We start from the raw sequence: 56,635 nt of genomic DNA, 5'->3' as shown, positions 1-56,635 counted from the left end.
TACCGCCGACACCCTCACCACCCTCCACGACGATCTCACCGCCGGACCGGAATCTCAGGGCCGGCCGGTGAGCGATCCACGCCGCGGCCCAGGCCCCCACCTTCGCCGGGCCCATCCGCACGCACCTCCAGGCCCGGGACATCCTGGGCAACCCGGCTCCCCGCCCTCCTCGTCCGGGTTCAAAGACGTGTTGCCACGCGGATCAGGTCGGCAACTGTGCGAAGGCGGCTGTGCGGCGGCCAGGCGATCGCCGTTGTCACGGGCGGGGCATCCAGGACCGGTACGGTGGCGAGGTCCCGGCGCAGGTCGGCGCCGGCCGACTCGGGAATGACCGCGGTGGTACGGCCGAGCGCGATCAGATGGAAGAGCTGTGTCAGGTTCCGTACCTCTGCGCCCGGTCCCTCTGGGTAGCTGCCGCTGGGACCGGGCCAGCGCGCCATCGGGAGCTCTGGCAGCGTGGTGACGTCGGCCATCCGGATCTGAGAGCGGCCGGCGAGCAAGTGTGAGGCCGGCAGGATCGCGACCTGTCCCTCGCTGTACAGGGTTTCGGTGTCGAGCCCGGCTGCTGAGTCGAAGGGCAGGTGCAGCAGAGCCACGTCGGCTCGCCCGTCCCGCAGCATTTGGTGCTGTGTGCCTCGCAGAGCAGTAGCTCGACGGTGGCTGCGCCGGGTTCCGCGGCCTAGGCGTCGAGCAGCTTCGCCAGCAGTTCGCCGGCGGTTCCGGACTTCACGGCGAGGACAAGGCTGGGGTGCGCTGTCGCGGCCCGACGGGTACGCCGCTCGGCCGCGGTCACCGCGCTGAGGATCGCGCGTCCTTCGTCCAGCAGCACGCCTAAGCCGCGGTGAGCGTGACCTTGCGGCTGGTGCGTTCCAGCAGTGCGGTTCCGAGCCGCCGTTCGAGCTGGGTGATCGCGCGGGACAGGGGCGGCTGGGCCATCCCGAGGCGCTGGGCAGCCTTGCCGAAGTGCAGCTCCTCGGCGACGGCGACGAAGTACCGCAGCTCGCGTAGTTCCATGGGTCCAGGCTAATGACGACCGAGGGCAGATCGATACCGACCGGGTATCGCAGCACTACCGAGATGGTGTTGGTGCCAGGCCGCGGTATGAGCATGCTCGCTGTCATGAGCGAGAAGACGATCGCGCTGGTCACCGGCGCGAACAAGGGTATCGGGTACGCGATCGCGGCCGGCCTGGGCGCATTGGGCTGGAGCGTCGGTGTCGGCGCCCGGGACGAGCAACGCCGGGAGGACGCCGTGGCGAAGTTGCGCGCGGCTGGCGCCGACGCGTTCGGCGTACCCCTGGACGTGACCGACGGCGGGAGTGTGACCGCCGCGGTCCAGCTGATCGAGGAGCGGGCAGGACGGCTCGACGTACTGGTCAACAATGCCGGCGTTGCCGGCGGCTGGCCGGAGGAACCCACGACCATCGACCTGGAGACCGTGCGGCGGCTGGTGGAGACCAACGTCATCGGCGTCATCAGGGTCACCAACGCGCTGCTGCCGCTGCTTCGCCGCTCGGAGCACCCGCGGATCGTCAACCAGTCCAGCCACGTCGGTTCCCTGGCACTGCAGACCACGCCCGGCGTCGACCTCGGGGGAATCAGCGGGGGCTACGCGCCGACGAAGACCTACCTCAACGCCGTCACCATCCAGTATGCCAAGGAGCTGAGCGGCACCAACATCCTGATCAACAACGCCTGCCCCGGTTATGTGGCCACCGACCTCAACGGATTCAGCGGGACCCAGACCCCCGAGCAGGGCGCGGCGATCGCCATCAGGCTGGCGACCCTGCCGGACGACGGCCCGACCGGCCAGCTTTTCGACGACAACGGGGTCGTGCCCTGGTGACCTGACCCTCGGATGCGTTCCCCGTCGATCAGGCGGTAACCGCGCGTCGGACCCAGGTGCACCCCGCGAAGATCGCTGTCGCTGGTCTTTGTCACGCGGCCTTGGCCGGGTACTCGGTCCACTGCCGGATGGGTGACTCGGGTGCGAAGCGGTTCTTCGGCTCGGTGCGGGCGTTGTACCAGCGGATGTGGGCGGCGATGGCGGCGTTCTGCTCGTCGTGCGTGCGGTGGTCTATGCCATTGAGAGCGAAGCAGCGCAGCGCGGCGAACTGGGACTCGATCCAGTTCAGCCAGGAGCCGTAGGTAGGAAGACCAGCTCGACGTGCGGCCCAGGGACGGACCTCGGCGTGCTTGTTGCGGGAAGAAGCTGTCCAACACGATGTACAGCGTGTCCCCGGGCCGGCGTTCCTGCAGTGTCTTGAGCAGGCCGAGGAACTCGCGTCAGCGTTTGAGGATCCGGTAGCAGATCTGGCCGGTGGCCAGGTCGAGGGCTGCGAGCGTGTGAATCACCCCGCCGCTAGCGGTTGTAGGTGGCCCGCAGGCGCCAAGGTTTGGCCTTGCGCGGCATCAGGTTCAGCGGGCGGAACTCATCGACGCATAGCCCCCGTCGGCCAGCGGTCTGTCGTATAACGCCAGGCCAGTCTCAACGGCGTCGAGACTGGAGCATCAACCCTTAGTGAGCGGAGCCCATCGGGCGTGGCTGGTACGGGGAGCACACGGGGCGCGCCGGATGAGTCGGATCGGTGGGAGGGGACACATGTTGGACGCGGTCGAACGCGGGCTGCTACAGGCGCTCCAGATCGATGGGCGGGTCGCGTTCTCGCTGGTCGGTGCGGTGCTGGGGGTTTCGGACCAGACAGTGGCGCGCCGGTACGCGCGGCTGCGGAACGAGGCGGGCGTTCGGGTGATCGGTGCGGTGTGGCCGGAGGCGGTGGGGCGGCAGTTGTGGCTGGTGCGGGTGCGGTGCGTACCGGAGGCGGTGGCGGGGCTCGCGCGAGCGCTGGCGAAGCAGGCGGAGACCTCGTGGGTGCAGATCGCCTCGGGCGGCGCGGAGGTCCTGTGCATGGTTCAGGCGGTGATGGACACGCCGGCCGCGGAGTCGACCGTGCTGTCTCGTCTGCCCCGCACGCCCCGGGTCACCGGGGTGAGTGCGCACCGCGTGCTGCACCCGTTCTTCGGTGGAAGTGAGAGTCCGCTGACGAAGAACGGGCCGCTCACGGCGGAGGAGTGCGCGCATCTGTCGCCGCCGGCGGCGAAACGCGTGACCGAGTCGGTGGAACTGTCGGCGGAGGACAACGCGTTGCTGGAGGCGCTCGCGCTGGACGGGCGGGCCGGGTTCCGGTCGCTGGCCACGGCGACGGGCTGGTCGCAGACGACGGTGCGGCGGCGGCTGGCGGAGCTGCGCTCGGGCGGGGTGGTGTACTTCGACGTCGATGTCGACCCGGCGTTGCTGGGGTCGTGGACGTCGGCGGGGTTGTGGCTGACGGTCGCGCCGGGTGAGCTGGCGGCTGCGGGTGAGGCGCTGGCGGACCATCCGCAGGTGAGCTTCGCGGCTGCCACCACCGGTGTGTCCAACTTGTACGCGAGCGTGCAGTGTCCCACTGGCACGGCGCTGTACGAATACCTGACGGGCCCGGTGGCGGCATTGCCCGGGCTGCTGTCGGTGGAGACCGCGCCGAGTATGCGGGTGGTCAAGGGGGCGTCTCCGATCGTCGGATAGCGCCGCGTACGAGGCCCTTCGTGTCGGATAGCGCCCGCTGGGACGGTGTTCCTGCCGCGGGGCTCAGCGCGAGGGGATTGTGGCGGGGCACGAAAATACATCGCTCCGAGAAAGAACTCCCGATGCCCAACGCATTCGACCCGATCACCATCGGACCGCTTACCCTGCCCAACCGCGTCGCCATGGCCCCGCTGACCCGCCGCCGCGCCTACGGCGACGGCCTGTCGGCGACCCCGCTCATGGCCGAGTACTACCGGCAGCGCGCGACCGCCGGGCTGATCGTCGCTGAAGCTGCCCAACCCAGTCGTGTCGGCCAGGGCTACACCGACACCCCCGGCCTGCACGACACGGCGCAGGTCGCGTCCTGGCGCCCGGTCACCGACGCCGTGCACGACGCGGGCGGCCGGATCTACACACAGCTCATGCACGCCGGCCGTAACAGCCACCCCGAACTCCTCGGCGGCGGGCTGCACCCGCTCGCGCCGTCCGCGTGTGCCGCCGAAGGCGTCGTGCGCGTCCACGGCGGCGAACCGGCCGTGCGCAAGCCGTACCCGATACCGCAAGTTCTGACCATGCGGGGCATCGCGGATACCATCGCCGACTTCGCCGATGCGGCCGCGAACGCGATCGACGCCGGATTCGACGGTGTCGAACTGCATGGAGCCTACGGTTACCTCATTCAGCAGTTCCTCTCCGGCAACGCCAACCGCCGCACCGACCGCTACGGTGGCAGCGTCGCCGGGCGCGTCCGGTTCCCGCTCGACCTCGTCGATGCCGTCGCCGCGCGCATCGGGTCCGAGCGGCTCGCACTGCGGATCTCCCCTGGCTGCACAGCGTTCGGCCTCGACGAGCCGGACCTGCACGAGCTCTACCTGACCCTGGTCGACGGTCTGCCACGCGACCTGGCGTACCTGCACGTATTCGAGTTTCCGGGCCACCGCGACCTCACGGTGAAACTACGGGAGCACTGGGCAGGAGTGTTCATGCTCAATCCGCACGAGACCCACCATGACTGGCCCGCCGGCCCCCGGCAACTGAGCCTGGTCGACGACCGGCTGGCGGACATCCTCTCGTTCGGGACGCTGTTCATCTCCAACCCCGACCTCGTCCACCGCCTCCGCGTCGGCGCGCCGCTCGCCGAGGCCGACGAGAGCACGTTCTACCGCGGCGACCACCGCGGCTACACCGACTATCCCTGCCTGGGGGGAGTCCTCTCGTGACCGCTGTCCTGGGCAGCGCGATCGTCGTGGTCACCGGTGCCGGCAGTCGCATCAGCCTCGCAAACGCCGCAGGCTCACTCTGGTCGGCCGCGCGCGGGGTCGAGCCTCGCTGTCCCGGCTCTCTACTCTCTGAGTAACCGCAGCGTGAGGGCGGTCGCCGATCCGGTCAGATCGGGGCCTGTGGGTGCCGGAATCTGTGTCACCCTATGCGATCTGCGCGTATTCGTGGATGAGGCCGCTGGGTCGATCGCGTCGACTTCAAGGGAGTGTGGTCCCTGGCGATGGGCGACTCTGGGTCGGTGAGTCGGTCTGGTGCCCGTTGTCCGAGTGATCGGTGCTGCCAGTGTCTGTTGTAGTGGTCGCGGTTTGCCATCGTGCACGAGGCGTCTGCGATGCGGAGCAGGCCCGTGGTGGTAGCGGCCGACGACCTCGGTGATCCGGGGCCGGGTCCGCTCTTCGACAGGTTCGGCTCGATGCGCTGTGGAGATGTCGATGAGGGCGAGCCCGGTCTCGGCCGCATTCTTGGCGCCGACGGTGCGCTTGACCCGGGTCTGGAGGCGAAGACGAGGCGTGCGTCAACGATCAGCTTCACTCGTCGTCGGCTTCACCGCACATGGAGACCTTGAGGTCATGTGTGTAGGTGCAATTATCGGCGTATAGCGTGTTTTGCCACGGAAGGCCCGGACGGGGTGTGGTGCGGCGAGTTTGGCCAGATGTTCGGTGACCAGCTCGTCCACGGTGATGCTCTGGCGCAGTCAGTTGACGCAGGCGGGCCTCAAGGTCTTCGGGCACCTGAATCGACATGCGTTCAGAACGTCGTGGGAGACGCCCCGGGAGGTGTTTTGCAGGAGCCGAAAAACCTGCGCCTGGTTGCCGAAGAGGCGCAGCAGCTTGGTACGGCTGCTGCGTACAACGCTGAGATCCTTGCCCTCCGTCATGAGGCCGTTGTGCTTCGCCGACAGGTCGAGCGGCCGCGGTTCTCATGGGCTGATCGTGCCGTGCTCTCTGCTCTCGCCCGGTACCTGCCACCCGTCTTACGTCGCCATCGGCTGGTCACCCCCGGCACCCTGCTGACCTGGCACCGCCGTCTGGTGCGCCGGAAATGGCGACAGGCACCAGCCAGGCCCTGGCGTACTTTCCTCCGTTCCCAGGCCCACACGCTGCTCGCCTGTGACTTCATGCACGTGGAGACCGTCTTCCTCAAGCGTCTCTATGTCTTCTTCGTCGTGGAGATTGCCACTCGGCGCGTCCATGTCCTGGGCGTCACCGCCCATCCCACCGGCGCATGGGTCACCCAACTCGCCCGCAATCTGCTCATGGACCTCGGAGACAGGGCCGGGTGCTTCCGGTTCCTCATCCGCGACCGGGACAGCAAGTTCACCGCCGCGTTCGACGCCGTCTTCGCCGGCAACGGCACAGCCGTCATCCCAACTCCGTCGCAAGCCCACGATCCAACGCGTTCGCCGAACGATGGATACGTACAGCCCGCGCCGAATGCACCGACCGACTCCTCATCACCGGCGAACGACACCTGCGCACGGTCCTCACCCAGTACGCCGAGCACTACAACGCGGGACGGGCCCACCGCAGCCTCGACCTACGAGCCCCCAGACGACCACCCGAGCGTCATCCCCCTGCCCGCTGCCGCAGTCCGACGGCGACAGCTACTCGGCGGTCTGCTCAACGAGTACCACACCACGCCACCCCAACGACTTCTCCATCCACAAGAAACACTCAGATCAGCGGCCTGATTGGGGGATTGACACCCTTCAGGCCTGCCGAAGGCCACCCGGCAGCACCACCCGGCCCGAGACGATCGCCGACCTCATTCTGCGAGCTCCACCCCCGCGTGGCTCAATGTGTCTGGTTCGCCGGTGTAGCCCTCGTGAACGTGGGAGACTCCTCGTGGGGGATCGATCTCGGTGGCGCGCATGAAATCCAAAAAGCGAGCCGCGACGGGCGAGAGGTCCTGAGAGCAGTGGTACATCACGCCGATGACCCTGGTTGCTCCCGGAGCATCCACGGGTACCGCCACGAGATCATCCAGGCCGAAACCCTGCAACTCCAAGGCCGGCAAAGCTGCCACGCCCACGCCGGCCCGTAGCAGCCCACGGATCGTCGCCGCGCTACAGGCATTGAAGTGGTGGCTCACCGAGATCGAGTACTTGCTGAACGCAGCGTCAGTGATCGCTCGGATGCTGGTTCCGGGCCGCGTTGCGACCACGGTCTCACCGTTGAAGTCCGACCACGAGATGGAATTCTGCGCCGACCAAGGATGGCTGTGGTGCGCGACGCCGTAGAACTGTTCCTGGAGCAGTGGTGAGAAGCGGAAGCCGTCCGGCAGGTCACCACGGGCGGTCAAGCCGAGTTCGACAGTCCCACTTTCGAGGCGTTCGACAACTTCATCCGCAGCCCCGTCGATGATCTCGAACTCCACCTCGGGGTGATCCAGTATGAAGCCGCGCACCATGTCCGGCAGCACAGCCGCCGCGAGCGACGGAAGCGCGGCTACGGCGATGGTTCCGGACTGAGCCGCTACGTATGACATGAAGCGACTCAGTCGCATGTCCATGTCGTCGAGGACGGCGCCCGTCATGAGGAGAAAGGCGTGCCCCGCGGCCGTGAGGTCGAGCTGCCGGGTGGTGCGGTCGAACAACCGCACCCGCAGGAGACGCTCGACTTCCTTGATCCTCCTGCTGAGGACTGACTGAGAGATGTGCTCTGCTGCGGCTGCTTTCGTGAAACTGCCGGATGCGGCGAGTGTCCGGACCGCGCGAAGCTGCTGCAGCGTCAGGTCAGGGATCGGCATGGCTCCACCTATTGCCGCACACTCGGGTGGACGTGGCACTCACGACTGAGCCTGCGGTCCGGCGGCGCAGTAGCCGTTGTCGGTGTGCCCTGCCTTCAACTGCTCTACGCGCGCGAGGTCCGCGTTGACCCGAGCGACCTCCGCTCGCAGGCGTTCGGCCAGCACCTCTGCCGACCGGGCGTCTGCGGTTGTGCTCGGTTCGAGCAGGACGGTGAGGTATTTGCGGGCATCGCCGACGATGATCGCTTCGTTGATCAGTGAGCTCTCCTTCAACCGGGTTTCGATGGGCTGAGGATTGATCGTTTTGCCGCCTCGGGTGATGATCACGTCCTTCTTCCGGCCGATGAGCCGGATGTCACCGTGGGTTGTGCGCTCCATCAGGTCACCGGTGCGGAACCAGCCATCCTGGAAAACAGCCTCGGTCTCCGCCGGGTTGCGCCAGTATCCGTCGAAGAGCAGGGGCGCGCGGAGCAGCATTTCGCCATCGTCCGCGACTTTCACCTGGAACCGTGGGTCCGGGAATTCCCTGCCGATGAAGCCCGGACGAGGGAACGGCTGGTCGAAATGAGCGATGGGACACCCGGCCGTCTCGGTGAGACCGTAGTTTTCGCGGAGATCGAGCCCCCGGATCTGCCAAATGGCGATGACGCTTTCGGGCATCGCGGCAGATGCGGTGTAGGCAACACGGGTCGTCCAGGAAGGCGCGGCGGATGAGTTCGACGCCTTCTCGCCACTGGGACTTGTTCTCGGACGGGTCGACTTCGAACGCGCGCAGGGCGAGGGTGGTGTTGCCGCGTCCGGTGCCGAGTTCGACGCGGCCGTTGGAGAGGATGTCCTCGGTCGCGACGCGCTCGGCCACGCGCAGTGCGTGGTTCATCCGTGTCGGCAGCAGTGTCACGAGGTGGATGAAGCGGATCCGGCTGGTGAGAGCCATCAGGTACGGGTAGAGCACCTCCGGAGCCGAGACCGAGGCCGTCCCGAGGGCGACGTGCTGCTCGGAACTGCCGAAGGCGTCGAAGCCGACGCGCTCGGCGAGCAGTACCTCCTCGACCAGTTCCCGGGTCCCCCTCGGTCATGAGGATGAAGTCCATACCGACCCTTCCGTCAAATGTTATGCGCCGATAACGTAGGACCTAGCCCAGTCCAGGTCAAGGCCCCAGAAAGGGCAACAGGCGTTAGTTTCGATTAACGTGCGCGGGTCTGAGCGGCGGGCCTCTCCCCTGAAGGGTGTCTTTATTGCCGTACGGTGGTTGACTTGGCGCTTTGGGATCGCCCGACTATGGGCATGATCAGTGATCGTGGGTCTGCGACTGCTGTACCTGGTCTTCTGTCGGCTGCTGGGCTGCTTCCTTTTGCTGGGTCGGTCGACCGCCGCGAACAACGCCGAGATCCTCGTGCTTCGGCATGAGGTCGCTGTGCTTCGCCGGCAGGTAGAGCGGCCGCGGCTCTCATGGGCTGATCGTGGCGTGCTCTCCGCTCTCGCCCGGCACCTGCCACCCCTCTTACGCCGCCACCGGCTGGTCACTCCGGGCACCCTGCTGAACTGGCACCGTCGTCTGGTGCGCTGGAAGTGGCGCCAGACGGCGGTCAGATCGGGTAGTCCACCATCGCCGGAAGGGACAGTTGCGCTCATCCAGCGCCTGGCGAGAGAGAACCCGACCTGGGGATACGTCAGAATCCAAGGCGAACTGCGACGGCTCGGTCATCGGGTCGCCGCCGCCGCGATCCGGCGCGTCCTGCGCCGCTCCGGTCTTGTCCCTGCCGAATACTTCATCCGTGCAGGTCATGCTGCATGTTGGTATTCGTGGAGGATGTCGCCGAGGTGGTCGTGGCGGCGTATGTCCAGGCGGCTCAACTTGTCCGGATCGTTGATCGGTGTGGGCAGTGGGTGCAGCGGTCGGGCGTTGGCGATGCCCTGGTGGGGTCGGTGGGCGTTGTAGAACTGCCCGTACTTGTGCAGGGCGTGCAGGAGGTGGCGCTGGTTCCAGATCAAGGTCCGGTCCAGGAGCTCACGTCTGCAGGTCTGTACCCACCGTTCGATGAGCGAGTTCATTCTCGGCATCTGGATGCCGCTGAGAACGACTGTGATCCCCGCGTCCGCGAGGACGCCATCGAGCAGGGCGGGGAACTTCCCGTCCCTGTCTCGGATCATGAATCGTGCCCGGCAGTCGACGTCTTCGAGGTCCATGGCCAGGTTCTTCGCAGCTTGTGTTACCCAGGAGGTGGTCGGGTGTGCGGTGGCGCCCAGGATCCGGATGCGGCGACTACTGTGTTCGATCACCACGAGTATGTACATTCGCGCGCCGGACAAGGTGACCGTCTCAAAGAAGTCGCAGGCCAGGAGGGCGTCGGCTTGCGAGCGCAGGAAGTCGGCCCACGTGCTGGAGCTCCGGTCGGGCGCCGGATCGATGCCGGCATCCTTCAAGATCTTCCAGACGGTCGACGCGGCCACCTTCACACCCAGCACGAGCAGCTCACCGTGCAGACGCCTGTACCCCCACTGCGGATTCTCCCTCGCCAGACGCAGCACCAGAATCCGGATAGAGCGCACCGTACGAGGTCGACCAGGTCGCTTGGGCCGCGATAACGCGGCACGGTGGCGTGTGACGAGGTCGCGATGCCAGCGCAGCACCGTGTCAGGACGCACGAGCAGTCGCACACGCCGCAGGGTGGGTAGCGGAAGCCGGTGCAGCAGCGCCGCCAGGAACGCCCGGTCGCTTGAGCTGAACCGGAACTTTCTCTTACCGAGTTGGCGTTCCAGGACCGCGATCTGATGGCGCAGGGCGAGAATCTCTACATCCTTGTCCCGGCCACTCATCGGCAGCAGACGCAGCACCGCGAACGCAGTCGTCACACCAAGGTAGGCCAGTCGTAGCACCACGATCGATCATCATGACGCATGGACAACGGCTACGCGAGAGCGCCGGCTCGAGCGACCGCGGCCGACGACTGTGAGGTCCGGTGCAGGCCTCCGACCAGGGCGGATGACATTCTCGGCAAGCGCAAGTGCCGCCAGAAATGCCCGATCGGTCGGGGCGAACCGCACCCGCTCCTCACCGAGTTGGCGCTTCAGCACCATGATCTGGTGGCGCAAGGTGAGTATCTCGACAGTCTTGTCTCGATCACCCATCGGCAGCAGGCGCAGCATGGCGAACGCATTCGTCACGCCCAAGTAGGCCAGTCGCAGCAACACGGTCGTTCATCTTGCCGCCGCGAGTGCCAGCCTCGCGAGGGCGCCCGCTCGGGCGACTGCGCCGGTCGACCTCCCGTGCACCGCGCACCGCCTCCCACCAGGCCGGATGGGTTTTTCGGCAGGCGCAGCGTCATTCCTCTCGCATCGGCGCCCAACCGCCCACCGGTGCAGTTCTGCGCCGCGGCGGTGCACGGTCCGCTCAGCTCTAGGCGCCGGTGTTCGCCCTCTTGCGCAGGTAGGCCCGCCAGGTCATGGCCCAGCGCGCGGGGTCCTCCATCGCGTCGTGATCGAGGCGGTGTACCGCCTGGTTGTGAGGCGCGGTCTTGACGATCTCGGGATCGGAGTATGCCTCGTCGGAGATCTGGGCAAGGACCGCGATCCAGGTGTCGAGTGCTTCCTTGCCGTACATCTCGCCGGCTTCGGGTGTGAACGGTTCTGGGATGAGCCATGGTTCGTGGCTGCTCCACATGGCGTCCACCCCGAAGTCCGTCATGCGGTTCTGCACGTCGTGGACGCCGACGCCGGTTTCCTCCTTCATCTGAGTCAGGCTGTAGCGCGTCATTTCCAGGCGCGGGCTGGTCGCGTCGGGGTGTGAACGGGTGACGCCGCGGATGGCGAGCAGGCCCCGCTCCATGTAGTTGTTGGCGAGGACGGAGATGTCGGAGGCCTCGGCAACACCCTCCGCCCCCATGGCGCGGATCCAGGCATAGGCCTTCAGTACCACGGGCACGTTGCCCCAGAACTCGCGGATCTTGCCGCAGCTCTCCGGCCGGTCGTGATCGAGGTAGTACCGGTCGCCGTCGTGGGCGACAACCGGAGTCGGCACGAAGGGTGCCAGTTCCGCCGAGCAGCCGTAGGCGCCGACAGCCGGTCCCCCCACCCCGCTCTTGGGAGCGCCGAAGGTCTTGTGGAGCATGAACATGCAGGCGTCGAAGCCGATCTCGCGGGCACGGATCTTGCTCATCATGCCGTTGAAGTTGGCGCTGTCGTAGAAGCACAGGCCACCCGCTTCGTGCACCACCCGAACCCACTCGCGCATCTCCGGGTTGTACACACCCATGTCGTCCGGGTTGTTGACCATGAGAGCGGCCGTACGGTCGGACACCGCGGCCTTCAGAGCGTCCAGCGAGGGGTAACCGTTCTCGTCGAGCATCAGGGTGATGACCTTGAAGCCCGCGGCGGCGGCGGTCGCGGCGTTCGAAGGGTGGGTCTGGATCGTGGTGATGATCTCGTCGCGCTGCTCCAGTTCGCCGCGGGACGCGTGGTAGGCACGTGTCACGGCGCAACTGGTGTACGCGGCGTCGGCGCCGCCACCGGCCTGGAAGATGAACTGGTCCATGCCGGACAGCTCGCGCAGAATGGCGTCGAACCTGTGCACGATCTCGAGAGTTCCCTGCAGGGTGTCGTCGTCCTGGTAGGGATGTGCCTCAGTGACCTCGGGGCGCCATGCGATCGCCTCGTTCACCTGCGGGTTGTACTTCATCGTACAAGTGCCGAAGAGGCTGACGCCCATCATGCCCAGAGTCTGCTGCGACAGCCGCAGGTAGTGGTAGAGCACCTCCGGCTCCGACACCTCGGGCAGTGACGGCCTGTCATGTCGTCGCAGCGCGAAGGGGATCAGGTCGGCGGCGTCGCCCACCTCGGCTTGCACCGCCTCCTCGGCTTCAGGTACGGCGAGGCCGCGGCGGCCGGGATAGCCCATCTCCAGGATGACCGGCTCGTTCCACACCGGGGCGTGGTATTCGCGAAGCGTGGCGCTCATCGTGCTACTACCTCCGAGAGTGCGTCGACAAGACGCAGTAGGTCGGCTTGGGTGTGTACTTCGGTGACGCAGAAGAGGGCACTCTGCCCGAGCTCGGGGAAGTCGCGCGACAGGTCCGCGCCCCCGAATATGCCGTGCGCGCGCAGTGCCTTGTTGATGTCCGCGACGCTGCGTCCCGTGCCGCTGAAGTCCACGACGAACTCCTTGAAGAAGCCCGACGGGAAGGCAACCCGTACGCCTTCGATGGAGGCGATGCGCCGCGCGGCGTAGTGGGCGCGCTGCAGGATCAACTCGCCCACGTCCTTGAAGCCCTCGGGGCCCATCAGCGCCATGTAGACGGCGTTGGCGATGGCCCACATGTAGACCGAGTGACCGGTCCAGTCCTTGCCCTTCTCGCGCAGACCGTAGGAGCTCTGCTCGAAGAGGCTGAGGCCGAAGCCGTATTCGCCTTCCTTCGTTGTGTCCGTGATGCTGATGAACAAGGTCGGATACTGGCGGGCGTAGCGTTCCTCGTCGCGCGAGGCGATGAAGCCGCCCACTCCACCGCCCGTGTTCATGTGCACGCCGAGCGGCTGGGTGGTGCCGATGACGATGTCGGCCCCGTAGTCGATGGGCGCAGCCAGCACGCCGAGGGAGATTGGATCGACGCCGACGATCGTCTCGGCCCCGGCGGCGTGGGCGATGGCGGCGATCTCAGCCCCCTGGTGCTCGATCACGCCGAGGTAGGAGGGGGTCTCGAAGTAGACCGCGGCCGTCCTCTCGCCGACGACCTGACGCAGGTCGTCGAGGTCCATCAGACCCGTCTCGGGGTCGAATTCGACGAGGCGGACCGTGATGTGGCTCGGCATCTCGATCGGTTCGCAGTAATTGCGGATGACGGAGAGCCGTTCCGGGTCGATTGCCCGGACCACCGCAACCTCGTCCCGCCCGGTGATGCGTGAGGCCATCCGAATCGCGTGCCCCGCCGCGACTCCCCAGCTACGGACCGGCATGCCGACCAGGTCCATCTTGAGGAGTTCACCGAGCTGACTGCAGAACTCGAACCAGGCCTGGTTGCGTCCATGATCGGAACTCGGCTCGCCGAACACCGAGGTGAGCCACTCATTGCGGCGCACCACCTCGTCGACGGCCGCCGGCACATGGTGCTGCCAGCAGCCGGCGCCGAGGAAATTCAGATTCTGCTCGGTGGTCTGGTTCTTCGACAGCGTCTCGATGAGGTGACGTCGAAGCTCACTCTCGGACAGCGCGGGAGGAAGATCGAGCGGACGCGAGAGACGGTGCTCGGTCGGCACCTGGCTGAACAGTTCCTCCACGGAACCGACGCCGATCGCGTCCAGCATCTCCTGCTTGATCGCCGGCACGGAGTTGGCCATGTACCTGTGTGCTACATGTTCTTTCATTGGATTCTCCTTGTATGGATAACCGTTGGGCTTCCGGCTCTGCCCTGCGCCGGATCGGCCGGTTGGGGTCAGGCGCTCACCTTGTAGAAAACGCTGCGGTCCGGGCCGGTGTGGAGCCGCATGTAGACGGCCAGTAGCGCGTCGACCTCGGCGTCGCCGGTATCGACGCGCAGACTTGCCGCCTCAAGAGCGACGAGCTTGTCCAGCGGGGTGACCACGATGATGCCCTCGCGGCCGACCTTCCGGATGACCTTGGCGCTGATCTGCTGGTTGCCGCGCCCGAACAGGTAGCCCTGGCCGCCCAACACGCCCACTACGATGCGGGTCTCACGCCCCTCCATGAGGTCGAGCAGCGCCCGCTCGTCGAGGTCGGATCCTATGAGCGCACCGTTCAGTACGGCGTCGACGCCGAGCAGCGTGGAGGGCAGGCCGAGCGACTTCATGACGCGTCGCATGGTGGTGCCGGGCCCCACGATGTAGAGGACCCCCTCCCGCATCCGTGCCGCGACGCGCCGGCAAGCCGCTTCCAGCACCGCGTTGTCGTCCGCTCGGGATCCCGCTTTGGCGTTCTGCGCGAGATGGCGCTCGTAGGGACTGCGGGCGTAGCCGTATAGGCGTGCCGAGAGCCGGTCCTCGCGGAAGGCGGTCTCGTCGAGGTCCATGACCTCAGCGTCGCGTAGTCGGGCCGTAGGACTGCCGTCGAGGAACAGAGCCGCGAGGCCGCCTGCGCTTTCGGGGTTCGCGCCGAACACCGCCGAGTGCATCTTCACCCCCGCCGGGATGCCGAGCACAGGCACGCGGTCGCCAACCGCGCTCAGAATGTCACGCGCCGTGCCGTCGCCGCCTGCGAACAGGAGAAGGTCGACCGCCGAGAGTGCCATCGCCGCAGCGGCCGCCTTGGTGTCGGCAGGCCCGCTGGCACCCGGCTCTGTCCGGTGCACGACGACAGGGTCCAGTCCGGCGGCCAGAGCGCTGTGTTCGCCCAGGTCACCGGACGCCGTCACGAGGCGGAACGGCGTCTTCGAGGCGGTGAGACGAGCGAGCGCGCGGACAGTTCGTTCGCCCGACAGAGGACGCGCGCCCCGCCGCTTCGCCTCTTCCAGGATGTCCGGTCCGTCGGTCCCCTTGAGGCCCACGCTGCCGCCCATGCCCGCGAGCGGATTGACGATCAGGCCCAGCTTCCTGCCCGTCCGCCGCCCCGCGACCTCGCCGGCGAGGGGGCGATCCGGTTCCGCCGTCGCTGCCCCGGCAGCACCGAGCGTCGCATCATCTCGGTCCGGGTTATCCGACATAGGGCTGAACTCCTACTTGTAGATCAAAAGAGTTTTCTCAAAGCGGCGGAGTATCACCGCAAGGGCTCAGGCCTGCCGCACGTCAACGACGGGCCGGCTGCGCTGGGACGCTGATCCATTGGGTTTAGCCAAGCACCCCTCAGCGACAAAGAGAAACAAAACTTCGGCCGCATCTACGCCGTGTAGTTGTTAATAGGCTTCTCATGCAGCCTGTGAATCGTTCCATTACTGGCTCGCATGATAGGAAGACGCGGTCGAGCGCGAGGCCGGTGAGTCGGAGGTGGCCGCGCCGGTGAGACCGTGCACGGCAGGTGAACATTCCTCCGAGGGCCGAGGGCCGAGGGCCGAGGGCCGGACGGACTGCCTGCCACTGGCCGGCCGGAGCCGGCTCGGGCAGTGTTCGAACCGACGGTTGACGGATGCCGCTTCGGGGGGACATGCGTACCGCACGACAGCCACTGACGCCTCGGACCCCGAGGTTCCTGATAACGGGATACGCCAGGAGCCGTGCGCGACGGGTCGACTGAGCGGGTGCTCAGAACTCCTCGGGCCTACCAGTTGCCGTCTCGATGCGCGACACCAGGTCACTTTCCCGATCCCGTACCTCGACCGCTGTGGCGCGGAACGCGTCGATCAGGGGTGTCGCAGGCCCGCGCCATGCCAGAACCAATTCGGATCCGGCGACATCGGTGATGGGTCGGTACACGATCGATGGACGAGGGGCGAATCGGGACATGCTGATCGCGGTGACCGTGATCGCTTCTCCGGACGTGACTTTCTCCAGCTCTCCCTCCATCGAGCCGACCATGGGCCCGACCCGAGGAAGCAACTGTTCGTCCAGTCCGGTGTCGCGCAGCGTCCAAAATCTCGACCATGCCCTGTCGTCGGTACGTGGCGCGAGAATTCGCTCACCGACAAGATCGTTCAGGGTCACGGCTCGAGCGGCTGCCAGAGGATGACTCTGGTCGACGCCAATAGCGCGGGGTTCGACGAACATTGGCTCGACGTGGAGGTCCGGGCATTCGATCGGCGTCCGTACAAATGCGATGTCGGTGGTGTTCGAGCACAGGCCACAAGACGGGTCGCCCCATTGGAACGTCTCCAGCTCGATCGCGACAGAAGGATGGCTCGCACGAAAGGCGCGGAGGATCGGCGAATCGAGTTCGAGCAGTGAGGACACGCTGAAACCGATGCGGAGCGGTGCCTCGATTCTGTCGCGGGTGGCACGGGCGGCCAGTGCGCCCTCTTCCAGGGCGTTGAGTGCCGTGCGAACGCTGCTGAGGAACAGTTCCCCGGCTTCGGTCAGGGCGACCGAGCGGGTGGTGCGCATCAGGAGCGGGACCCCGACCTGCTCTTCCAGCTCGGCGACGCTGCGGCTGAGTCCCTGCTGCGAAATGTGAAGGATCGCGGCCGCGCGCGTGAAGTGCAGCTCTTCGGCGAGGGTCGCGAAATGACACAGTCGGCGCGTGTTGACGTCCACATCACCAAAGGTAGGGCGTGTACAAGTGTTCGGTAATCAGGCGCCGGCCAGCGCGACGTTCAAACGTGAGACGCTCCGGGGCCGCAAGCAGTGGTCCAGCGGGCGCGAGGTCCGCCTCGACGCGTTCCGCTGGCTGCACTGCCACAATGCCCGACGCTGTCACTCCCGCCTGAGGCAAGGCAGGAAGTGCTGGGGGAGCAGCTCGTCAGTACTGGTAGAACCCCTGCCCGGACTTGCGGCCCAGTTGGCCCGCCTCGACCATGCGCTGAAGTACCGGAGGCGGGAAGTAGAGGGGTTCCTTGAACTCGTCGTACATGGCCTCCGCGGCGGCCTGCACTGTGTCCAGGCCCACCAAGTCAGCCAGCCGCAGGGGACCCATGGGGTGTGCGCATCCCATCTGCATGCCGGTGTCGATGTCCTTGGCGCTGGCGAAGCCTGACTCCATCATGCGGATCGCGGACAGCAGGTAGGGGATCAGCAGTGCGTTGACCACGAAGCCGGCGCGGTCCCCGGCGGTGATGGCCTGCTTCCCGAGCGCCTCGACCGCGAACCGCTCGGCCCGCTCCCGGGTCCGTGCCGCGGTGAGCAGCGAGGGCACCAGCTCTACCAGGCGCAGCACCGGTACCGGGTTGAAGAAGTGGATGCCGATCACCTGCTGGGGGCGGTTCGTCGCCATGGCGAGCTTCATGATGGGGATCGAGGAGGTGTTCGATGCGAGCAGTGCGTCGGGCTGCTCGACGACCTTGTCCAGTCTGGCGAAGATCTCGGTCTTCAGTTCCTCGTGCTCGGCTACGGCCTCGACCACCAGCTCACGGTCGGCGAACTCGTCCAGGTCGGTGGTGAAACGGAGTCGTGCGAGGGCGAGGCCGGCCGACTCCGCGTCGACTTTGCCGGTCGTCACAGCACGGCTCAGCGACTCGCGGACCCGGACTCTGCCGCGTTCGACGCCCGCCCGGTCCGCGTCGGCCACCACCATGTCGAGGCCCGCGCGGGCACACACCTCGGCGATGCCCGCCCCCATCAGGCCACAGCCGACGACTCCGATCCGCTGTGGGTCGGTCATGATTCCGCCTCTCTTCGTACGTGGCTCTCGGTGTCCTCCTCGGGGCGCTTCCCTGTCAGCCACGGATCCGGCGCTCCTGATCGGACCACTCCTTGGCCCGCAGCTCGAACTTCTGAATCTTGCCGGTGGCGGTCTTGGGCAGTTCGGTGACGAACTCCACGATGGCTGGGGCCTTGTAGCCGGCGATCAGCGTGCGGACGTGTGCGATCAGGCTGTCGCCGTCAAGGGCAGCGCCGTCCTTGAGGATGACAAATGCCTTGGGGCGTTCACCCCATCGCTCGTCCGGGACGCCGACGACCGCCGCTTCCTGGACCTCGCGGTGGGAGAGCAGCGCCTGCTCGACCTCTATGGTCGAGATGTTCTCCCCGCCCGAGACGATGACGTCCTTGGCACGGTCGGTCAGTTCGATGTAGCCGTCGTCGTGCCAGACGCCCAGATCGCCGGAGTGGAACCAGCCGCCCGTGAACGCCTCCGCGGTGGCTTCGGGATCGTCCAGGTAGCCCTTCATCACCGTGTTGCCGCGCATCACGATCTCGCCGACCGTTCGCCCGTCTCTCGGTACGTCCTTCATGTCAGTGCCGACGACCCGCACCGGATCGGCCTGGAACATGGCCACACCCTGGCGGGCCAGCAGTCGGGCGCGCTCGTCCGGGGTGACGTCTCGCCAGGCGTCCTTCCGCTCGCAGACCGTGTAGGGGCCGTAAGTCTCGGTGAGTCCGTAGACGTGGACGATGGAGGCGCCCAGCTCCTCCATATGTCCGATGATGGCGGGGCTCGGTGCCGCTCCCGCCGTCGTCACGACCAGCGGCTTGGAGAGAGGCTTGGCCGCGGGGGAGTTCGCCAGCATGGCCAGAACCGTCGGCGCCCCGTTGAGATGGGTGACGCCCTCGCTCTCGAGCAGATGCCAGATGTTCTCCGGATCCACGGTGCGCAGACAGACATGCGTGCCGCCGACCGCGGTGACGGCCCAGGCCGTGCACCATCCGTTGCAGTGGAACATCGGCAGGGTCCACAGGTAGACGCTGTCAGGGGTGTGCCGTGAGTGGATCACCTCGCCGAGGGCATTGAGGTACGCGCCCCGGTGGCTGTACATCACCCCTTTGGGTCGTCCGGTGGTGCCGGAGGTGTAGTTGACCGAGATGGTGTCGAGTTCGTCGTCCACGGTCCATTCCGCGTACGAGGCATCGTCACCGCGGCTCAGCAACTGCTCGTAGTTGGGCCCGGACAACAGCGGACGGGCACCGGCGCCCAGGCCCGTGCCGGTGAGATCCACGAGGGAGACGATTTCGCGAACGGAGGCCAGCCGGTCTGCGATCGGCAGGACCATCTCCTGCAGTCCCGTGTCCACCACGAGGAGTTTCGCGCCGGAATGGTCGCAGATGTAACGCACCTCCTCCGGCGACAGGCGAGTGTTGACGGCGACCAGGGAGGCTCCGGCCAGCGGCACCGCGAAATGCGCGATCAGCAGCTCGGGCGTGTTTGGACACAGGTAGGCCACCCGGTCGCCCGCTTCCACGCCGGACGCGCGCAGTGCGCCGGCGAGCCGAATGGTGTGGTCGGCGAACTCGGCATAACTCAGGCTGCGGTCCCCGTAGCGGATCGCGGTCTTGTCCGGATGGACGGTGGCAGCGCGCTCGAGATAGGCCAGCGGGGTGAGCGGGGTGATGTATGGCGGCTGGGTCATCACTGCCTCCGGAAGGCGAGTGGGCTGCGGCGTAGGGCGCGGGACGGACAGGCCGCCCACCCGGTTCGGATGGAAAAGAACAGCGCGCCATGAGATGCCAGCAGCGGAGATCGACGTGGGATGGTGGGTACCGATGGCTGAACGGGGTGACACCAGGATGCGGGACCGGTGCCAGTCCTCGTTAGTGGCAGGATCACAAATGCGGTTGTGGCTGACTCACAAACCGTGGGTCCGGCCTCGCCGACCGCCCAGCAGTCGTACCGCGACCAGGATCTCCAGCACGTCCGCGAAGCGCCTCAGGTCGCAGCCGGTGCGCTCGGCGATCCGCTCCAGCCGGTAGTAGGCCGTGTTCGGATGCACGTGCAGGCGCTGCGCCGTGGTGCGGGCGTTCAGGTCGCTCGCGACGTACTCGAGGAAGGTGGCGACCAGATTGCTCCCGTTCGCGAGGTCCTCTGTCACGAACCTGGAGATATCCGGACGGATGAGGCGTCGTGCCGTGTCGCCGTGGCGGAGGAACAGGTAGTCCAGGCTGGACAGCAGCGGCAGTGCGATCACTCCGGCCTCGTTACCGAGTCCCTCTCGTGCGGCGCACGCCTCGGCGTATGCCTCAGGGATCTTGCCGAGGCCGGCGTGGTCCGTACTGATGCCCACCGAGAGGCCCTGACGCCGCAGTTCCGGGAGCAGATGCCCGAGGGTTTGAGTGAACGCCGCCGCGCCGCCCGTCTGGGCCGGTGCGACGCCCACGACTTCGTCCTGGCGGGCGACCGCGAAGCCCTGCGGCGCGAGTCTGCGTAGCGTGGCGACGACATCTTGGAGCGTCTGCTGGGCCGATCCGCCGGCCGGAGTCAGGACCGGAGTGGCCGAGAGCACGACCAGGCGAGTATCAGCTTCGAGTCCCACCACCCGCAGCAGTGCCTGTTTCGGTCCGGCGGAGATGTCCCGCGCGGCCAGCAGGTCCTCCAGCAAGTCGCGGCGGATCCGGTCGCTTTCCGCGAGATCGTGCTGTTGGGCGGTCAGGTAGGCCTCGGCGGCCAGCGAGCTTCCCACCTCGATGACGCGCATGACCTGCCCGACGAGGGCGAGCGCCGCGTCGCGCGAGTCCGGGTCTTCCCCGCCCACCTCGAGCAAGCTCTCCCAGAGGGTCAGCTGCGCGACCCGGAAGGCGTGGAGGAAGTCGGCGAGGGAGATGCCCTGCCGGACTCTGCGCCCGGCCTGCGTCTCGGTGGGCGGAAAGTCTTCCCGCCGCGCAGGTCTGCCGAGCCGCACACTGGTGAGCAGTGCCCGGAAGATGGCTTCGACGTGTACCGTCACGTCGCTGCGAAGTTCCGGCGCTGTACAGGCCGCGTACGCCGGAACCTGGTCCCAGATAGCCTCGACGGCGCTGGTGACCACACGGTCGAGGGACGCCTCGACCGTGTCGACGACACCTTCTACCGCGTCATTGTCCGCCGTGGTCATGTCTGTTCCTGTCGGCCGATCGGGTCGCGCAGACAGGCGCTGCGCGCTCCTGCCAGGTTAATGTGGGCTTGTGAGATGCTCACACATGACCTCACTCCGGGAAGGTGGGAGGAGTAGGGGCGCAGCGACCCCGGTGATGTCGTCACCTTTCTGGTTCACAGTGGTCCGAAGCATGACCAGCCGCAGGCGGACGGGCTTGCCCTGTCCAACTCTGCCATCATGCCTTCGGGCTTGCGTTCGCGGGCGCGCACGGGGTGACCAGCCGGTGGCGGCGTAGAGGCGGGTGGCAGGTGCCGTGCGAGAGCGGAAAGCACGGCGCGATCAGCCCATGAGAGCTGCGGGCGCTCGATCTGCCGGCGCAGGACGGCGACCTCATGGCGAAGCGCGAGGATCTCGGCGTTGTTCGCGGCGGTCGATCGGCCCAGCAAGAGGAGGCGGCCCAGTAGTCGGCAGAAGATCAGGTAGAGCAGTCGCAGACCCACGATCACTGATCGTGCCCATACTTGGGCGAACGAAAGCTCCAGGTCAACCACCGCGCGGCGATAAAGACACCCTTCAGGGCAGGTGCAGGCGTCCGTCGTGGACTTCGGCGATCTGGTCGACGGCGGTGAGGTGGGCGCGGTCGTGGGTGACCAGGACCGTGGCAGTGGCCTGTTGGTGGGTGAGGCGGGTAATGAGGTCGATGACGGCGGCGCCGCGTTCGTGGTCGAGGGCGCTGGTGGGTTCGTCGACCAGGAGGACGGTGGGGTCGTTCATCAGGGCGCGCGCGATGTTGATGCGCTGGCGCTGGCCGCCGGAGAGCTGGTGGGGGCGGCGGCGAGCCTGGTCGGCCAAGTCGACGGCGTCGAGGAGTTCCATGGCCCGGTCGCGTGCGGTGCGGGGCTTGCGGCCGTCGATCTGGGCCATGACCTGGAGCTGTTCGGCGGCGGTGAGGGAGGGCAGCAGGTTGGGCTGCTGGAAGACGATGCCGATCTTGTGGCGGCGCAGGTCGGTGAGTTCACCGCGGGCCATGCCCGTGGTGGCCTGGCCGTCGATGATGACGGTGCCGGTGTCGGGGGTGATGAGGGTGGCGGCGACCGCGAGGAGGCTGGACTTGCCGGAGCCGGAGGGGCCGACGACGGCGGTCAGGGTGCCCTTGGGCACGTCCAGGGTGACCTGGTCGAGGGCGGTGAGGCGCGAGTCGCCGTCGGGGTAGGTGAGGGTGATGTCGGTCAGGTTGAGACTCATCGGGCGCTCCCCAGGGCGGTCAGCGGGTCGACGGAGGTGATGCGGCGGATGGACAGGGCGGCGCCGAGCGCGCCGAGCGCGATCGTCACGGCGGCCGGGACCAGGACCGTGGCGGGGGTGAGGAGGAAGGGCACGGCGCTGCCGGAGACGAGGGTGCCCAGGGCGGCGGCGATGCCGGTGCCGATCAAGGTCCCGCCGGCCAGCAGGATGACGGCCTGGCCGAGGGCGTCCTTGAGCAGGTTGGCGGTGGAGGTGCCCAGCGCCTTGAGGACGGCGACGTCGCCGCTGCGCTGAATGGTCCACACGGTGAAGAAGGCGCCGATGACCAGGGCGGAGATGGCGAACAGGAAGCCGCGCATGAGCTGCAGGGAGCCGTTTTCGGAGGTGTAGGAGCCGATCGCGGACAGCGAGTCGTCCTTGGAGACCGTCTTGGTGTCCGCTGCCTCATCGGTGGCCTTCACATCGGCGCCGGAAGTGGTGTTCAGGGCGATGACGGTGGCGGTGGGCCCACTGGTCTTGCCGGTGGGGGGTGCGGTCTTCTGCCAGGTGTCGAGGCTGGTCCAGACGACCGGGGTGTGGCTGAAGGAGGCATCTCCGCTCACTGCGGCGACGGTGATCTTCTGTCCGGCCAGGGTGAAGGTGTCGCCGGCGCTCACGCCGAGGTCGTCGGCGGCGGTGGTGGAAAGCACAGCGCCATGGCCGTCGATCTTGTTGCTGTCGGGGGCGAGTGCGGAGCCGGGCTGCACGCCGAAGGAGGAGACGCCGGTGCTCTTGTTTCCGGCGCTGGCCTTGGTGGTGGTGATGCCCAGCGGTTCGGCGCTGCGCACGCCGGGCGTCTTGGCCCACTGCCGCCACTGCTTTTCGGTGACGGTGGAGTTGGCGTACGACAGGTCCTCGCCGCTGCCGGGCGCATCGAAGGCGATTTGGTTTGCGGGCAGGGACGTGATCGCGGAGATGTTCTGCTGGCCCAGGCCGGCGGTCAGCCCGGACAGCAGCCCGACCAGCAGGGTGATCAGCACGATGACGGTGCCCATCAGGGCGAAGCGACCCTTGGCGAATTTCAGGTCTCTCCAGGCGACGAACACGGCGTGGACCTGCCCTTTCAGGTGGGAGAAGCGGTATGTCTCCACCCTTGCCGCCAGATACCCGGCCGGGCATCTGGCCCAGGAGAGCACTTGCCGCACCGAAAGGCGGCACGCCGGTTGTAACTTTCGATGGAGGCCCGGCGGGGGGCTTCTTCATAGGCTGGAGGGACTGTGAACACCACCGCCCCCACCCTGACCCCCACCAGCCGCGCTCTGGCCTGGTGCCTGCACCTGCTGGTCGTCGGTCTCCTGGCCCTGGCCGCAGGCCGGGCCGTGGCCGATCACCTTCCGCACGCCGGCTGGGTCCTCGCCGCGGCCGTAGCATGCGGCCTGGTCTATGCGGTCGGCCCGGTACTGCCTCGGGTAAGCCGCTCACGGCGGGCCGCCGCACTGTGGCTGGCCGCCGTGAGCATCCTCTGGCTGGTGCTGCTGGCCCTGTCCGCCAACGGAGTGTGGGTGGCTTTCCCGCTGTACTTCCTCCAGCTCCACCTGCTGCCCCGCCGCGCTGGACTGGCCGCGGTGGCGGTCACCGCGGCGGCGGCCATCGCCGGTTTCGCCGTACACCAGCGTTCCTTCAACGCGGCGATGGCGATCGGGCCGGCCCTCGGCGCTGCCGTGGCGGTCGCGGTGGTGTGGGGGTATCAGGCCCTGTACCGAGAGAGCGAACAGCGCAGGCGCCTGATCGAGGAACTCACCGCCACTCGCGCAGACCTGGCCACTGCTCAGCACACCGCCGGGGTACTGGCCGAACGCGAACGCCTGGCCCGGGAGATCCACGACACCCTCGCCCAGGGCCTCTCCAGCATCCAACTGCTGCTGCGCGCCGCCGAACGCGCCCTCCCCCAGACCCCGGAGAGTGCTGCCCGCTACGTCGACCAGGCCCGCCAGACCGCCGTCGACAACCTCGTCGAAGCCCGCCGCTTTGTCGCCGCCCTCGCCCCACCCGCCCTGGAAGGCACCACCCTCGCCGCCGCCTTGGAGCGGCTGTGCGCCACCACGAGCACCCGTCACCGGATCACCGCACGCTTCCACCTCACGGGCGAGCCCGTACCACTGCCGACCGCGCACGAGGTCGCGCTGCTGCGCATCGCCCAGTCCGCCCTGGCCAACACCCTCCGCCACGCCGAGGCCACCACCGCCGAGGTCACCCTCAGCTACCTGGGCGATCACGTTGCCGTGGGTATCGTCGACGACGGACGCGGCTTCGACCCCGCCCACCTGCCCGTCCCCGACCCCGACGCCGGCGGGTTCGGACTGGCCGCCATGCGAGCCCGCACGCAGGCCCTCGGCGGCACCCTCGCCGTCGAATCCGCCCCCGGCCACGGCACCGCCCTGGCCGCCCAACTGCCCCTCGACCCCACCCCCGGCCCCGACACCCCATCCCATCCCGCACCCGAGGCGTGACCGTGACCGACACCCCCATCCGCCTGCTCCTGGCCGACGACCATCCCGTCGTACGGGCCGGACTGCGCGCCGTACTGGAGACCGAGCCCGGCATGACCGTGGTGGCCGAGGCCACCACCGCCGAGGACGCCATCGCCCGCGCCGCCCAAGGCGACATCGACGTCGTCCTCATGGACCTCCAGTTCGGCAAGGGCATGAACGGCGCGCAGGCCACCGCCGCGATCACCGCCCGCGCCGGGGCGCCCCGCGTGCTGATCGTCACCACCTACGACACCGACGCCGACACCCTGCCCGCCATCGAAGCCGGCGCCACCGGCTACCTCCTCAAGGACGTCCCACCCGAGGACCTGGCCGTCGCGGTACGCACCGCCGCCACGGGCCGCACCACCCTGGCACCGGCCGTCGCGGACCGGCTGATGAACCGCCTGCGCACCCCGGGCACCGCCGTGACCCGCCGTGAGAGCGAAGTCCTGGCCCTGGTCGCCGAGGGCCTGTCCAACCAGGCCATCGGCGCCCGGCTCCACCTCACCGAAGGGACCGTCAAATCCCATCTGGCCCGCATCTACGCCAAGCTCGGTGTCGACTCGCGCACCGCCGCCGTCGCCACCGCCACCGAACTCGGCCTCATTCGCCGCCAGTAAGTCCCGCCCCGCACCCGCACAGCCCGGCCCTTCCCTCGCCGCGTGCCCTGGCTCGAGTACTCGACGACATCCCACTGATCACCCGGTGGAAGGCAGCGCGCTCACCGGGGCCGGACCACCGAATCGGTGACATCCAGCATGTCCACCATGCGGTTCAGCCTGCCGCTTGCACGTGCCACGTGGGCCCGGGGCAGCCGGATCTCAGCGGTGGCCCTGGAGGCGTCCGCCACCCCGTAGGACAGGGCCAGCGCTGGCATGCTGCTCAGTGTGGCGGCGATCCGGCCCAGCGCTCCGCGGCTGTCGCGGAGCGACACGTTGAGCGTGCATGCCGCATCATCCGGCTCCAGCTCTCCTGTAAGTGGTGTGGGGCCGGCGTGCCCGCCTGCTCCGCGCCGCGTGCGCAGGAGCCCGTAGGTGAGGGCCTCCTGAAGTGCCTCGCAGGATGCGGCGGGCACGTTGTCCGCGACGCCGACCGTGGACCACTCGCCGTTGCCGTCGCTGGTGGTGACCAGGACCCGGGTCGTGGACTCGGTGCCGTGGCGGCCCTCCAGGATGCGGACCTTGTAGTCGACCAGCTCGAAGGAAGAAACCTGCGGGTACGTCGACCGCAACGCCTGGCGCATCGCCCGGTCGAGGGCGTTGACCGGTCCGTTGCCCTCGTCGGTAGCGACGGTCCTCTTGCCCTGGGCGCGGGTTTTCACCGTCGGCTCCGCCTGACGCGGCACGCCGGGCTCACCCTCCGTGATCACCCGCCACGACTCCAGCTCGAAACAGGTCTCGGCGCGGCCCTCGGCCTCCTCGCGCAGTAGCAGCTCGAAGGAGGCGTCGGCGGCCTCGTACGTGTAGCCCTTAAGCTCGCTTTCCTTGACCCTGTGGGTGCCGGAAACTGTGTCACCCCTATGCGACCTGCGTGTATTCGTGGATGAGGCCGCCGAGTCGATCACGTCGATGGATGCGGGTGTTGTCGGTGGCGGTGAGTGGTTCGGGCTCGGTGAGTCGGTTTGGCGCCCGTTGTCCGAGGGATCGGTGCGGCCGGTGTCTGTTGTAGTGCTCCGCGTACTCACTGACGATGAGGCGTAGGTGGCGCTCTCCCGTGATCAGGATGTGGTCGGTTGCCTCACGTCGGCATGATCCGATCCAGCGTTCTGCGATCGCGTTCATCCGTGGCACGGCGGGCAGGGTGGGGACCACGCGTATGCCGGTCGCCTGGAAGACAACGTCGAAGCTGTCGGTGAAGTAGGCGCCGCGGTCCCGGATGAGGAATTTGATCGACTCTGCGCGGTCGCCCAGGTCCATGAGGTAGTTGCGTGCTTGCTGGGTGATCTAGGGGCCGGTCGGGTGCCGGGTGATGCCGGGGATGTGCACGTGTCGGGTGTCGTGGTCGATGAAGAACAGTACGAACCAGCGTCGCAGGAAGACCGTGTCGATGTGGAAGAGGTCGGTGGACACGATGGCGGAGGCCTGGGCTTTGAGGAAGGTGGGCCAGGAATGGTCCGTTCGCTGGGGCGCGGGGTCGATCCCGGCGTTCTTCAGGATCTCCCAGACGGTTGATGCGCCGATCTTGCGTCCCAGGTTGAGCAGTTCGCCGTGGATCCGGCGGTACCCCCACCCGGGGTTCTCCCGCGCGAGGCGCAGGACCAGATGCCGTAGTGCTCCCGGTTTCGATGGTCGGCCTGGATTGCGGCGTGGATAGGTCCATTTCCGGGCGACGAGGCGTGTGTGCCAGCGCAGGACCGACCGTGGAGTGAACAGCAACACCAGCCGTGCACGCTGCTGCTTGTTCACCATCCGGAGCAGCGCTGCCATGACAGCCCGATCGCTCCAGGAAAATTGAGGTCGTGGCTGGATGCGTTGGGCGACACCGAACTGGTGTCGGAGCATCAAGATCTCGACGTCCTTCGACGCACTCGACCGGGCCAGCAGCGCAAGCCATCGGAAGAGCTGACACGCGAGCTGATAGATCAGACGTATCGCCACGGCCCAGCATGATGCCGCCCCGTCAGCTCCTGCGCTCTGGCAGATCCGAAGCCGCAGGTCACCTCGGGTGACATATTTTCCGGCACCCACAGGGCAGCTGGCTCCCGATGGTGTCCAGCGTCTGCTCAACCTCTCTGACTGGGACGAGGAAGGATCCAGACCGGGCGGCGCCCGCGACAACGTCGCCCTCGTCGTCGTCCGTCTGTGACCGTCCGCCGATGACCGCGGCCCCGTCGGCCCGTCAGCGCCTCGTCACGGAATTGCAGCGCCACGGCCTACCTGGCTCCGCACCCACACCCAGCGCGGGCCCGGAGCCAGGGTGGTCAGGCGAACGGACCGCCGTCCACAAAGGCGTGTGCGGCGAAACGCTTGCCCATCCGGCGGTACGCGGCGGCGGTGGGATGCAGGCCATCGGGCAGGTCGGCCACCTCGTCGGGCCCGAGCAGTTCGCGTCCGTCGAGATAGTGCAGATGGGGATCGTGCGCCCGCCGGGCCGCCACGATCCGGGCCAGCTCGGCACGCACCAAAGTCAGCGACAAAGCCCCACCGGTCACGTCCGCCGGGTCACCCAGGGCCGTGATCTTCCCGTCCGCACCCATCGCGACCGGACCCGGACGCTCCTCGAACGTCGGACAGCTCACCGGGGAGATCAGCAGCAGCGGGGTCTCCGGGTGCCCCTCCCGGATCGTGTCGAGAAATCCGTGCACCGCCGGGCCGAACGACCGCTGCCGAAAGGCGGCCAGGCTCACGATGTTGATTCCCACCTTGAGGCTGATCAGGTCGGCCGGAAGATCGCGGATCGTCCGGGCGACATAGGGATCCAGCATCTCGTTGCCCGCCTGGCCGAGATTGATCACCTCCACTCCCCCGAGCGTTGCCGCCACCACCGGCCAGGTGCCGGTCGGGCCGTCGGCCTCCAGGCAGTGGCTGATGGAACTGCCGTAGTGCACCCAGCGGCGTCGCCCGTCCGGCAGCGGCGCCAACACCTTGCCGTCGGCCCGCAGGCCCACCAGTTCCGTGGGGGTCTGCTGCGGCAGCCACAGCTCGACCTGCTTCATGCCGGCCGGCAGCCCGCCGAACCGGACAGTCCCCGGTTTGCCCGGGATCAGTCGCTGCTCGGCCCCGGGGCCCGCCATCCGCAGCACGTTGCCCAGCGGCGCCTGCTGCCGCCCGAACGGCACGCCGTCCACCAGGAGTTCCATCATCCCGGTCGGGCGGGGCTGAGGTTCGGTGTCGAGCTGCCCCGTGGAGGTGAGTACGTCCAACTCCACCTCGCGCGCGTCGGTACGGAACACCAGCCGCACCCCCGAGGGCATCAGGGTCACCCCGTAGACCGAGGGATCCTGGTACTGCACCTTGGTCCACGCCGGCAGCCGACGCGGCATCACCCCCGCCTCCGTGGTCTCCAGATCCAATGCACCCCGTAACTCCACTGGTCCGCCGACCAGCGGCACCGCCTTCATTCCCACCGTCACCGCTGCTGCTCCTTACGTCACCTGATAGATCGTCCGGCATAGCCATGCCTGGCACCGGCACACCAACCAGTGGGGGAACAACCACGACCAACGCCCCTTCGCAGCCTAGTGCTGCAACCGCATCTGGAGGTTGTGGCCTCGGCGTTTGTAGTGGGAACGGCGGGCTCGTGCCTGGCTGCGTCTGCGGAAGTGTGACCAGTGCAGATGGTGTTCGTTGATGCAGCGGCGGGGCGTGATAACGAGGTGGCCGATCAGGCGGCGGATCTCCGGGACGATGAGGGGTATGAGGTCCTGTTCGCCGTCTGATGGGCCTTTTGCGGCTTCTGCGGCGCGGGACTCGAGACAAGAATGATCTGTTGGATGTCTTGGCTCCATAGTCCAAGACTCGGCATAAGCGCCCGTCACGACAGGGAGATCCATGCGGCCCACTATCGTTCTTCTCAGTCCTCCAGGAAATCATCAGCGCATCCTGGCCCGTCTGCAGCAGGTTGGCTCCTACAGTGAAGGTGAAACCTTCGATCGACTGGATCGAGGAGAATGTAGATTCGGCGTAGACGCATCCGGGGATGTCCTCGATGAGTTCGATGAAGAAGAAGTGGGTGAGATTCGTCAGAAGATCGGCGAGTTCCAGGCGATCACACTTGAATATTCCGGAGTATCTTGTATTCGCGATCTTCTGGGTGAAGTGATCGATGGACTGTCAGGATTGCTCGATACGAATTACGGTGAACTCATCGAATATAGAGAGGTTCTAGCGCGGTTCCGGAGGGAACCTCTGTGGGATTGGCGATTCGAGGCAGGCGAATAGTCTCCGCAGGCGGGTGGGGGAAATCGCGAGGGGGCAGATTAATGACCTGCCCCGACCTGCCCCTCTTCCTGTGGCTCGCGACCTTGTTTTCACTCGCCACGCGGTGGTTGCCCCGAGCACCTCACGGGCACCGAACGCAAGCTCCTGACCGACCTGTGCGAGCGCTGTCCCGCCCTGGCCTTGACCACCGAGTACGCCCACCGCCTGGCCGCGCTCCTGCGTGACCGCCGCAACGAGCACCTGGCCTTCGAGGTCTGGTTTGCCGATGTCCGGCTCGACGGACCACACGAACTGAGGGCCCTCGGCCCGTGGCATGCGCCGTGACTAGGCCGCCATCCTCTCAGCCCTGTACACCACCCACACTTCAGGGTCTGTGGAGAGCAACGTCACGAGAATTGATCTGTTGAAGAGACAGATGTATGGCCGGGCCAACTTCGATCTCTTGTGGCGGCGGAGTGTCGGAGATCGTGACGTCCGCTCCGCACGCGATCATTCTGCGGGTCCAATGTCAGTGCGGATCAATACAGTTGCTCCGCCGACCTTGCCCATGCGGCCGGATCCGTTCTCGAAGGAGTTTCTAAGATGCGTATACGAAGACGTGCGGCGGGTGTCGCGCTGGTCCTGGCGGCCGCGTCGTTCAATCTGCTCGGTGCCCCCGGCACGGCAGGGGCACGGACCCAGGGCGGCACCGTCCTGCCGGTGCGGTCCCACTGGCAGACCCTCGCCGACAGCCGCCATGTGTACGTCAGCGCGCCCGGCGACGACGCGGTGCTGGCCACCGACCACGACGGGCAGGTCGTGACGATGGTGGAGGGTCTCGACGGGGCGCGGGGCATGACCGAGTCCGTCGACGAGTCCACCCTGTACGTGGCGCTTCCGGACGCCGACGCGATCTCCGTCATCGACACCACGACCTTGACCGAGACGCGGCGCATCTCGACCGGGGCCGGCACCGAACCGGAGAGCCTCGCCCTAGCCGGCGGCCGGCTGTTCTTCGGCTACCAGGCCACCGACTTCGACGCCGGCATCGGGTCGGTCGCCATCGCCGAGGCGACCCAGACCGTCAGCTTGGACGACAACCCCGTCTGGTACGGCAAGCCGCGACTTGCCTCGTCGCCGGGGGCGCCCGACCGGCTCGTCGCCGCGGACAGCCAGGGTGCGCTGGGCATACGCGTGTACGACGTGGGCTCTGGCACGCTTCGGGAGACCGTCTACAGCGACGCCGTCGGCGATGTCGAGGACCTGGCGATGACGCCGGATGGCAACAGTGTGATCACCGCGAACGGCTCCCACTACTACCACCAGCGCTGGCACCTGTCGGACCTGACGGAGGAAGCCCGGTACGACACCGGCCCCTACCCCAACTCCGTCGCTGTCGACTCCCACGGTAGGGTCGCCGCGGGGATCCTGGCGGGAGGGAAGTGGGACGTCTACGTCTACCGCCCGGGAGAGACTGCGGCATACCGCACGGTCGCGTTGTCCCCGGGACATGGGGATCTGCTCGACCGAGGGGTGGCCTGGGCGCCCGACGGGAACAGGCTGTTCACCACCCGCTTCTCCTACTCGCACGAGGTCGTTCTCGACATCGTCACCGATGTCGCCAAGGCATCCAGCACGATCACTCTGTCCGCCCCGCCGACGAACCCCGTCGGCACACCGGTCACTGTGACGGGGAAGCTGACCTCGCTGGTCCCCTTTCCTGAGCGCGGAGCGGTCACGGTGACGCGCAACGGCGTGGAGCTGCCGGGTGTGAAGGTCGGACGGGACGGCACCTTCAGCTTCAGTGACACCCCGCCCGACTGGAACACCTATCCCCAGTACACGGTCACCTACGCGGGCGACGCCCGGCATGTGCTCGGCACGGCGACTGTCATGGTCGAGTTCGTCGGCTGACCAGGCCGGACACCCCCGCTGGAACTCAACCCGCTGAACATGCCGCACACCGTGCGGGTCGAGGCCGGGCGGCGGCGCCTGGGACTTGTCCGGGCGGTCAGGTTCGGAGCCGGATGGCGAGGGCTTCGGCGGTGACAGTGCCGAGGAAGAGGCAGCGGCGTTTGTTGTAGCGGGTGGCGACGGCTTTGGCGTGCTCAAGCCGGTTGATGGCCCGCTCGGCAGTGTTCCGTTCCTTGTAACGCTCTTCGTCGAAGCCTGGCGGCCGTCCGCCGCGTGAGCCTTTGCGTAGGCGGGCGGCCGCGGCCGTCGGTATTCTTCAGGATGGCTGATCCAGAACAAGCACGCGAAGAAACTGGGTCAATCCCCGCTGACGCCACTGCACTGTCTGCCGTCCAAGGCGCAATAGCCTGGATCCGGTCAGCCGCAAGCCGGGGAATCGTAAGGCGGTGTGCGGGCTCGCGTTCCGCAAGCACAACGACACCGGCACGGTTATGACCCCCAATGGTAATCCCGACACGATCTCGTGTGACGAGTTCCCGTTCGCGGCGACGTACGAGTCTCCCGGATATCCCGTGGCCAACGGCGGCCTGAACCCGGCCAAGAACACCCAGTCGATGCAGCCATTCGGCGTAAGCTTCGCCAAGCAGTTCCGGCTGCTGGACAAAGATGAGTACTGGGTCGACCCGGCCAATGGCCGTTTCGCGGACTGCGACCCGTCCAAGGTCGAGATCATTGCACGATGAAGTGACCGGTCGCTGCACCGTGAAGGTTCGGATGGCCTGGCCTGTGCGGTCCGGCTACGCGGGGGCACGCCCGCCTGGTGGACATCGGGTAGGCGTGCCCCTCTTTTCCCTCGCCTACGTCGATGGAGGACATGATGAGCGATGTTCTGCACGCCTGGACCGCCATCACTGACTGGCTGGCGGTGCACGCGCCCGCCTCGCACGCCACCTTACGGTCGGGCGCTGCCGTGGCAAAGGTTCGTTCCACCGAGGACGAGCTGGGGCTGAGCCTGCCCGCCGACCTGGCCAGGCTGCTGATGGTGTGTGACGGAACGGTCGATGCTTCAGCCCATGACCGAGACCCTGACGAGTACGATCCGGGCCTGTTCCTCGCCCAGCATCATCTGCTGCCGCTTGAGGAGATCGCGCACGTCCGGGGCCGGGGAGGGAACACCGATCCGTTCTGGGGCTCATGGGTTCCGTTCGCCGTCACCGACTACTCTCTCCTCCCGTGGGGCGGCCTGGCAGTCGACGCTGGCGGTCGGCTCGCCACCTTCCACCTGGCTGGTGGTGAGCCGCCATCTGAACCGCTCACCTCCCCGGGGTACGGATCCCTCAGCGAGTTCCTGGCCGCCCTGGCCGAAGCCCTCACTCAAGGCACCGGCCCGTTGGCGGACGCAGTTGTTCCTGGGTTTCATCGGGGCGCGCTGGTGTGGGGCCCTTTGCCGGGTGACGGTGCTCCGTGGACGTCGGCGCACCCGGAGAGTGGCTCCACAACTTGAAGGGCAGCGAGTGACGGCCATGTGGCAGAGCTGGGTACAGATGAGGCTGAGTGGTTGTCAGCGATGCGTGTTCGACGACGGCATCGAAGCTGTCGGCGAAATAGCTGCCGCGGTCGCCGCAGCCCGGCGCCGGCTGCCCATGGTCGAGGTGGCCGCCGACCTCGAACTGACCGGGCCCGACGGGCCGGTCGCCCTGCTCGACGCGTTCGAAGGGCGCCGGCAGCTCATCGCCTACTACTTCATGTGGCACGACGGCCACGACGCGGCCGGGCAGTGCGAGGGCTGCACCTGGGTCACCACCCAGGTGCAGGAGCTGTCCTACCTGCACTCCCGCGACATCACTTACGCGGTCTTCTGCCAAGGCCCGTACGAGGAAAGCCGCCGCTACCGGGACTTCATGGGCTGGGAGGTGCCGTGGTACTCGGCCCTTCCGTCGCATGACGAGCTCCTGGTCGGACGCCACGTCGGCATGATGCACCTGGTCTGCTACCTGCGCGCGGCGACCGCGTCTACGAGACCTACTGGACGACGCTGCGCGGGGTGGAGACGACGGACTACAGCTACGCACTCATGGACCTCACCGTGTACGGACGCCAGGAACCGTGGGAGGACTCGCCCCCCAACTGGCTGCGTGGCCAGGGGACACCCGCCGACCACGTCGGCCTGCGGAGCAACGGACGTCCCATCCCCCAGTGGTCCCGCATCGAGGCCGGGCGCTCCGACGACCTCACCCCTCGACCGTGACGGCACAGTCGGCACGCAGTCCCGGGTGGTTGACGATCAGCCGCCGGTTCCGGGATACGCGCGAAAGGGGCAATGAGTGGATCTTGACTTGGCTTAGCGCAAGGTCAGCGCGGTTGTGCCGCAGTAAATGAGTACACCTCGCCCTGGCGCCCGGAGCGCTCCGCCGCAAGTCGCGACGATCGCGGCCAGGGCCCCGTCGCAGTAAATCCGGCATTTACTGCGGCAGTTGCGAACGCGTTTCCGCGATCGCGCATCCGCCCGAATGCGGTTCTGCTGTACGGACTTGAGGGGAGGGGACTGTCAGTGCCCGGCGCCAGCATGCTTACCTGGGTCATGCCCCAGATCCTCCGTCACGGGCAGGCACTCGGCGAGCAGGTCGACGACGTCGCGCCAGGCTCGCTGCGCGTGCCGTGGGTGGTAGCCGACGCCGGGGACCACAGGGTGGCCGACCGGCGGGTGGTGGAAGGCGTGCAACGCGCCGCCGTAGACCGCGAGGCGCCAGTCGACGCCCGCGGCCTGCATCTCAGCGGTGAACGCGTTCCGTTGCGCGGGCGGCATGATCGGGTCTTCCGACCCGACCCCGGCCCACACCGGGCAGCGAATGCGCGCCGCCTCGCCCGGTCGGCCCGTGGTCAGTGCGTTGACTGTCCCGATCGCACGCAGGCTGACGCCGCCGCGCCCGAGTTCCAGCCCGACGGCGCCCCCGGTGCCGTAGCCGACGGCGGCGATCCGGTCGGGGTCGGTCCGCGGTTCGGTGCGCAACACGTCGAGCGCCGCATGGCCGATGCCTCGCATCCGGTCGGGATCAGCGAGCAGCGGCAGGCAACGGGCCAGCATCTCCTCGGGGTCGCCCAAATAGCGCCCGCCGTGAAGGTCGAAGGCCAGCGCTATATATCCCAGTTCGGCGAGAGCATCCGCCCGGCGGCGCTCGACGTCGCTGAGCCCCATGCCCTCTGGTCCGAGCAGCACCGCGGGCCGGCGGTCGACACCGGCCGGGAGCGCGAGGTGCCCGATCATCGTCAAACCGTCGGCCGGGTACTCGACCGTACGCGTCGTAACCGTCGTCATGAGACTGGACTGTAGTGATCGTCGAGCCCGGTCCGGCTGGTGCTCTGCCGCTGGCAGAACAGCGCGGGTATCCCTCTGAAATACGGCGAGGGAGCCGAATGGGTGACGGCCGACGGGCGCTCAGGGCTTCAAGATCATCCCGTTGCCCCTTTGGCGCGTATCTCGGTCATACCCCGGTTACGGCTGGGGCAGGAGTGCTCCGGTGTGACGGGGCAGGCGGTTCGCTCCGGTATTTGCTCCTGTGCGCTTCTGGTACGCGCCCCGTGCGCTGTCCAACGGTGGTCCTGCCAAGGACACGCCACCCCGAGCACCGGACCCGCGTTCGCCGATCCGGCCCCGCCCGGGGGCGCGCGTGACGGGGACCTGGACGGTAAGAGGGGCACGGCATGAACGCCACCGGCACAGCCGCAGACGACGAAGACCCAGCGGACCAACACCGGCCGGACGCGCGCCTGCGAGCCGTACCCGACGCTGACGGTGCTCCGTTGCCCGCAGACGAGCCGCGCACCTCGCCGGCCGACCGCGCGCCGGAGGTTCCGGTCCCGGCGGGGGAAGGTCCGGCACGGCAGGCCGCCCAGGCGTTCGCGGCCGAGCTGTTCCGGCTGCGCACCGCCGCCGAACTCCGCCGCGTTCGACGCCGTCTTCGCCGGCAACGGCATAGCCGTCATACCGACCCCGCCGCAAAGTCCCCGGTCAAACGCGTTCGCGGAACGATGGATACGCACAGTCCGCACCGAATGCACCGACCGAATTCTCATCACCGGCGAACGACACCTCCGTGCCGTCCTCACCACGTACGCCGAGCACTACAACACCGGACGGGCCCACCGCAGCCTCGACCTACGAGCCCCCAGACGACCACCCGAGCGTCTTCCCCCTGCCCGCTGCCGTTGTCCGACGACGGCAGCTACTCGGCGGCCTGCTCAACGAGTACCACGCCACGCCACCCCAACGACTTCTCCATCCACTGGAAACTCCCAGCTCAGCGGCCTGATTGGGATATTGACACCCTTCAGGCATGCCGGCGCCTGGCGAGGTCGCGATGCCAGCGCAGCACCGTGTCAGGACGCACGAGCAGCCGCACCCGCCGCAGGGCCGGGTGACGGCAGCCGGTGCAGCAACGCCGCCAGGAACGCCCGGTCGCTTGAGCTGAACCGGACTTTGCCCTTGCCGAGTTGGCGTTCCAGGACCGCGATCTGATGGCGCAGGGCCAGGATCTCTACATCCTTGTCCCGGCCACTCATCGGCAGCAAACGCAGCACCGCGAAGGCATTCGTCACACCGAGGTAGGCCAGTCGTAGCAGCACGATCGATCATCATGACGCGTGGACCACCGGCTACGCGAGAGCGCCGACTCGAGCGACCGCGGCTGGCGAGTGTGGGGTCCGGTGCAGGCCTCCGACCAGGGAGGATGACATTCTCGGCAAGCGCAGGCCTGATCAACGAGTACAGACACGCGGCCTGACCAGCCGCGACGGGTTTCTGAACGGACAGGCCGACAGACCCTGTTCGACTGCGCCTTCTCCTTGGGCTCCGGCCGAAAGTCGGCGTGAGCGCCGGGCGGGGTGTCAGGCGAGGGCGGTGACGACGCGGGAGGGACTCGGGCGGCCGAGGTGATGGGCCATCCACCGGCTGGTGGCCGCCAGCGCGTTCAGGTCGACCCCGGTGTGGATGCCGAGTCCGCGCAACATCCACACCAGGTCCTCGGTGGCGAGGTTGCCGGTGGCGCTGCGGGCGTAGGGGCAGCCTCCGATGCCGCCGGCCGAGCTGTCGAACTCGGTGACACCCGCCGTCAGCGCGGCATGCACATTGGCGAGGGCCTGGCCGTAGGTGTCGTGGAAGTGAAGGGCGGTCCGGTCCAGGGGGATGCCCGCCCCCCGTACGGTGTCGAGGAGTTCCAGGACGTGGCCGGGGGTGCCGGTACCGATCGTGTCTCCCAGCGACAGGGACGTGCAGCCCATGTCGAGGAGCCCGCGGGCGACCGAGGCGACCTCACGGGGCTCCACATCGCCCTCCCAGGGGTCGCCGAAGCACATCGACACATAGCCGCGCACCGGCAGACCCGAGGAGCGGGCGCGGGACACGACGGGTTCGAACATCGCCAGCACCCCCTTCATGTCCCGGGCCAGGTTGTTCTCCGCGAAGGACTCCGTCGCGCTGGCGAAGACGGCGATCTCCCGGGCACCGGCGGCCAGTGCCCTCTCCAGACCCCGGTCGTTGGGAACGAGCACCGGGAGGCGGATGCCATCGAGGGGGCCCACGGCGGTGAGCACCTCGTGTGCGTCGTCGAGTTGGGGTATCCACCGGGGGGAGACGAAGCTGGTGACCTCGATGGTGGTCAGACCCGCCTCGACGAGCCGCCGGACGAACTCGGCCTTGACGGGGGTGGGGACGCGTACGGCTTCGGCCTGGAGGCCGTCGCGGGGGCCGACCTCGTAGATGCGGACCTGTTCGGGCATGCCCTGCTGGGGGGCGACGCGGGGCAGTGCTTCGGTGGACGAGGTGGTCTCGGATGTCATGGCGTCCTCGTCAGGCGGTGGGAAGGGCGAAGGGTGCGGTCACGCGGAACGGCGCGGCGCCGGACGTCTGGCAACGGTGGACCGGAGGGCGATGTTCCTGTGTGGATCCGTCATACGGGGGGCTTGCCGACACTCCGGCGGGAGGGAAAGTCGGGCGGACGGCGTTCGGCGAACGCGGCCAGTCCCTCATGGGCGTCCGGGGAGGTGAACGCCCGCTGCCCGTACCGCGCCTCACAGTGGAATGCCTGGTCCTGCGGGAGGTCCCCGAGGCGCAGCACCGACTCCTTGATCGTCTCCAGGGCGGTGCCGCTGCGGGCGGTGAGCCGGTGCGCCCGGTCCATCGCCGCCTCGAGCAACCGGTCGGCCGGTACCACGGCGTTGAGCAGGCCGTACCGCAGGGCGGTGGCCGCGGTGATCCGGTCTCCGAGCAGCATCAGCTCCATGGCCCAGACGTAGGGGATCTGCCGGGTCAGCCGCGTCAGGGTGCCGCCGGCCGGGACGACTCCGACACCGCTCTCGGGGAGCCCGAACTCGGCCGTTTCGGCGGCGATCCGCAGGTCCGTGGAGAGCATGATCTCGAACCCGCCACCGAGGCAGAGCCCGTTGACCGCCGCGATGACCGGCTTGAACAAGGTGGTGTGTTTCTGGTGGGCACCATCCCATCGGGAGATGTCGAACCGCCCCTCGGCGAGCGCGGGGATCGATTCGGTGAGATCGGCGCCGACGCAGAAGGCACGGTGCCCCGCGCCCGTGAGGACCGCGACGCCGATCGACTCGTCGTCGCGGACCTCTTCGAAGGCCGCTCCCAGCTCCTCGTACATCGCCAGGGTCAGTGAGTTCAGTTTCTCCGGCCGGTCGAACCGGATCAGCGCTACCGGTCCGTCACGGTCGAGGGTGATGCCGCTCATCTCAGACCACCCCCGACTCGCGCAGGGCGCGGATGTTCTCCTCGGAGAGGTCCGCGAAGGCGCGCAGCATCTGGTCGGTGTGTTCGCCGACCCGGGGAGCCAGTCCCCGGGGCCGGGCCGGGGTGACGTCGAGTTTGACCGGTGTGCCGACCATGCGCAGTGGACCGAAGTCCGGGTACTCGACGTCGACGACCATGTCCCGGGCCTGGATCTGGGGATCCGCGATGACCTCTCCGATGTCCTTGATGGCGCTCAGCGGCACGAGGTCGCCGGCGAGTTCCTCCAGTTCGAGCTTGGCGCGATCGGCGAACCACCTGTGCAGCAGCGGCCGCACCCGGCGCTCGTAGACCTCCGGGGTGAACCGCTTGGCCATCGTGTCGATCTCCGGGTCGGCCGCCAGTTCGGGTTCGCCGAACATCTCGCACGTCAAGCGCCAGAACTTGTCGGTGTAGCCACCGAAGAAGACGAAGCCGTCCCTGCACGGATAGAGCTCATAGGGTTTGACGAACGGATGCTCATTGCCGAGCGGAGTCGGCACCTTGCCCTCGACGGTGTGCGACACAACCGCGTTCTCGGTCAGGCTGAGCACCGAGTCCTGCTGGGAGATGTCCACCAACTGCCCTTCACCGGTGCGCTCGGCGTGCCGCAGCGCGGCGAGCGTGCCGATCACGGCGTAGAGCGTGGCAGACAGGTCGCCGATGATGGTGCCGACCCGGACCGGAGGGCGGTCGGGGAAGCCGTTCATCGACCACAGACCGCCCGTGGCCTGCGCGCTGTTGTCGTACGCGGGCTTGCGCCGGTACGGGCCGGTCTGGCCGTAGCCGGAGATCGCGGTGTAGACCAGCCGTGGATTGACCTTCCGCAGCTCGTCGTAGCCGACGCCCAGTTTGTCCATGGTCCCGCCACGGAAGTTCTCGACCAGGACGTCCGCGCGACCGGCGAGCGTGCGCAGCAGTTCCTTGCCCTCGGGCCGGGACAGGTCCAGGGTCATGCCGAGCTTGTTCCGGTTGTACTGGGCGAAGAACGCGCTGAACGCCTCGCCCCCGGGCGACGTCAGCAGCGGGGGGAACTCGCGCGCATAGTCCGGGTCCTTCGGATTCTCGATCTTGATGACCGTCGCTCCGAGGTCCGCGAGCATCATCGAGCAGAACGGCCCGGCGACCACCCGAGTGATGTCGAGGACCACGACCCCGCGCAGCGCCCCGCGTGCGGGACCGCCCGGCAGGACGGCACCGAGGTCGAACCCGGCGTTGAACTCCGTCACGCGACCACACCTCCTTCTTCGAATACCGCTGTGGAATCAGCCGGTCGTGGCGGCTTCGACCCGGATGCGCGCGTCGAGCAGGGTGCCGCAGCGCGGGCTGTAGAACTCCTCGAGGAGCACCCGCTGTCCGTGGCCCCGGGGGCGTACCCGGACGCCGTACTCGCCCAGCCGATCGGCGGCCACCCGCGTGGTGACGATGGCGTCCTGCCGCCAGTCGTCCTTGGTGCTGACGAGGGCGCCGCTGGCCGGGCAGTACCAGCCGTCCGCGGCACGGCGGGGCGCGGATGCCCCGGCGGCGGCGTCGGCGGCGACCGGCGCGGTCGGCTCTCCGCCGATCCGGGCGGCACGCATCGCCTCGCGTGTGCGCGCGGTCGCGGCGGCGTCCACGGCACCGTCGGCGAGCACCACCCCGTAGACGGCGGATGCCGTGTGGTCGGTGATGTACGCGTCCCGGACGTCCTGGGCGACGCGCCGCGGGTCACGCAGGAGCGGGTCTCCGTACCCGCCGCCACCGGCGATCCACTGGACGAAGACATCGCCGGCCGAGACCCGCACCGAGGACTGGTTGATGGCCAGCAGGTCCCGCGTGTCGCAGTCGAGGCTGTCGTCGGTGGGCACCGTGCCCGCGGCGAGCAGGCCGGCGACATTGGACCGGCGCAGGATCTCGTGCCCGCTGCCCCCGCCGGGAAGCCCGCCACCGTATCCGTCGGCGACCACCTGGGCGCTGGGGGCGAACACGGTCTGCGTGGCGGAGGGCGCACCGTGCAGGGCCCAGGCGAACTCCAGTCCCAGACCGCCGCGGTGGGCCCCGTGCCCGGCGCTGGCGATGTTGAGCCGCTTCCACAAGTAGAGGACGGGATAGAGCATCTCGTTCATCTCGACGTCCGGGAGCATGTTGTTGACCTGCGTCATCATCCCGGCGCAGTCCAGACCGTCGGCGTCCGGCTGGGCTCCCGCCCCCATTCCACCGCCATCCATGTTGAAGAGCACGAAGTACTCGCCGTCGTCCGAGGTGCCGGCCGAGATGCCGCCGGTCCACGAGTCGGCCCACACACCCTGGGTGCGGCCACGGACGGTCTCGTCCGCGCTGCCCCGGCAGGCGTCGTTCATCAGCTTGGTGACCAGCCGGCTGACGCGGGCGCCGGTCGTCAGGTGTCCGTTGCTGATCGGGGCCGGGGGAGTGGGGTTGACGATGGAGCCCGGCTCGGCGATGACCTCGAAGGCGGTCATGACGCCCTCGTTGAACGGCACGTCCCAGGCGAGGATGGGCACGACCGCCGTGGCGACGCTTCCGACGAGGGCTCCGTAGCTACAGTTGACGAAGCCGTCGGTCTGCTCGCTGGATCCGGTGAAGTCGAACGTGATCTGCTCGCCCCGCTTGGTCATGGCGCAGGCGACGCGGTACAGCTCGTCGGCATGGCCGTTGTGCTCGGTCCACTCCTCGGCCGTGTACGTTCCGTCGGGGATCTTCGCGACACGGTCCCGGACCACCTGCTCCGCCAGCTCGAAGCTGAGCCGTGTGTACTCGCGGAAGTCGTCGAGCCCGAATTCCCCGATCGTGGCGAGAAGCCGCTGGATCCCGGTGTTGTTGCTGGCCACCAGGGAGCGCACATCGTTCCAGAACAGCGCGGGCACCCGGACGTTGTTGAGCAGGATGCGTCGCACCCATTCGACGGGCTCGCCCTTGTCGAAGATCTTCACTCCCGGCGGGAGCCGGAGCGCCTCGCTGTAGCAGTCATAGGCCCCGGGGGCGAAGCCGCCCGGTGTCATACCGCCGACGTCGACGAGGTGGGCCTGCGACTGCGCCCACCCGATCAGCTCGTCACCGTGGAAGATCGGCGAGATCACATTGGTGTCCGGCGGGTGGCTCGCGCCGGCGGTGTGCGGATCGTTGCAGATGAAGGCGTCGCCGGGGGCGAGTGGCTCACCGGCGATCTCCCGGACCAGATTCTGGACGGCGACGCTGCCGGAGCCGATGTGGAACTGGACGTAGTCGGAGTAGGCGTAGATGCGGCCGGTCGGGTCGAACAGCGCGGTGTTGAAGTCGCCGGCCTCGGTGATCACCGGCGAGCCGGACGAGCGGATCATCGCGATGCCCATCTCCTCGACGATGGAGTCCAGACGCATACGGATGACCTCGAGCGTGACGGGGTCGAACCCGGCGGGAAGGCGGCCGGTGGCGGATTCGGTCATGTGGGTCTCCTGGATCGGGCCGTGGCGTTCAGACGGACGGCTGGAGCCGGATGAGGAAGTGGCCGGCGTCGGTCAGCTCCACCGTGGCTCCGGTGGGCACATAGACGGTGGTGTCGGGCTCCTCCAGCAGGCACGGCCCCTTCGCCCGCGCCAGCGCGGCGAAGCCGCGGTGCACATCCACCTCGGTCCGAGCCCCGGTCACCGGTTCGAGGATGGTGCGGCGCAGCAGGGTATGGCGCTCCCCGTCGGTCTCCACGATCTGCCGGACCTGCTGGACGTCACTGCGGCCGACCGCGCGTACCCGGGAGTTGACCAGTAGGATGTCGGTCTCGGTCCAGGCCGTCCCGGCCCCGAACTCGGTCTCGTAGTCGGCGATGAACCGCGCGCGCAGTTCGTCCTTGTCCGCCTCGGTGAAGTGTCCGCCCTTCAGCCGTGTGGTGACCTCGAAGATCTGGCCGACGAACTTCATATCGGCCTCGCGGAACAGCTCCCGCCGGTCCTCGGGGATGCCCTCGCCGTCGAACCACGCCCGCGCGCGCAGCTCCAGGGCCTGGAACTCGCGGTCCAGGTCGGCGGCCGGCTGCCGCATCGTCCAGGGGCTGGTCCGCACGGCGGAGAAGACGGAATCGGCGTGCATGAGCCCGTAGGCCGAGAACACCGCGGCGTTTCGGGGGATGACGAGTTCGCTCACACCGATCTCGGCGGCGATGCTCGCGGCGAACAGGCCGCAGGCGCCGCCGAAACCGACGAGGGTGAACTCCCGCGGGTCGTGGCCGCGGTTGACGGTGATCTTACGCAGCGCGTTCGCCATCTGGGAGGTGGCGAGGCGGTACACCCCCTCGGCCGCGGCGTCCTCGGCCACTCCGAGGGGCTCCGCGACATGTGCGCGCAGCGCTTCGCGGGCCAGGTCCTCGTACAGCTCGACTGTCCCGCCGAGGTAGTAGCCGGGGTTGATCAGGCCGAGCACAAGCGCGGCGTCGGTGACCGCCGGGCGGGTTCCGCCCCTGCCGTAGCAGGCGGGACCGGGAGTGGAGCCAGTGCTGTGCGGACCGACTCGGAGCAGCCCACGGCCGTCCACCCAGGCGGCGCTGCCGCCGCCGGCGCCGATCGTCTCGATGTCGACAACGGTCAAGCTCGTCGGCAGACCGCCGATCTCGGCCCGCGGGAGCAGCCGGAACTCACCATCCATGATCGCGGCGGCATCCAGGCTGGTGCCACCCATGTCGGCGGTCAGCACCCGGCGCCTGCCCAACTGCTGCCCGAGCAGGCGGGCGCCGGTGACGCCGCCGACCGGCCCGGAGTTGAACATGGAGATCGGCGCCTTGCTGGTTTCCTCGACCGACAGGAACCCGCCGTGGACCTGCATGATCTGCACACGAGTACGCAGGCCGCGGGCGCGCAGCTCCTCGGCGAGGTGGTCGAAGTGGGAGGCGACGAGCGGTTTGACCGCGGCGTCGAGCGCCGTGGTGACCATGCGCTCGTACTCACGGTAGACCGGTGTCAGGCCGCTGGAGAGGGTGAACGGGACGTCCGGGTGGTTCTCCCGCAGATACCGGCCGATGGCCTGCTCATGGGCGGGGTTGCGGAACGACCACAGCAGGCATACGGCGATGGCATCCGCGCCCGTGGCGAGCGCGGAGTCCACCGCGGCGGCGATGGCCTCCTGCCGCAGCGGCACAAGGACCTCGCCGTGGGCATCGACGCGTTCGGCGACCTCGATGACGCGGCCGCGCTCGACGATGCCGGGCGGTGGCAGCATCTTGTGCGGGTCGCGCTCGTCGGTCCGCGCCGACCGGGCGATCCGCATCGTGTCGCGGAACCCCTGCGTCGTGAGGAGCGCCACCGTGGCGTACTTCTGCTCGTCGACCGCGTTGGTGACGATCGTGTTGCCGAGCACGAACCGGTCGACGGCCGGGTAGAACTCCTCCTCGGACATGCCGGCGCGCTCCTGGAGCACGGCCAGCGCGCCCAGGATGCCGGTGGTGACATCCTTCGTCGAGAACGCCTTCCCGCGGACCGCGCGGCCGTCGAGGACCGCGACCGCGTCGGTGAATGTGCCACCGACGTCGATACCAACCTGTAGTGCCATGTCTCAGCGTCTCCCTTGGCTCGGATACGTGCGGGCGGTGAGGCGAGGCATCAGCCCTCGCCGCGCAGCTCGGCGAGGACTTTTTCGGCATGGTCGGCGCGCACGGCCCGGTCGGTGATCAGCCGGGCGACCACGAGCGGCAGTTCCTCGGGGGTGGCGCCGGCGGTGACGGCGACGTTGCGGGCGTGCAGCGACATGTGGCCGCGCTGGATGCCCTCGGTCGCCAGGGCCCGGACCGCGGCGAGATTCTGCGCCAGGCCGACGGCGGTGATGACTTCGCCCAGCTCGCGGGCCGTCGTGACGCCGAGCAGGGCCACGGCGGCCTGTGCGACCGGGTGCACCTTGGTGGCCCCGCCGACCAGGCCGACCGCCATCGGCAGCTCCAGCGCGCCGACCAGGTTGCCGTCGGAGTCCTTCTCGAAGTGCGACAGGGACGTGTAACCACGGTACCGGCCGGTCGCATGCGAGTGGGCGCCGGCTTCGACGGCGCGGGTGTCATTGCCGGTGGCCAGCACGACCGCGATGACGCCGTTCATGATCCCCTTGTTGTGGGTGGCGGCGCGGTACGGGTCCGCCTCGGCCAGGGCCGCGGCGTGCACGATGTCGTCGACCACCTCAGGCCCTCCGAGCGCCTCGGCGTCGAACACGGCACGCGCCCGGCACAGCCGCAGGTCGGCCTTGTTGCTGAGGATCCGCAGCAGCGTGCGTCCCCGGGCGATCTCCCCGACCCGCCCGGCGATCGCCTCGGCCATGGTGTTGACGGCGTTGGCGCCCATCGCGTCGCGCACGTCCACGATCAGGTGCAGCACCACATAGGTGCCCCCGGGAGCGTCGACCAGATGTACATCCACGTCCCGGACGCCGCCGCCGAACCGGAGGAGCTGAGGGTCCTGTGCGTCGGCCAGCGCGATGAGCTCCTCGCGCGCTTCGAGCAGCCGTAGCCGGGCGGTGTGCGGATCGCCGACATCGAGGACCTGGAGCTGCGCCCGCATGAGCGGTTCCGTGGTCGAGGTGGTGAATCCGCCGGTGACGCGGGCGATACGGGCGGCGTTACTGGCCGCGGCGATCACCGACGGCTCCTCGGTTGCCATGGGGATCAGATAGTCGCGGCCGTTGACGGTGAAATTGGTGGCCACACCCAGCGGGACGCCGAGGACACCTATGGCGTTCTCGACCATGTGGTCGGCCTGCTCGAGGGTGAGGCCGCGCTCGGGATCGAGAACCTCCAGGATCTCCGGCTCGACCGCGGCACCGCGCGCGATACGGGCGCGGCGCTCACTGACCGACAGGTCCTTCACGCCGGAAAGCCTGCTGTTGACTGCCATGGATCCTCCTGCTTTCGGTGACGAGCTCAAGGGGAGACAGGCTCCGCGGCGGGCGAGCGGCGACGTGGCTCCCGGGGCATGACGGCCAGGACGCCGCCGGGCGCCGCAAGCCGTCCGTTTCAACACCCGGTCGGCGACCGGCGGCCGGGCAGCTCCCGCGGCTGTCCTCGCTGAGCGGGAAGCGGAATCAGCAGCTCGGCACGGACGGCCGTGCCCTGCGAGTCCCGCTGGACCCGACACGTTGTGGCGTAGGCGTGGACCAGGCCCAGCCCCCGCCCGTCCACCATCTGGTCGGGCGTCCCCGTGCCAGGGCACCGTTCCCGCCAGGTGCCGGCGTCCCTGACTTCGACGGAGGCCGCGGAGTCGTCGACCGTCAGCAGCAGGCTCACCTCGGGGCTTCCGCTGTGCAGCACGCTGTTGGTGACCAGTTCCGTGGCGATCACGCGCAGTGCGTCGACGGTCTCCTCGGGCGCCCCCCACCGTGTCGCCACGTCGCGGGTGAAGGCCCGCAGAGCGGGAACCGCCCGGGGCTCCACGCCCATGGAGCACATGGCGGACCGCTGCCGGGACGCGGCCCCGCCGCATCGGCGGCGGTGGGTGGGCTGGATTAGCTGTTCATCGATCACGATCATGTCCTGCGGTGAGGAGTCCGTCGTCACGCCGGAGCGTCGCGCTACGGTCGAGGTGGGCATCGGGCCCTGCGTTGCACCACTGTGACCAGCAGATCTTCAATGGATGACGCCGCTGTCACACCTCAGACTTTAGATACGCGATGTAACAGCGCCCATGTACCATCAGTACACGGTGCAAAGTTTTTAATGGGTGATTCACACAGGGCGGACAGGGTGGTGGACATGGGAGCGCCCCGGGACACCGAGCGGGCGGCACCACGGGCCGACATCCCGGTGACCGCTGTCCTGACCCTGCTCGATCTCGCCGCGAAAGGACCCCCGGACGAGCCCGACGCCGTGACCGACCTGCTGCTCACCGAGCATCTCGACACCGCCACGGCCACCCAGGTGGGCCGCCGGGTTCGCGAGCTCCAGGGCGCGATGGCCCGGTCGCACCGCCGCGGACAGGAACTGGCCGCCCTGTTCTCCAGCGCACGGGAACTCGCCGAACTGCACGATGTGGATCTGCTGATCACCCGGCTGGTACGGCGCGCCCATGACCTGGCCGGGACCGATGTCACCTATCTGTCCGAGTTCGACGAGACCACCCATGAGCTGAGGGTCCGCTCCACCGCGGGAGCGGTCGCCCCGTCCTTCCAGAAGCTGAGGGTGCCGCCCCATATCGGTCTGGCCAGCAAGATCGTCGAGTCCCGCGCCCCGCAGTGGACCTCACGCTACGAACAGCTGCGCGACGTGCCCCATGACGACAGCATCGACAACGCCGTCCGCGCCGAGGGCCTCGTCTCCATCGCCGGCGTCCCGCTGATCGCCGGCGGCAGGGTCCTGGGAGTGCTGTTCGCCGCCGATCGCACCGAGCACGCCTTCTCCCCGGAAGAGGTCTCACTGTTGTCGGCCTTCGCCGACAACGTCGCCGTCGTACTGCAATCGGCCCGTCTGCTCACCCAGGCCCGGGACGCGGCCGCCGAGACGCAGCGCGCCTATGACGCGCTGGCCGACCACGTCGAGGCGATGGAACGCGCCAGCCGGGTGCACGAGGAGCTGACCGCCGCGGTTCTGAGCGGAGGCGGTGCCGCGGACGTCGCGCGGACTCTGGAAGCGGCACTGGAGCGGCCCGTGGTCATCCTCGACGAGACCTACGCCGTGCTCGCCGCATCGGACGACCGGAGCACCGCCTCGGTGATCGACCCGCCCGCCGTCCGGGCGGCCATCACCGACAGCCTGCGCTCCGGGCGCTGCACTCCGCTGGACCCGCCGACCGGCGAGTTTCACACCGCGGTCGCCGTGCTCGCCGGAGAGATGATGCTCGGCGGCCTGCTCATCGGCGACGGCACGGTCGAACTCGGCGCGGTGGAGCAGCGGACCATCGAGCGCGCCGCACAGATCACCGCGCTCCTCACTCTGAAACAGGACGCGGTCCTCCACGCCGAGGACCATGTGCGCGGTGAGCTTCTCGGTGACCTCGTCAGTCCCGACGCCCGGCGGCGCGCGAGCCTGCCCGCCCGGCTGCGCGCCCGCAGACTACGCCCGGAGGACCTGCGGACCGTCGTCATCACCGTGGTGGCACCCGAACAGCGCCGCGCCGCGCTGCGGGCCACCCAGACCGTGGCCGCGCCGTCCGGCCTGGCGGGCGAAGTGGACGGCGTCGTCACACTCGTCGTGCCGGAGAGCGATCCGCAGCGCGCGGCGACCGCCGTCCGCGACCGCCTGTGTGTCGCGACGGGGGTCGGCGCGGTGCTGACCGTGGCCGCGCCCCCTGCGGAGAGCCTCGACGAACTGAGCGCGCGTTTCACGACGGCCCGGGATTGCGGCCGGGTGCTGACCGCCCTCGGCATCGAGGCGGCCGCGGTCGCGGCCGACGCCTACCTGCCGTACACGACGCTGTTCGCCCACGACCCCACCAGCGTGCGGCAGTTCATCGATCGCACCATCGGCCCCGTCCGGCGTTGGGACGCCGAACGGGGGACCGATCTGCTCGCCACCCTCCACCGCTTCGTGGACTGCAACGCCAGCCCCGCCCGCACCGCGCGACTGATGGGCGTGCACAGCAACACCGTGCTGCAGCGGCTCGACAGGATCACCCAACTGCTCGGCGACACATGGCGGGACCCGGAGTCGTTCTTCCGCGTCTCGGTGGCGGTCCGCCTGCACATCCTGTCGGAAGCCCTTCGGAGCTCCTCACACCCACTCCGGCGTCCCTGACAGGAGCGGAACCGGCGGGCAGTCTGCCAGACCCCTGAAGGGTGTCCAATGGTCGGACCCGGCCGGCCACCGCTGTCGGAGGAGATTGCGGCGCTCATCCAGCGCCTGGCGCGTGAGAACCCGACCTGGGGGTACGTCAGGATCCAGGGCGAGCCGCGCCGGCTCGGTCATAGGGTTGCCGCTGCCACGATCCGGCGCGTTCTGCGCCGCTGCGGTCCACCGCCCGCACCGCAGCGTGGCTCCCAGCAGACCTGGCGTTCCTTCCTGCGCTCCCAGGCTCACACGCTGCTCGCCTGCGATTCCACGCACGCGGAGACCGAACGATGGACACGCACAGCCCGCGCTGAGTGCACCGACCGACTCCTGATCACCGGTGAACGACACCTGCGTACGGTCCTTACCACGTACGCCGAGCACTACAACGCGGGACGGGCCCACCGCAGCCTTGGCCTACGAGCACCCGACGACGACCCGAACGTCATCCCCCTGCCCGCTGCCGAGGTCAGGCGCCGCCAGATACTTGGCGGACTGCTCAACGAGTACCACACCCTGCCACCCCGACTGCCTCACCGTCCACAGGAAACACCCAGCTCAGCAGCCTAACCGGAGTATTGACACCCTTCAGGTCCCTTCGGCACCCGCAACGTTCCGCCACGACATGGACAAGCGGCTCGACCTCCTGCCCGTCTCTGTACCCGGCCCTCGTCGAGCAGTGCTCAGCGCGTCGGACGGTAGGTCGCGATGATCACTCCGCTGCTGGTCGGCTGAGCGCTGACCAGCTCCAGCTTCTTCAGGGTGGCGTCGTCGGCGAACAGCTTCTTGCGGCCCTCGCCGGCCACCACCGGGTGGATCAGCAGTACCAGTTCGTCCAACAGGTCCTGTTCCAGAAGCGAACGCACCAGCGTGGGGCTGCCCGCGACGGTGATGTCCTTCCCCTCGCCCGACTTGAGCTCCTCGATCGCGGCCGGCAGATCGCCGTTGATCAGCGTGCTGTTCGCCCAGTCCTCCACGCTGTCCAGCGTGGAGGAGACGACGTACTTGGGCGAATCATTGATCCACTTGGCGAAGCCGGCGTCCTCGCCGTCGGTCACCGTCGGCCAGTACCCGGCCCACTCGGTGAAGGTCGCCCGGCCCAGCAGAATCGTGTCGGCCGTCTCCAGCGTCTTTCCCAGCGCCGCGCTCGAAAATACGATTCAGCTCTGTGAGCTGCGGCGATGCGGTGCGGTCAGGCAGCGTGACGGTATTCGTTTATCAGACCGTCGAGGACAGGTTGTCCCTGGATTCGATGGGCTTGGAGGTCGGCAACAGTGGCCGGGGCGGGCGGTTCGGTGCTGTCTGGATGCTGTGCGGGTTCTGGCGGAAAAGCTTGCAGGTCACGTCCAGAATCGTGTTTCCGAGCGGGACAGGATGAGGTTTTCGGCAAGAGCAGTGCTCTACGCCCTCTACCTGCGCACGAAGCGTCCCGAGATCTACGCGAAGCTCGGGCGCGAGAGAGTCTGATGGTGCCTGTAAGGCTCATGGAGAACTTGGGGTTCTGGGCCCGCCGCGTGGGCGGTGGGGCCAGACTCGCTGTCCCCGGCGGCTTCACCCTCGATGAATTGGCCATCGACACCACCGCCGCTCCGGTGGCGGACCTGGCGTCCTTTCCTCCGCGCCCAGGCCCACACGCTGCTCGCCTGTGACTTCATGCACGCGGAGACTGTCTTCCTCAGACGTCTCCACGTCTTCTTCGTCAACAGAAGTGGGGGAGTGGGGGCCTTGAGTGGGCCGCGGTGCTGGTCGTAACTCCGTGTCCTTGGCGGTCTGTCGGCGCAGAAGCACAGCCGGGATCGACAGGAGCTTCCGCGCCACCCGACAAGTCAGTGGTCCGCTGTGCCCGCCTCCACGACCCACTTCATGGGCTGGCCTGTTATCGCGGCAATCATGTCGTAGTCCTGGTCGTAGTGCAGCACCGTCACCACATGCCGTTCGGCCGCTGCGGCGATCAGCAGGTCCGGCATGGACAGCGCGCGGTGGTTGCCCTTGGCGATGGCTTGTCGCTGGACGTCTTTGGCACGGTCCCACACCTCGTCGGTCATCGGCAGGTAGTCGAAGCCGGCCAGGAACCAGTGCAGGCGCTTCGCGTCGTTCTCGTTGCGCGCGGAGTACATCACTTCCATCTCGACCGGTCCGCACACAGCCAGTACGCCATCCTCGTGGAACGGGTCGAGGACCTCCGCCACCTTCGGCCTGCGCCATCGCTGGAGGGCGGAGTTGTCGATCAGGAAGCGCTCACTCACGCCACGTTCCTGCTGTCGGGCTCTGTCCGGCTGTCGTAGGTCAGGTCCAGGTCACCGGACTTGATCGCGTCGATGCCCTCCTGCCGCAGTCGACGCTTGACGGCCTCCTCCATGGCCATGCGCACGGCCTTGGCCTTCGTTTTGACGCCGTACAGGCGCATGGCGTGCTCTACCATCTCATCGTCGAGATCGATCATGGTGCGCGACATCAAGTTCCTCCTGCCGGGCGCAGTGACACCCGAAATGATAGCAGTATGAGGCACTGAAATGGTGTCGTTTTGAGGTCGATGGTCGTGCGGGTATCGCCGAGGGGTCTGGACGGGGCTGTTTCGGGGCTGGTGATATCGAAGTGGGGGCGGTCGGGGTCCTGGGGCCCGAGTTCCGCAGGCTCGGTGTTCGGGGTGAAGGGGTGCGGGCGATGGCGGCGCCGAGCTGGTGAACGGTCGTGCCGTCGACGTGGAGCGTTGCGTAGCAGGATTGGTGCGCTCGGGAGCCGGTTGCTGGTAGCGGCGTTCTCCTGCCCTGTACGGCGGTGTACGACCTCGAGCCGAGCACTACGGTGCGGTACGGATCGTCGCGGAGAGTGGTCGCTGGGCTGGGGGTCAGAGGTGCCTGCCATGTCAAGGAGATGTAAAGCCCCTTGGTGTCAGTCGGCAGATGGGGCACTTCCAGGCCGTGAGCGCGGTATCGGGCTGTACGACGCAGTAGCGAGAGGGTTGGCTGGCGGTCTCGACGTAAGGAATAGTGTGCCAAGCGGGATTGGCCTACATCACCCGTCACCCGCGCTCACCGCTGAGTGTCTGAAGGGTGTCTTTATTGCCGTACGGTGGTTGACCTGGGTCTTTGTGATCGCCCGAGTACGGGCATGATCAGTGATTGTGGGTCTGCGACTGCTCTACCTGATCTTCTGTCGACTACTGGGCTCCGTGCTTCGTCATGAGGTCGCTGTACTTCGTCGGCAGATAGCGCGGCCGCGGTTCTCGTGGGCTGATCGTGCCGTACTCTCCGCTCTCGCGCGGCACCTGTCGTCCGCCTTGCGCCGCCATCGGCTGGTCACCCCGGGCACGCTGCTGACCTGGCACCGGGTCTGGTGCGCTGGAGGTGGCGCCAGGCGGCGGTCGGATCCGGTCGGCCACCGTTGCCGGAAGAGATGGTCGCGCTCATTCAGCGTTTGGCGAGAGAGAACCCCACTTGGGGGTACGTCAGGATTCAAGGTGAGCTGCGGCGGCTCGGTCATCGGGTCGCCGCCGCCACGATCCGGCGCGTCCTGCGCCGCTCCGGTCTACCGCCCGCGCCGCAGCGAGCCTCCCAGCAGACCTGGCGCTTGTTCCTCCGCACCCAGGGCCACACGCTGCTCGCCTGCGACTTCATGCACGTAGAGACTGTCTTCCTCAAACGTCTCCACGTCTTCTTCGTCGTGGAGATCGCCACCCGGCGCGTCCACGTCCTGGGCGTCACCGCCCGCCCGACCGGCGCATGGGTCACCCAACTCGCCCGCAACCTGCTCTCATGGACCTCGACGACAGAGCTGGGTGCTTCCGGTTCCTCATCCGGGACCGGGACAGCAAGTTCACGGCCGCGTTCGACGCCTGATAGGACTCCGTTAGGTCTGTCTTGATCTAGGTGTTGTGGTCCTGGTGGGGAGGGGCTGGTGGCAGGTGGTGCAGGTGCCGGTCCAGCACCTCAGGATGTCTTGGAGGTCGTCGAGGATCTGGTGGAGGGTGAGTGCGGTCCAGGTGCTTTTGGGGCCAGACGTTGTTCGGTGAGAAACGCGTGGGCCGCGGTCACGAGGTGACGTGGTGGTGCCAGCCGGGCCAGGACCGGCCTTCGAAGTGGTCCAGGCCCAGGCCGTGCTTGAGTTCGCGGTAGTCGTGCTCGATGCGCCAGCGGACCTTGGCCAGACGGACCAGGTCGGCGATCGGGGTGTCGGCCGGCAGGTTGGACAGCCAGTAGTCGGTGGGAGCCTCGGCCTCTTCGGGCCATTCGACCAGCGGCCAGCAGTCGGGCAGGATGCCGTCCCACCAGCCCTGTTCGGCAGAGGCGGCGGCCCGGATGGGACGTTCGACGGCGTTGCCGGCCGGGTGGACGCGCACGGCGGCGAAGCGGGAACGTAACTCGCCGCGTGAGCCCTGCCGCCAGGTGAGGGAGGTGAACGCCTTCTGCCCGAGGCCGGTGGCAAGGGCTGCCACTTCAGGGTGCGGGGTGGCGGTAGCGGGGCTGGGGCCGGCAGCCGACGGGGCCCTTGCGGTCCGGGGCTGTCGGCTGGGCGTCGAATGGGTGGGCGGTCACGTCCGCGCGGACGGCCAGCATGTAGTCGATTCCCCGCTGTGCCAGGCCGGCCCGAAGGTGAGCGTTGGTGCCGTAGGCGGCGTCGGCCACCACGACCGGCGGCCTCATGCCCCAGCCGGCCAGCGTGTCGAGCATGTCCAGAGCCAGCCGCCACTTCTCGCGGTGGCCGGCCTTGGGCGGGATGCGGGTGAGGGTCCTGCGGTCAGTGTCCGCCGCCCACTCCTTGGGCAGGAACAGCCGCCACTGCAGTGGACAGGAGGCCGTGTCACTGGCGGCGTGGACGCTGACCGCGACCTGGCAGTTGGCGCGTTTGCCCAGAGCTCCGCAGTACTGCGGAGTCACGGCGACCGACATTCTTCCGTCCTTGGGCAGCGACACGTCGTCGATCACCCAGGCGGTCGGGTTGACCAGTGGCAGCATGCGTTCGCAGATCCGCCGCTGCACCGGCACCGGGTCCCAGGTGGACTGGTTCACGAACTGCTGAAGGTTCTGTTCGTTGCCGTCCGGCAGCCGCGAGGCCATGGCCTGGATCGACTTGCGGCGGCCGTCCAACATCAGTCCCCGCAGGTAGCAGTCGCCTTTGGCCCGCTGGTCCTTGCGCGGCACCGACGCGAACACGTCAGCCACGTATAACGCCAACTTCGCCCGGACACGGTTCACTTCATGTGCGTCCATCCACCCAACATGCCCAGGAACAGGCCGAACCGGAAGACCTAACGGAGTCCTACTGAAGGGTGTCAATATTTCGATCAGGCTGCTGAGCTGGGTGTTTCCTGTGGATGGTGAGGCGGCCGGGGTGGCCTCGGGTAGTACTCGTTGAGCAGTCCACCGAGTACCTGGCGGCGCCTGACCGTGGCGGCGGGCAGGGGGATGACGTTCGGGTCGTCGTCGGGTGCTCGTAGGTCCAGGCCGCGGTGGGCTCGTCCGGCGTTGTAGTGCTCGGTGTACTGGTCGAGGACCGTATGCAGGTGTTGTTCACCGGTGATGAGGAGTCGGTCGGTGCACTCTGCGCGGGCTGTGCGTATCCATCGTTCCGCGTAGGCGTTGGACCGGGGGCTTTGCGGCGGACTCGGGATGACGGCTGTGCCGTTGCCGACGAAGACGGCGTCGAAAGGGGCGGTGAACTTGCTGTCCCGGTCCCGGATGAGGAACCGGAAGCACCCAGCTCTGTCGTCGAGGTCCATGAGAGCAGGTTGCGGGCGAGTTGGGTGACCCATGCGCCGGTCGGGCGGGCGGTGACGCCCAGGACATGGACGCGCCGGGTGGCGATCTCCACGACGAAGAAGACGTGGAGACGTTTGAGGAAGACAGTCTCTACGTGCATGAAGTCGCAGGCGAGCAGCGTGTGGCCCTGGGTGCGGAGGAACAAGCGCCAGGTCTGCTGGGAGGCTCGCTGCGGCGCGGGCGGTAGACCGGAGCGGCGCAGGACGCGCCGGATCGTGGCGGCGGCGACCCGATGACCGAGCCGCCGCAGCTCACCTTGAATCCTGACGTACCCCCAAGTGGGGTTCTCTCTCGCCAAACGCTGAATGAGCGCGACCATCTCTTCCGGCAACGGTGGCCGACCGGATCCGACCGCCGCCTGGCGCCACCTCCAGCGCACCAGACCCGGTGCCAGGTCAGCAGCGTGCCCGGGGTGACCAGCCGATGGCGGCGCAAGGCGGACGACAGGTGCCGCGCGAGAGCGGAGAGTACGGCACGATCAGCCCACGAGAACCGCGGCCGCTCGACCTGTCGGCGAAGCACGGCGACCTCATGGCGAAGCACGAGGATCTCAGCGTTGTTCGCGACGGTCGATCGGTTCAACAAGAGGAGGCAGCCCAGTAGTCGGCAGAAGATCAGGTAGAGCAGTCGCAGACCCACGATCACTGATCATGCCCATACTCGGGCGATCGCAAAGACCCAGGTCAACCACCGTAGGGCAATAAAGACACCCTTCACCCAGATGTGACCGGCGGACGCTACCGCGACGAGACATGGCCCCCATCCGAAAGGAACTGACCTTTCACGGACTGCGACACTCCCACAAAACCTGGCTGATCGAAGACGGCGTCCCCCAAGTCGCACAGGCACGCAGACTCGGCCACATCATGGAAGGCAAGATCGACGACATCTACTCTCACGTCACCGCGAGTATCGACGCCCGCCTTCTCACAGGTCTCGAAACCCGCTGGCACCGCTCCCTAGAGCGCTACCGCCGCAACCTCGGCCCTCAAGGACCTCAGTCCATCACCTCCTGACTCACACCGTGGAGCAGTCCTCGGTGCGCTGCACGGCCCGCGGCCGCGCTGGGCGGCGCATCAACCTTGTCGCCCAGCGCCCTACCCGGGTCCGGCTCACTGACGGGGACTGAACGCGGTGACGCCCGAGCGGTACGAACGCTGGCACATCCGCGACTGCGCCGGCTGCGGTCGGCGGAAGGCCAGGACACCAACTGGTGGACGCACCAACTGCCGCACGGCTTCCGATTCACCGGCCTGGTCAGGTCCGCAGTCGTCATCCACGCCCCGCTCACTTGTCGCCGAGCAGGAACTGCCCGAGTTCACCTTTGCGCTGGGCTGGACAGTCCAGCGCAAAGGGGCTCAACGCATTTGAGGGTGTAAGGCTGTGCTTCATCCCCTACGGAATGCTCGTCCGCTGAGGGCCGGACACGTCAAGAAGCGCGAGCATGGTGGGAAGCAGGTCGCTGTTCAGCGGATCCGGGTTGCTGCTGTCGATTGCACCCTCCAAGGCGAGGGTCGTGTACCCGTGCACGAGAGACCAGACCGCGTAGCTCGGCAGCAGTGCGGGGTCGGTGTCGCAAGCCGCCGGTTCGGCGTCCTCTCCACGCAGGGCTCGATCCAGGGCGCGGAGGGCGCGGTGCTTCTGCTCGGCCAGTTCGGGTGCGGTGAAGTCGAACTGCGTCATCCGCCACATCAGGTCGAACAGGGCACGGTTCTCACCCGCGAAGGCGACGTACTCCGCAGCGATGCACGTGACGCGCTCTCGCGCATCGAGCCCAGCGAGTTCGAGTGATTCGAGCCGATCGCAGAGCTGCCGGTACGCACGGGTCGCGAGTGCACCGAGGAGCCCGCGCGCGTCACCGAAGTGATGCTTGGGAGCAGACTGCGACACCCCCGCCCGTCGCGCGGCTTCGCGCATGCTGAACCCGGCGACACCTTTCTCGGTCAGCACGACGAGCGCGCTGTCGAGCAGCGCGGCGCGCAGGTTGCCGTGATGGTACTGATCCCCGGTGAGTGGTTCCTTGCCCATCCCATCATCTTGACAGTGAGCAGATGCTTCGTAAACTGCTCACTGTCAAGATGATGGGCGGGAGTGGATATGACGGACATGGTGCTGGTCACGGGCATCTCGGGGTTCATCGGTGGTCACATCGCAGCCGAGCTGCTGCGGCGCGGATACGCGGTACGTGGCTCGGTGAGGTCGCGCTCTCGTATCGGCGAGGTGCATGGGGCGATGGCGGCAGCGGGCGTCGACACCGCAGAGCTCGAGATCTGCCAGCTCGACCTGTTGTCCGATCAGGGGTGGGCGGAAGCGGTCGACAGATGCCGATACGCACTGCATGTGGCCTCCCCGTTCGTGTTGGCGAAACCGAAAGACCCGGACGAGCTGATCCGTCCCGCCGTCGAGGGGGCGGCTCGAGCGGTCGGAGCGGCGCTGAATGGGGGCGTGGAGCGAGTGGTCATGACCTCGGCGTTGGCGACGATGCAGTTCGGCCGCGCACCCAAAGGGCACATCTACACCGACGCCGACTGGACCGACCCAGACGATCCGCGCCTCAACGCGTACACCGTCTCGAAGGTCAAGGCCGAGCGGGCCGCGCGAGAGCTCGTGCAGCAACGTGGGGTCCCGGACCGGCTTGCAGTCATCAACCCGGGGGCGGTGATCGGGCCACTCCTGACGAACGATCCTGGGACCTCTGTCACCGCGATCCAACAGATCATGTCGGGGGCACTCCCGATGATCCCCGACCTTCGGCTTCCGTGGGTCGATGTGCGGGACGTCGCCGACGCCCACATCGCCGCGATGACCTCCGCGAGTGCCGCCGGTCGCCGCACGATCATCGCCACCGACCCGATGTCGCTCATCAAGGTCGCCAGAGTGATCCGCGAACGCCTTCCCGAAGCAAGCCGGAAGATGCCCGCACGGGCGATGCCGACCTGGTTCACCTGGCTCGCCAGTGTGTT

The 56,635-nt window shown here is 67.9% G+C and carries 46 protein-coding genes and 11 pseudogenes (1 of these 57 only partly in view); 20 read left to right on the top strand and 37 right to left on the bottom strand.

Going from position 1 to position 56,635, the window contains the following annotated elements; translation table 11 throughout:
* Positions 1–179: 179 nt before the first annotated feature.
* Positions 180–1,014: pseudogene (locus ACK1X7_RS10910) on the bottom strand (LysR family transcriptional regulator).
* Between the two features lie 93 nt (positions 1,015–1,107).
* On the opposite strand from ACK1X7_RS10910, the gene ACK1X7_RS10905 reads away from it, so the two are divergent.
* From ACK1X7_RS10905 to ACK1X7_RS10890, 4 genes and pseudogenes are all read left to right on the top strand, one after another.
* Positions 1,108–1,845 (top strand): SDR family oxidoreductase, encoded by a 738-nt coding sequence (locus tag ACK1X7_RS10905; protein WP_385155950.1) that lies wholly within the window; start codon positions 1,108–1,110, stop codon positions 1,843–1,845.
* Between the two features lie 756 nt (positions 1,846–2,601).
* Positions 2,602–3,564, top strand: a complete 963-nt coding sequence (locus tag ACK1X7_RS10900; RefSeq protein ID WP_385155953.1) for an Lrp/AsnC family transcriptional regulator — start codon at positions 2,602–2,604, stop codon at positions 3,562–3,564.
* Positions 3,565–3,686: 122 nt separating this feature from the next.
* Positions 3,687–4,784, top strand: coding sequence for an alkene reductase (locus ACK1X7_RS10895; protein ID WP_385155956.1), 1,098 nt, complete (start codon positions 3,687–3,689; stop codon positions 4,782–4,784).
* A 1,285-nt stretch (positions 4,785–6,069) separates the two neighbouring features.
* Positions 6,070–6,333, top strand: a pseudogene (locus tag ACK1X7_RS10890) (hypothetical protein); the annotation flags it as partial.
* A 276-nt stretch (positions 6,334–6,609) separates the two neighbouring features.
* Here the strand turns inward: ACK1X7_RS10890 and ACK1X7_RS10885 are convergent.
* The 3 genes and pseudogenes from ACK1X7_RS10885 to ACK1X7_RS10875 form a co-directional block, all read right to left on the bottom strand.
* Positions 6,610–7,593: a LysR family transcriptional regulator gene (locus tag ACK1X7_RS10885; protein WP_390795766.1), complete on the bottom strand. Its 984-nt coding sequence runs from the start codon at positions 7,591–7,593 to the stop codon at positions 6,610–6,612.
* Between the two features lie 39 nt (positions 7,594–7,632).
* The gene (locus ACK1X7_RS10880; RefSeq protein WP_385155964.1) at positions 7,633–8,253 is read right to left on the bottom strand and encodes a hypothetical protein; all 621 of its coding nucleotides are present in this window, start codon (positions 8,251–8,253) and stop codon (positions 7,633–7,635) included.
* A 46-nt stretch (positions 8,254–8,299) separates the two neighbouring features.
* Positions 8,300–8,647: pseudogene (locus ACK1X7_RS10875) on the bottom strand (LLM class flavin-dependent oxidoreductase); the annotation flags it as partial.
* Between the two features lie 244 nt (positions 8,648–8,891).
* Here ACK1X7_RS10875 and ACK1X7_RS10870 point away from each other — a divergent pair.
* A pseudogene (locus ACK1X7_RS10870) lies at positions 8,892–9,356 on the top strand (IS3 family transposase); the annotation flags it as partial.
* A gap of 20 nt (positions 9,357–9,376) precedes the next feature.
* Here the strand turns inward: ACK1X7_RS10870 and ACK1X7_RS10865 are convergent.
* The 12 genes from ACK1X7_RS10865 to ACK1X7_RS10810 all read right to left on the bottom strand — a co-directional run bounded on the left by ACK1X7_RS10865 (position 9,377) and on the right by ACK1X7_RS10810 (position 23,237).
* Complete coding sequence (locus ACK1X7_RS10865) at positions 9,377–10,474, bottom strand: integrase core domain-containing protein (protein ID WP_413115022.1); 1,098 nt, start codon at positions 10,472–10,474, stop codon at positions 9,377–9,379.
* Positions 10,475–10,483: 9 nt separating this feature from the next.
* Positions 10,484–10,786, bottom strand: coding sequence for a hypothetical protein (locus ACK1X7_RS10860; RefSeq protein WP_413115021.1), 303 nt, complete (start codon positions 10,784–10,786; stop codon positions 10,484–10,486).
* 205 nt (positions 10,787–10,991) lie between these two features.
* Positions 10,992–12,548, bottom strand: coding sequence for an aminomethyl-transferring glycine dehydrogenase subunit GcvPB (gene gcvPB / locus ACK1X7_RS10855; RefSeq protein WP_413115020.1), 1,557 nt, complete (start codon positions 12,546–12,548; stop codon positions 10,992–10,994).
* A complete protein-coding gene (gene gcvPA / locus ACK1X7_RS10850; RefSeq protein ID WP_413115019.1) occupies positions 12,545–13,921 on the bottom strand; it encodes an aminomethyl-transferring glycine dehydrogenase subunit GcvPA in 1,377 nt (458 codons plus the stop codon). The genes gcvPB and gcvPA overlap by 4 nt, the downstream gene beginning before the upstream one ends.
* Before the next feature lie 95 nt (positions 13,922–14,016).
* Complete coding sequence (locus tag ACK1X7_RS10845; protein WP_413115018.1) at positions 14,017–15,240, bottom strand: ATP-NAD kinase family protein; 1,224 nt, start codon at positions 15,238–15,240, stop codon at positions 14,017–14,019.
* 535 nt (positions 15,241–15,775) lie between these two features.
* Complete coding sequence (locus tag ACK1X7_RS10840; protein WP_385149959.1) at positions 15,776–16,720, bottom strand: LysR substrate-binding domain-containing protein; 945 nt, start codon at positions 16,718–16,720, stop codon at positions 15,776–15,778.
* Between the two features lie 205 nt (positions 16,721–16,925).
* Positions 16,926–17,783 carry a 3-hydroxybutyryl-CoA dehydrogenase gene (locus ACK1X7_RS10835; RefSeq protein WP_398162124.1) on the bottom strand — a complete coding sequence of 286 codons (858 nt, stop codon included), beginning with the start codon at positions 17,781–17,783 and terminating at the stop codon, positions 16,926–16,928.
* 55 nt (positions 17,784–17,838) lie between these two features.
* Positions 17,839–19,467 (bottom strand): acyl--CoA ligase family protein, encoded by a 1,629-nt coding sequence (locus ACK1X7_RS10830; protein WP_390795773.1) that lies wholly within the window; start codon positions 19,465–19,467, stop codon positions 17,839–17,841.
* A gap of 216 nt (positions 19,468–19,683) precedes the next feature.
* The gene (locus ACK1X7_RS10825; protein WP_385149953.1) at positions 19,684–20,925 is read right to left on the bottom strand and encodes a PucR family transcriptional regulator; all 1,242 of its coding nucleotides are present in this window, start codon (positions 20,923–20,925) and stop codon (positions 19,684–19,686) included.
* A 155-nt stretch (positions 20,926–21,080) separates the two neighbouring features.
* Positions 21,081–21,458, bottom strand: a complete 378-nt coding sequence (locus ACK1X7_RS10820) for a hypothetical protein (protein WP_413115017.1) — start codon at positions 21,456–21,458, stop codon at positions 21,081–21,083.
* A gap of 22 nt (positions 21,459–21,480) precedes the next feature.
* Positions 21,481–22,152, bottom strand: a complete 672-nt coding sequence (locus ACK1X7_RS10815) for an ABC transporter ATP-binding protein (RefSeq protein WP_385149947.1) — start codon at positions 22,150–22,152, stop codon at positions 21,481–21,483.
* A complete protein-coding gene (locus ACK1X7_RS10810; RefSeq protein ID WP_413116867.1) occupies positions 22,149–23,237 on the bottom strand; it encodes an ABC transporter permease in 1,089 nt (362 codons plus the stop codon). Before ACK1X7_RS10810 ends, ACK1X7_RS10815 begins: the two co-directional genes overlap by 4 nt.
* Positions 23,238–23,408: 171 nt before the next feature.
* On the opposite strand from ACK1X7_RS10810, the gene ACK1X7_RS10805 reads away from it, so the two are divergent.
* Entirely contained in the window at positions 23,409–24,641 is a 1,233-nt protein-coding gene (locus ACK1X7_RS10805) for a sensor histidine kinase (protein WP_413115016.1), read from the top strand.
* 2 nt (positions 24,642–24,643) lie between these two features.
* Positions 24,644–25,282 carry a response regulator gene (locus ACK1X7_RS10800; RefSeq protein ID WP_216339366.1) on the top strand — a complete coding sequence of 213 codons (639 nt, stop codon included), beginning with the start codon at positions 24,644–24,646 and terminating at the stop codon, positions 25,280–25,282.
* 398 nt (positions 25,283–25,680) lie between these two features.
* On the opposite strand, the pseudogene ACK1X7_RS10795 reads toward ACK1X7_RS10800, so the two are convergent.
* From ACK1X7_RS10795 to ACK1X7_RS10780, 4 genes and pseudogenes are all read right to left on the bottom strand, one after another.
* Positions 25,681–26,154, bottom strand: a pseudogene (locus tag ACK1X7_RS10795) (alpha-isopropylmalate synthase regulatory domain-containing protein); the annotation flags it as partial.
* Between the two features lie 25 nt (positions 26,155–26,179).
* Complete coding sequence (locus ACK1X7_RS10790) at positions 26,180–26,578, bottom strand: integrase core domain-containing protein (RefSeq protein ID WP_413115015.1); 399 nt, start codon at positions 26,576–26,578, stop codon at positions 26,180–26,182.
* Between the two features lie 27 nt (positions 26,579–26,605).
* Positions 26,606–27,259: a hypothetical protein gene (locus tag ACK1X7_RS10785; protein ID WP_413115014.1), complete on the bottom strand. Its 654-nt coding sequence runs from the start codon at positions 27,257–27,259 to the stop codon at positions 26,606–26,608.
* Between the two features lie 323 nt (positions 27,260–27,582).
* Positions 27,583–28,722, bottom strand: a complete 1,140-nt coding sequence (locus ACK1X7_RS10780) for a GDSL-type esterase/lipase family protein (protein WP_413116866.1) — start codon at positions 28,720–28,722, stop codon at positions 27,583–27,585.
* Between the two features lie 430 nt (positions 28,723–29,152).
* On the opposite strand from ACK1X7_RS10780, the gene ACK1X7_RS10775 reads away from it, so the two are divergent.
* The 3 genes from ACK1X7_RS10775 to ACK1X7_RS10765 all read left to right on the top strand — a co-directional run bounded on the left by ACK1X7_RS10775 (position 29,153) and on the right by ACK1X7_RS10765 (position 31,435).
* Positions 29,153–29,542 carry a hypothetical protein gene (locus ACK1X7_RS10775; protein ID WP_385149933.1) on the top strand — a complete coding sequence of 130 codons (390 nt, stop codon included), beginning with the start codon at positions 29,153–29,155 and terminating at the stop codon, positions 29,540–29,542.
* 180 nt (positions 29,543–29,722) lie between these two features.
* Positions 29,723–29,866, top strand: coding sequence for a hypothetical protein (locus tag ACK1X7_RS10770; RefSeq protein ID WP_385149930.1), 144 nt, complete (start codon positions 29,723–29,725; stop codon positions 29,864–29,866).
* A 258-nt stretch (positions 29,867–30,124) separates the two neighbouring features.
* Positions 30,125–31,435: a hypothetical protein gene (locus ACK1X7_RS10765; RefSeq protein ID WP_413115013.1), complete on the top strand. Its 1,311-nt coding sequence runs from the start codon at positions 30,125–30,127 to the stop codon at positions 31,433–31,435.
* 195 nt (positions 31,436–31,630) lie between these two features.
* On the opposite strand, the pseudogene ACK1X7_RS10760 reads toward ACK1X7_RS10765, so the two are convergent.
* Positions 31,631–31,727, bottom strand: a pseudogene (locus ACK1X7_RS10760) (IS5/IS1182 family transposase); the annotation flags it as partial.
* 154 nt (positions 31,728–31,881) lie between these two features.
* On the opposite strand from ACK1X7_RS10760, the gene ACK1X7_RS10755 reads away from it, so the two are divergent.
* The 3 genes and pseudogenes from ACK1X7_RS10755 to ACK1X7_RS10745 form a co-directional block, all read left to right on the top strand.
* Positions 31,882–32,178, top strand: a complete 297-nt coding sequence (locus ACK1X7_RS10755) for a hypothetical protein (RefSeq protein ID WP_385149924.1) — start codon at positions 31,882–31,884, stop codon at positions 32,176–32,178.
* Between the two features lie 122 nt (positions 32,179–32,300).
* On the top strand, positions 32,301–32,939 hold the full coding sequence (locus tag ACK1X7_RS10750; RefSeq protein WP_385149922.1) for a hypothetical protein: 639 nt from the start codon (positions 32,301–32,303) through the stop codon (positions 32,937–32,939).
* Between the two features lie 109 nt (positions 32,940–33,048).
* Positions 33,049–33,683: pseudogene (locus ACK1X7_RS10745) on the top strand (DUF899 family protein); the annotation flags it as partial.
* A 300-nt stretch (positions 33,684–33,983) separates the two neighbouring features.
* On the opposite strand, the gene ACK1X7_RS10740 reads toward ACK1X7_RS10745, so the two are convergent.
* A complete protein-coding gene (locus tag ACK1X7_RS10740; RefSeq protein ID WP_390796059.1) occupies positions 33,984–34,751 on the bottom strand; it encodes a dienelactone hydrolase family protein in 768 nt (255 codons plus the stop codon).
* Positions 34,752–35,228: 477 nt separating this feature from the next.
* Here ACK1X7_RS10740 and ACK1X7_RS10735 point away from each other — a divergent pair.
* A pseudogene (locus ACK1X7_RS10735) lies at positions 35,229–35,543 on the top strand (hypothetical protein); the annotation flags it as partial.
* Between the two features lie 269 nt (positions 35,544–35,812).
* On the opposite strand, the gene ACK1X7_RS10730 reads toward ACK1X7_RS10735, so the two are convergent.
* The 8 genes from ACK1X7_RS10730 to ACK1X7_RS10695 all read right to left on the bottom strand — a co-directional run bounded on the left by ACK1X7_RS10730 (position 35,813) and on the right by ACK1X7_RS10695 (position 45,741).
* Positions 35,813–36,058, bottom strand: a complete 246-nt coding sequence (locus tag ACK1X7_RS10730) for a hypothetical protein (RefSeq protein ID WP_413115012.1) — start codon at positions 36,056–36,058, stop codon at positions 35,813–35,815.
* Between the two features lie 261 nt (positions 36,059–36,319).
* Positions 36,320–37,270 carry a hydroxymethylglutaryl-CoA lyase gene (locus ACK1X7_RS10725; RefSeq protein WP_385153640.1) on the bottom strand — a complete coding sequence of 317 codons (951 nt, stop codon included), beginning with the start codon at positions 37,268–37,270 and terminating at the stop codon, positions 36,320–36,322.
* A 110-nt stretch (positions 37,271–37,380) separates the two neighbouring features.
* A complete protein-coding gene (locus tag ACK1X7_RS10720; RefSeq protein WP_125756508.1) occupies positions 37,381–38,178 on the bottom strand; it encodes an enoyl-CoA hydratase/isomerase family protein in 798 nt (265 codons plus the stop codon).
* A gap of 1 nt (position 38,179) precedes the next feature.
* Positions 38,180–39,442, bottom strand: a complete 1,263-nt coding sequence (locus tag ACK1X7_RS10715; RefSeq protein ID WP_390796057.1) for a CaiB/BaiF CoA transferase family protein — start codon at positions 39,440–39,442, stop codon at positions 38,180–38,182.
* 36 nt (positions 39,443–39,478) lie between these two features.
* Positions 39,479–41,635, bottom strand: coding sequence for a hydantoinase B/oxoprolinase family protein (locus tag ACK1X7_RS10710; RefSeq protein ID WP_413115011.1), 2,157 nt, complete (start codon positions 41,633–41,635; stop codon positions 39,479–39,481).
* A 28-nt stretch (positions 41,636–41,663) separates the two neighbouring features.
* A complete protein-coding gene (locus ACK1X7_RS10705) occupies positions 41,664–43,724 on the bottom strand; it encodes a hydantoinase/oxoprolinase family protein (protein WP_413115010.1) in 2,061 nt (686 codons plus the stop codon).
* 50 nt (positions 43,725–43,774) lie between these two features.
* Complete coding sequence (locus ACK1X7_RS10700) at positions 43,775–45,049, bottom strand: hydroxymethylglutaryl-CoA reductase, degradative (RefSeq protein ID WP_398162386.1); 1,275 nt, start codon at positions 45,047–45,049, stop codon at positions 43,775–43,777.
* A 119-nt stretch (positions 45,050–45,168) separates the two neighbouring features.
* Positions 45,169–45,741, bottom strand: coding sequence for an ATP-binding protein (locus ACK1X7_RS10695; RefSeq protein ID WP_413115009.1), 573 nt, complete (start codon positions 45,739–45,741; stop codon positions 45,169–45,171).
* 162 nt (positions 45,742–45,903) lie between these two features.
* Between ACK1X7_RS10695 and ACK1X7_RS10690 the strand changes: the two genes are divergently transcribed.
* Both ACK1X7_RS10690 and ACK1X7_RS10685 read left to right on the top strand, forming a co-directional pair.
* The gene (locus ACK1X7_RS10690) at positions 45,904–47,880 is read left to right on the top strand and encodes a helix-turn-helix domain-containing protein (protein ID WP_413115008.1); all 1,977 of its coding nucleotides are present in this window, start codon (positions 45,904–45,906) and stop codon (positions 47,878–47,880) included.
* A gap of 48 nt (positions 47,881–47,928) precedes the next feature.
* Positions 47,929–48,483 (top strand): integrase core domain-containing protein, encoded by a 555-nt coding sequence (locus tag ACK1X7_RS10685; protein WP_413115007.1) that lies wholly within the window; start codon positions 47,929–47,931, stop codon positions 48,481–48,483.
* 113 nt (positions 48,484–48,596) lie between these two features.
* Here the strand turns inward: ACK1X7_RS10685 and ACK1X7_RS10680 are convergent, their stop codons facing one another.
* The 3 genes from ACK1X7_RS10680 to ACK1X7_RS10670 all read right to left on the bottom strand — a co-directional run bounded on the left by ACK1X7_RS10680 (position 48,597) and on the right by ACK1X7_RS10670 (position 50,368).
* Complete coding sequence (locus ACK1X7_RS10680; RefSeq protein WP_413116865.1) at positions 48,597–49,040, bottom strand: dihydrofolate reductase family protein; 444 nt, start codon at positions 49,038–49,040, stop codon at positions 48,597–48,599.
* A gap of 699 nt (positions 49,041–49,739) precedes the next feature.
* Positions 49,740–50,159, bottom strand: a complete 420-nt coding sequence (locus ACK1X7_RS10675) for a PIN domain nuclease (RefSeq protein ID WP_385158150.1) — start codon at positions 50,157–50,159, stop codon at positions 49,740–49,742.
* A complete protein-coding gene (locus tag ACK1X7_RS10670; protein WP_014059306.1) occupies positions 50,156–50,368 on the bottom strand; it encodes a type II toxin-antitoxin system VapB family antitoxin in 213 nt (70 codons plus the stop codon). Before ACK1X7_RS10670 ends, ACK1X7_RS10675 begins: the two co-directional genes overlap by 4 nt.
* A 669-nt stretch (positions 50,369–51,037) precedes the next feature.
* On the opposite strand from ACK1X7_RS10670, the pseudogene ACK1X7_RS10665 reads away from it, so the two are divergent.
* Positions 51,038–51,749 (top strand): annotated as a pseudogene (locus ACK1X7_RS10665) (IS3 family transposase); the annotation flags it as partial.
* Between the two features lie 93 nt (positions 51,750–51,842).
* Here ACK1X7_RS10665 and ACK1X7_RS10660 read toward each other — a convergent pair.
* Together ACK1X7_RS10660 and ACK1X7_RS10655 are read right to left on the bottom strand one after the other, a co-directional pair.
* A pseudogene (locus ACK1X7_RS10660) lies at positions 51,843–53,123 on the bottom strand (IS701 family transposase).
* Positions 53,124–53,197: 74 nt separating this feature from the next.
* Positions 53,198–53,632, bottom strand: a complete 435-nt coding sequence (locus tag ACK1X7_RS10655; RefSeq protein WP_385158148.1) for an integrase core domain-containing protein — start codon at positions 53,630–53,632, stop codon at positions 53,198–53,200.
* A 65-nt stretch (positions 53,633–53,697) separates the two neighbouring features.
* On the opposite strand from ACK1X7_RS10655, the gene ACK1X7_RS10650 reads away from it, so the two are divergent.
* Positions 53,698–53,859 carry a hypothetical protein gene (locus ACK1X7_RS10650; protein ID WP_413115006.1) on the top strand — a complete coding sequence of 54 codons (162 nt, stop codon included), beginning with the start codon at positions 53,698–53,700 and terminating at the stop codon, positions 53,857–53,859.
* Between the two features lie 54 nt (positions 53,860–53,913).
* Here ACK1X7_RS10650 and ACK1X7_RS10645 read toward each other — a convergent pair.
* Positions 53,914–53,991 (bottom strand): annotated as a pseudogene (locus ACK1X7_RS10645) (helix-turn-helix domain-containing protein); the annotation flags it as partial.
* Positions 53,992–54,424: 433 nt separating this feature from the next.
* On the opposite strand from ACK1X7_RS10645, the gene ACK1X7_RS10640 reads away from it, so the two are divergent.
* A complete protein-coding gene (locus ACK1X7_RS10640; protein WP_398162380.1) occupies positions 54,425–54,688 on the top strand; it encodes a tyrosine-type recombinase/integrase in 264 nt (87 codons plus the stop codon).
* A gap of 379 nt (positions 54,689–55,067) precedes the next feature.
* Here the strand turns inward: ACK1X7_RS10640 and ACK1X7_RS10635 are convergent, their stop codons facing one another.
* Entirely contained in the window at positions 55,068–55,700 is a 633-nt protein-coding gene (locus ACK1X7_RS10635; RefSeq protein WP_385157629.1) for a TetR/AcrR family transcriptional regulator, read from the bottom strand.
* A 69-nt stretch (positions 55,701–55,769) separates the two neighbouring features.
* Here ACK1X7_RS10635 and ACK1X7_RS10630 point away from each other — a divergent pair, with 69 nt between their 5' ends.
* Positions 55,770–56,635: the 5' portion of an NAD-dependent epimerase/dehydratase family protein gene (locus ACK1X7_RS10630; RefSeq protein ID WP_413115005.1), read on the top strand. The gene runs 154 nt beyond the window's last position; 866 of the gene's 1,020 nt are visible here — the first part of the coding sequence; the start codon lies at positions 55,770–55,772; its stop codon lies off the right edge, out of view.

The sequence above is a fragment of the Streptomyces sp. CY-1 genome, from assembly GCF_047218265.1.
Lineage (GTDB): Bacteria > Actinomycetota > Actinomycetes > Streptomycetales > Streptomycetaceae > Streptomyces > Streptomyces niphimycinicus.
Note: the sequence above shows the minus strand (reverse complement) of the source record. Positions and strands in the feature narration are given on the sequence as shown.

What these genes read in the sequence shown, in the direction of transcription:
- ACK1X7_RS10790 (WP_413115015.1), bottom strand. Translation starts at nt 26,578, where the DNA reads ATGGACCTGGGCGACCGCGCAGAGTCGATCAAATTCCTCATCCGGGAC.
- ACK1X7_RS10705 (WP_413115010.1), bottom strand. Translation starts at nt 43,724, where the DNA reads ATGGCACTACAGGTTGGTATCGACGTCGGTGGCACATTCACCGACGCG.
- ACK1X7_RS10845 (WP_413115018.1), bottom strand. Translation starts at nt 15,240, where the DNA reads ATGTCGGATAACCCGGACCGAGATGATGCGACGCTCGGTGCTGCCGGG.
- ACK1X7_RS10765 (WP_413115013.1), top strand. Translation starts at nt 30,125, where the DNA reads ATGCGTATACGAAGACGTGCGGCGGGTGTCGCGCTGGTCCTGGCGGCC.
- ACK1X7_RS10650 (WP_413115006.1), top strand. Translation starts at nt 53,698, where the DNA reads ATGGACGCGCCGGGTGGCGATCTCCACGACGAAGAAGACGTGGAGACG.
- gcvPB (WP_413115020.1), bottom strand. Translation starts at nt 12,548, where the DNA reads ATGAGCGCCACGCTTCGCGAATACCACGCCCCGGTGTGGAACGAGCCG.
- ACK1X7_RS10710 (WP_413115011.1), bottom strand. Translation starts at nt 41,635, where the DNA reads ATGACCGAATCCGCCACCGGCCGCCTTCCCGCCGGGTTCGACCCCGTC.
- ACK1X7_RS10905 (WP_385155950.1), top strand. Translation starts at nt 1,108, where the DNA reads ATGCTCGCTGTCATGAGCGAGAAGACGATCGCGCTGGTCACCGGCGCG.
- ACK1X7_RS10700 (WP_398162386.1), bottom strand. Translation starts at nt 45,049, where the DNA reads ATGGCAGTCAACAGCAGGCTTTCCGGCGTGAAGGACCTGTCGGTCAGT.
- ACK1X7_RS10635 (WP_385157629.1), bottom strand. Translation starts at nt 55,700, where the DNA reads ATGGGCAAGGAACCACTCACCGGGGATCAGTACCATCACGGCAACCTG.
- ACK1X7_RS10725 (WP_385153640.1), bottom strand. Translation starts at nt 37,270, where the DNA reads ATGACATCCGAGACCACCTCGTCCACCGAAGCACTGCCCCGCGTCGCC.
- ACK1X7_RS10695 (WP_413115009.1), bottom strand. Translation starts at nt 45,741, where the DNA reads ATGCCCACCTCGACCGTAGCGCGACGCTCCGGCGTGACGACGGACTCC.
- ACK1X7_RS10880 (WP_385155964.1), bottom strand. Translation starts at nt 8,253, where the DNA reads ATGCCCGAAAGCGTCATCGCCATTTGGCAGATCCGGGGGCTCGATCTC.
- ACK1X7_RS10835 (WP_398162124.1), bottom strand. Translation starts at nt 17,783, where the DNA reads ATGACCGACCCACAGCGGATCGGAGTCGTCGGCTGTGGCCTGATGGGG.
- ACK1X7_RS10775 (WP_385149933.1), top strand. Translation starts at nt 29,153, where the DNA reads ATGCGGCCCACTATCGTTCTTCTCAGTCCTCCAGGAAATCATCAGCGC.
- ACK1X7_RS10885 (WP_390795766.1), bottom strand. Translation starts at nt 7,593, where the DNA reads ATGCCGATCCCTGACCTGACGCTGCAGCAGCTTCGCGCGGTCCGGACA.
- ACK1X7_RS10830 (WP_390795773.1), bottom strand. Translation starts at nt 19,467, where the DNA reads ATGACCCAGCCGCCATACATCACCCCGCTCACCCCGCTGGCCTATCTC.
- ACK1X7_RS10740 (WP_390796059.1), bottom strand. Translation starts at nt 34,751, where the DNA reads ATGACGACGGTTACGACGCGTACGGTCGAGTACCCGGCCGACGGTTTG.
- ACK1X7_RS10750 (WP_385149922.1), top strand. Translation starts at nt 32,301, where the DNA reads ATGGAGGACATGATGAGCGATGTTCTGCACGCCTGGACCGCCATCACT.
- ACK1X7_RS10655 (WP_385158148.1), bottom strand. Translation starts at nt 53,632, where the DNA reads ATGGACCTCGACGACAGAGCTGGGTGCTTCCGGTTCCTCATCCGGGAC.
- ACK1X7_RS10720 (WP_125756508.1), bottom strand. Translation starts at nt 38,178, where the DNA reads ATGAGCGGCATCACCCTCGACCGTGACGGACCGGTAGCGCTGATCCGG.
- ACK1X7_RS10640 (WP_398162380.1), top strand. Translation starts at nt 54,425, where the DNA reads ATGGCCCCCATCCGAAAGGAACTGACCTTTCACGGACTGCGACACTCC.
- ACK1X7_RS10895 (WP_385155956.1), top strand. Translation starts at nt 3,687, where the DNA reads ATGCCCAACGCATTCGACCCGATCACCATCGGACCGCTTACCCTGCCC.
- ACK1X7_RS10900 (WP_385155953.1), top strand. Translation starts at nt 2,602, where the DNA reads ATGTTGGACGCGGTCGAACGCGGGCTGCTACAGGCGCTCCAGATCGAT.
- ACK1X7_RS10815 (WP_385149947.1), bottom strand. Translation starts at nt 22,152, where the DNA reads ATGAGTCTCAACCTGACCGACATCACCCTCACCTACCCCGACGGCGAC.
- ACK1X7_RS10670 (WP_014059306.1), bottom strand. Translation starts at nt 50,368, where the DNA reads ATGTCGCGCACCATGATCGATCTCGACGATGAGATGGTAGAGCACGCC.
- ACK1X7_RS10825 (WP_385149953.1), bottom strand. Translation starts at nt 20,925, where the DNA reads ATGACCACGGCGGACAATGACGCGGTAGAAGGTGTCGTCGACACGGTC.
- gcvPA (WP_413115019.1), bottom strand. Translation starts at nt 13,921, where the DNA reads ATGGCCAACTCCGTGCCGGCGATCAAGCAGGAGATGCTGGACGCGATC.
- ACK1X7_RS10780 (WP_413116866.1), bottom strand. Translation starts at nt 28,722, where the DNA reads ATGAAGGCGGTGCCGCTGGTCGGCGGACCAGTGGAGTTACGGGGTGCA.
- ACK1X7_RS10685 (WP_413115007.1), top strand. Translation starts at nt 47,929, where the DNA reads ATGGTCGGACCCGGCCGGCCACCGCTGTCGGAGGAGATTGCGGCGCTC.
- ACK1X7_RS10690 (WP_413115008.1), top strand. Translation starts at nt 45,904, where the DNA reads ATGGGAGCGCCCCGGGACACCGAGCGGGCGGCACCACGGGCCGACATC.